The following is a 43,930-nucleotide window of genomic DNA, read 5'->3' on the forward strand; positions in this document are numbered from 1 at the left end:
CGTGAGTTGGTCTGAAAAAATTGGCCTTTTTTTGACTCATTTATACGGTTTGGCTACATTAGAAGATGAATACAAAGCGGTTTTGCAAAGCAAATCTTTAATTCGTTATTATTTTGGTTCATTACTGGATAAATCATTATTAGCACGTTTTTATAAATTGGATTCTTTAGTAGGTATTGAGCATTTTATTTCTAATATTACCCCATCCTATCAAGGTCAATAATTGCCTATTGAGTTAAGATTATTTCTTTTAATCTGCAAAAAATAAAATTGATTTTTCCATAGGCATTTATTTTCTCTTAACTTATTGTGATGGGCTGAATGGTGACCGAATAATCTGCATCCACTAAAATTAGATGATTGGCAGGTACTGGCTTCCATTGTTTATTAAAATCAGTTAATTTTTCGGATGCAATGAGGACGCAGCGACGAGGCGTCAAGTTTCCTTCTTCAAAACAATCCTGTTTCGACCAAAAATAGCTGCCTTCAAAATAATGTAATGATTCAGGCTGTTTATTAATGTCGGTACAATAACGACTTGCTACAATTCGTTTTCCATCGCTAAGACAGACATTATAATAGGATGCTCCTGGAGTTCCAAATTGATTTAGCAATTGCTGAATGGTATTAAAAGTAGTTAATAATACCTCAGCAACTACAGCAAGTTGGTTTAAATCGTGCCCTTTTGCTAACTGTAAAAATAATGCAAAAAAATGCTCTGAATCTGTTTGTCCTCTAATCCAATGATAAATATCATCATCAAGTAGTCTTCTTAATGGTCGTTTGATGGCAAGAAAATTTTGTATTTGCCCATTCTGCATGAACATCCAATTCTTAAAGACAAAAGGATGACAATTAAAAGTGTTAACGCCGCCCATACTTGCTGCTCTTACATGAGCAAAAAATAGAGGAGACTCGATTTTATTGGCTAAATTTAATAAATTTTCATCGTTCCAAGCAGGCAAAATAGATAAAAAAAGAGCAGGTTCTGGGCTGATTTTTGGAGCGTACCAGCCTACCCCAAAACCATCTCCATTAGTGGGTGTTGAGGATTCTTTAGCAAGCAAGCTTTGTTTTATTAAGGAATCCTCTGGTTTTACTAAAATATTTGAAATTAACAAATTATTTCCAATATAGGCTACTAAGCGACACATGAAAATTCCTTTTAAATAAATTCTATTTTTATTAATTATAGCTGTTTTTATTTAGCTTTTGCTTAATAGAACTAGTTCTTGGGTCAGTTGCTCTCCCAAAAAATTTTTCTTTTTATGAAGAAAAACCATTCATAATTGAATAAAAATTATATATGCTGTATAATAATTAATGTGTTGAATTAAGGCTAAGTAGATGCTAAAAAAATTGTTTTTAAGAGGGCGTGAAATTGAAGTTTTAGATGTTTCAGGTGCATTTGATAATTGTTTTTTTCATACTTATGTAACTTATCTTATTGCTCATCAGCTTCCGTTGCCAGAAGGATTATTTACTTTTAAATCCATTCTTGGTAGTAACAGTTATGCGTTACAATTGCAAAAAAGATTTCCTAATATTGACTCATTATCTTTATTTTCGGATTTTTCTAAAAGCCAAAAACCCGATAAAAAGCTAATCTCTCCAAATTTTATTGTAGAGAAAACATTAATTCTTGGTTTTCTCTTGCGTGAATGGTTTGCTACTCAAATGGCGAAACATTCTGAAATTGGCGAGGCAATAAAAAATAATATATTAACTCAGTTTATTAATTATAAAAACTTTAGAGCATTTGTAGCTAAAGAAGACTTATTATCTGGTCCAGAGGGTGTTATATATTCGGCTAATCAAGATTTTTTGGAATACTTTTATGCTTATCCTAAGGCTGGGAAGTTAACACAGCAAGAACAAGTCTTTAACAACTATTTTACTGAGAACGACGGCGACATTCATAAAGCGTTAACTGCCTATTGGCATGCACAGGGCTATCAAAATTATTGCAGACAATTTGCCACTTCGACAACGAAACTAGCATACAATGACTTAAGTCCAATAGTACAATTTATCGGACAACCTATTACTATTTATGACGAGCACGGAGGGATACTTCAAGATATTAAAATTGAGGAAAAAACTTCTACTATGGAGATAGTACTTTATGCCGCAGAAGGACATTATGGTCTGTTAAACACAAATAACGTAAATCCCCTCCTGAACGAATACCACAAAAGTTTTAAGCAATACAAAAAGGATAGAGAGCAAATTTTGGCTGCTGTGGAAAACAAATTGGTCGCAACTAACACTAAACCCTCGTTATTGGTAGCTGCTATTTGTCCTTCCGAACATCTTGATGATCCCTTTGCCTTATTACTTGATAAAGTGGATTTCATGAGAGAATGTGTTATGAATGTATGCATAATTGATAGCACTTTAAAAAGAATTAATAGCACGTTAATAAAGCTTAAAGGTAAAATTGGACGGGTGGATCAACATTATTTCCCAGAAGCTGCACAAAAAGCGAATGAGTTGTTAAAGTCTTTGGAGGAGGCCCGAGATAAGTATAAGATAGCCCTAAATCAATCGGATGCAAACGCGAATCAACAGTTTCAGGAAGATTGCGAGCGCAGCATTAATGCGGCAAAACCTGTATTGGAGCGAGATTTAAGTTGGGACGATTATCTTGCCAACTTATTAAAAGCATTAGTTAATGCTGTGATGGGATTGATATCTTTGAAAAAAGTTAATTTATTCTTTACACCACTAAAACCAGCTTCATTTGAGGCCGTAGAAGAAGCTAAAAAAGTATTGATTAGGCGAAAGTAAATGCTTACAAACTTAAGTGAATCTTAATTAGCCACACTTCTTCCACCATCCACCTTCAAAATTTGTCCGGTAATAAAAGAATTCTGTGCTAAAGCTAAAACAGCTTGAGCGATAAATTCCGGAGCCCCATGTCGCTTTAAAAGTGTTTTTGCTATGATTTTTTGCTGTGTTTCTGGAGTTAAGCTATTTGTATGCTCAGGCCAGGCAATAGCCCCAGGAGCTACAGCGTTTACTCTAATTTCTGGAGCAAACTCTTGTGCCAGGCTTTTGGTTTGCATCTCCAATGCCGCCTTACTCTGACAATAAATGGAATAGCCGGAAAGTGGTTTTTCCGCATGGATGTCTGTTACATTAATAATTACCCCCAATTGTTTTGCCAATAAAGGACGAGCGGCAAGACTGAGTAAAAATGGAACTTTGACGTTGGTGTTAAAAAGAATATTCCAATGAGCTGCTTCCAGATCTTTGCACTCAGTGCGAATAAAAACAGAAGCATTGTTCACTAATAAATCCAAACGACCAGCCCAATCAATGATGGTAGTCATTATTTCTTGAGCAGTTTCAGGCTCGGTTAATTCTCTTTGTAAAACAAAAGCACTGTTTCCTCGCCGTTCGTTTAGTCTCACCGCAAGTGCGTGAGCTTCGTCTAACGCATGATGACAATGAATAATTACTTTATATCCCACGCGATGCAATTTTTTAACAATAGCAGCACCAATACGACGGGCTCCTCCTGTGACTAAAGCTACCTTTGCTTCTTGTGTGTTTGTTAGATTCAAGGTATGTTCCCCATTCCAGAGTAGTCTTCATATAAGCTACGTTTCTATTATTTTAAGTTATTAGGTTATGAGTATTATACACACATTACAAGCGCAACTTAGGCAGCAGGATCTGCCCTTTGTAGAGTTTATGCAACTCGCATTGTATGCTCCTGGAGAGGGTTATTATAGTTCTGGCTTGCAAAAATTAGGGAAACAGGGTGATTTTATCACTGCCCCGGAGTTGACGCCTTTATTTGGCAAGACTTTGGCTAATCAATGTCAACAAATAATGCTATCCCTCGAGTTACCTGTGTTATTTGAATTTGGTGCTGGAACAGGTGCTCTTTGTGTTGCTGTTTTAGAACATTTGGCTGAACTTAATTGTTTGCCAGAAGCTTATTATATTCTGGAGGTCAGTGCGAATTTACGTCATCGCCAATGTGAACTTATTCAGCAAAAAATTCCGCATTTGGCACACAAAGTGATTTGGCTCGAACGTTGGCCTGAAATTCCTTTCAATGGAATAATTTTGGCCAATGAAGTTTTAGATGCTATGCCTGTTCATCGTTTTATGCAAACAGCTGAAGGTATTATGGAAAGCTACATTACATTAGATGAACAGCGATTAAAGGAAGTATTTAAACCCTGCCATAATTTTCGTTTATTGGATTTCGTAAAAAACAGACTTAATATTAATATAGAAACCATACCTTACCTCTCCGAGGTAAATCTTTTTCTTGATGATTGGATAGGAGCTATTTATCACATCTTAAAACAGGGGGTGGTATTATTAATTGATTATGGCTTTCCGCGTCATGAATATTATCATCCGGATCGTCATCAAGGAACGTTGATGTGTCACTATCAACATCAATCTCATGTCGATCCATTATTGCATCCCGGAGCGCAAGATATTACCGCCCACGTTGATTTTACTCATGTAGCAGAGGCAGCGCAGCTTGCAGGCTTTCATGTTGCGGGTTATACAAATCAAGCCTCTTTTTTGCTTGCTAATGGTTTGCTAAGCTTAATCGATGCATTGGATAATGAAGTAGCGCAAATACAGGCAAAACAAGCCATAAAGCAACTGACCTTACCAAGTGAAATGGGTGAATTATTTAAAGTTATTGCTTTAAGTAAAAATATAGAAATTGCTTTAAATGGGTTTCAATTACTGGACAAACGAGTGAGTTTATGAAAATAAAAAAATACCTGACTACCGTGGAATTGCAAAAAGAATCGATGAAATTTTCTGCAGGTCATACTACTATTTTTTCCGCTACTGAACGAGAACCGCTCCATGGTCATATGTATGGCGTTTATTTGGCTTTAACCACTTGGGTTGAAGACAATGGTATGACTTTTGATTACCGTTATTATAAAGAACGTATTCACAAATTATGTCGCCATTTAAATCAAACTTTTTTAATGCCTGAGTTCTCACCTTTTTTAGACTATGCAGAAGATGAAACGTATTATTATTTTACCTTTAATCATAAAAAAATTCCTTTTCTCAAAGAAGACGTAACTCTATTGCCAGTAACCAACATTACAGTCGAAGAGTTGTCTCGTTGGTTTGTTAATGAGTTGGTTAAAGACACTAACGAATTGGACCGACATCGTATTGATCAAGTAGTGGTCAAGGTATTTTCTGCCCCAGGACAATCAGCAAGTCACACATGGCAACGCGTTAGATGAACATTATTTATCAGGTGTGTATTCCCCATACAGGCCGTGATTTTTTTGATTATAAAACTGAAGCAGGACTTAATCCTTGCATTGGGGGGCGGGTTTGGGTGCCTTTTCGTCAACAAATTCGTTTAGGTATCGTCTTGGCTAAAAATGAAGTTCAAAACGTAACCAACACTTTAAAAAATATTAGTGGGGTTCTAGATGAAGAACCTTTAATTCATGATGATTTATTGGCTTTATGTATTTGGATGGGCAGTTATTATCAATCACCTTTGTCTGAAATACTACCCTTGGTCCTACCTAAAAAATACCGTTTAGGACAAGCATGTCAATTACCTATGGACGATTTTTATTGTTTAGCTCTTTCTTTGGAGGAAGCTCGACAACTCGTTCCGGCTCGTGCACACAAGCAAAGAGAGTTAATTGAATTTTTAGGAACACAAATCGAACCGGTGAGTAAACACTGTCTCAAACAAAAAGGATTTACTTCCGGTCAACTGTTTAATTTATTAGTAATGCAAGTCCTTTCTTTATCACAACAACTTAATTTATCCGAACGTTTTGACATACCCGTATCGCCTCCTTTAACTTTAAACTCAGAACAGGCTGTAGCGGTAACAACAATTAGCGAACAATTACATCATTACCGGTGTTTTCTACTGCAAGGGGTCACTGGCAGTGGCAAAACTGAAGTTTATTTGCAAGTCATCGCTCAAGTTTTGGCACAAGAGAAACAGGTTTTAGTGCTCGTTCCTGAAATTGGTTTAACGCCGCAATTATTATCGCGTTTTACCGCCCGCTTTAAGCAACCTATTGCCTTGATTCATTCCAGTTTAAATGAATCCGAACGACAAGTTAGCTGGCAATTAGCAAAGGAAAATAAGGTCAAAATGATAATTGGCACCCGAGCTGCACTCTTCACTCCGTTACCGAATTTAGGTTTAATCGTTATTGATGAGGAGCATGATACCTCATTAAAGCAAATGGAGGGGGTTCGTTATTCTGGTCGTGATACGGCACTCATGCGTGCCCATTTGCTTAATATTCCTATTATTTTAGGCTCAGCTACTCCCAGTCTTGAAAGCTTGTATAACAGCAAACAAAATAAATACACGTTGTTGCGTTTAACCTCTAAAGCATTATCTACGACACCATTGCATTACCAATTAGTTGATTTACGTGCGCAAATGCTCGAACACGGTTTAGCATCAGTTACGTTACACGTCATCAAAGAGCATTTGCAAAAGCAAGGCCAGGTTTTGGTTTTCATTAACCGCCGTGGTTTTGCTCCGGTTTTATTGTGTCATCAATGTGGTTGGATGGCTGATTGTCGTGACTGTGACAGTCATTTAACTTTGCATAAACAAATAGGACAAGTAATTTGTCATCATTGCGGTTTAACGCAAAAAATTGCAGAGCATTGCCCCACTTGTCAGAGTAATGAATTAATTCCGGTTGGTGCGGGTACACAACGTGTTCATGAATTTTTAAGCGCTTATTTTCCTGGCACCCAAATACTACGTATTGACCGAGATGCGGTACGTAAAAAAAATGCTTTGCACGAGCATTTGGACAAGATTAATCGGGGGGAGGCTCAGTTAATTGTGGGAACGCAAATGTTAGCGAAAGGTCATCATTTCCCACGTCTTTCTTTGGTAGTTGTTCTTGATGCCGATGCAGGACTTTATAATCAGGATTTTCGTGCGATGGAACAATTAGGGCAATTGTTGACTCAGGTTTCGGGACGTGCGGGTCGTGCAAGTCAGGCAGGGCGGGTTTTAATTCAAACGCATTTACCGGATCATCCGTTACTTAACTTATTAATTCAGAAAGGATATGAACAGTTTGCTGAAGCGTTACTTATGACGCGTCAGCAGGCGAAATTACCTCCTTTCCATTATTTAGCAGTGATCCGTGCCCAGGGAAAATGCTCAGGTAATGTATTAAAATTTTTGCATGCAACTAAAGCACAGATGCAAAATCATGCTCTTCGGGTGATGGGACCTGCACCAGCACCTCTACCACGTAAGGCGGGTCAATATCGTATGCAATTATTAATCAAGTCACCTTCACGAAAAGTACTGAGAGCTTCTTTGACACAAGTACGTGAATGGTTAACAATTAATAAATTAAGTAATGGTGTTCGCTGGAATGTGGACGTCGATCCTATGGATTTATCATGACAGAACAAAAAATTACCGTACATGAGAAGACTTTTTCAATTGCCTGGGGCGATATGGATGCTTTAGGACATGTAAATAATGCACGTTATTTTGATTATTTTCAGGAGGCGCGTATTGAGTGGCTACGGGAACTAAATATCACGATGACTGAAAAAACGGGCCCAGTAGTAGTTCATGTGGCGTGTACTTATTTAAAGCCTGTGATTTATCCCGCTATAGTTACATTGCGCTCCAAGATACACAGCATAGGTAATTCCAGTATGCTGATGGATCATGATTTATATCAAGGAGAGGAACTAATGGCCCAGGGAAGTTGTAGAATTGTTTGGATAGATTACAGTCAAGGTAAATCAGTGCGATTGCCGGAGTTGATACGTGCTCAAATTACTCAAATATAGTTACTTCATAGACTATTTAAGGACAAAATAATGCGATTATCGCTTGCTCTTGCTATTCTAAGTAGCAAGGCATCAGTATTCCTCTTATATTAATGGCTAATCTATTGGAATAACTCATCATTTTGCAAACCAAGAGCTTTCTGTCTCTATTAAAGAGAAAATATTCATAGATTACAAAGGGCAGGGCTCGTTAATGCCAATTTATCAAATACGGAGGTGAGTTTTTATGAAATACCCTTAACGACAACAGTATCAATACCCTATGTTACGCAAATAACCGTACTATTTATTCTACAAATAAAAATAATGATGTAATTCATGTAAAAGCCTACCTTATTACCACTGATTTATATGGTAATAACCATGAAAAATCTTTTTGTTACTCATTTAATTTTAATCGAGAACTCTATCAAAAAATAAATTGGCACAATTTTCAGGTCAATAATCTGGTTCATATTGCACCTGAATTTAAGACGTCTGCGGTGTGTAATCATTTAAGAGAGACGCCGCCACAAAGTATTTAAGGATTATAACATGTCAAAATTGGTCACTAATTTTGTTTTTTCATAGTCTGATTTTTATATAATCCTATATATAAAAATAGGCACATTAATTGTCACTCCGAGATAAAAAAAATAACCCGGCCACATTGTCCATAATCCAAAATTCATAAAAAACGTTGGAAAGAAGAATTTAGTATGTTTCCTTGCAGTGGTACCACATTGATTAAGTAATAGATCTTTGACCCGATTAGTGCCGTCATTGCATAAATCACTAAAAATTTCGTTTTATTTTTAATTATCGTTAAGTTGTCTAATACCTTACATAACAAATAAGTTATAAAGGGAATGTTGAACGTTAATTGACGACTATGACAATTCAGGATGTATTTTCCGCATTTATGTACTCTCAATACTGGTTGGTAAAGCAAATGGTTCCATTTCACTAATTGGTCTTCCAAATGCAATTTTGGGGTAAACATTCATTTGAGAACTCACCATGACCTGCAATAAAGCCGGTTCATCCGGTTTTGTCCATAACCAATTTATAGCTTTTTCAATTTCTTCGCTCAGTGCAACAGTTTTGGCAACGATACCATAAGCTTTTGCAATGCTGTTAAAATCAGGTGCAGAATATCCCCAAAAGGTAGATTGATGTCGTCCTTCAAAATAACTATCTTGAAACTGACGTATCATTCCTAAGCAATTATTATTAATGACAACAATTTTTAAGGGAATTCGATTTCGCACTACCGTTTGTAATTCCTGAATATTCATTTGAAAAGCACCATCTCCGACAATGACTACTACCGGTTTTTTCCCTTGGGCAAGTGAGGTGCCTATTGCCGCAGGTAAGGCAAATCCCATTGCACCCATTCCCCCAGAAGTCAGAAACAATTGATTAGTGCAAATTTCCAAGGATTGGGCCGCCCACATTTGATGACTGCCTACATCAACTACATAAGCGGTTGCTTGTTTTGAACAGTTTGATAATGAGTGCATAAAACAATTGGGATTAATTCCGGTTACATTTCTTAATTCGTTAACATCTGGCCAGCGTTTTTTTAAGAGTTCAATTTCATGCAACCAATTATCGTAAGAAGTGTGTTGCAGGTTTAATTGGGCATTAGCTTGCTGAAAAAAATCTTTGGCATCAGCTACAATTGAAATACAATTTTTCACTCGATTATTAATTTCGTTTTCATCGCAATCAATGTGTATCACTGTTTTATATTTTCTAAACCCATCAACATCAGCCCCCGTTTGCCGTACATCCAAACGACTCCCTATTACGATGAGTAAATCCGCTTTAGAAAGCGCTAAGTTAGCCCAACGGTTACCATAGGTCCCAATAAAACCCACCCGAAATGGATGATCAAATGGAATAGAATCTAATGCTAATAAAGAGGTAACTACAGGTATTTGTGCTAATTCAACAAATTTTAAACATTCTTTTCCAGCATGAGCACGCTGAACACCACCTCCTAGCAGTATTAACGGACGTTTTGCGCTTTTAATGTATTCTTCTAATAAGTTAATTTGTACTTGTAGTAATTCAGCAGCAATTGGGTTTTTTTTAATCAATTGAATCGGCGCTACGTTAATTTTTTCACGTTGAATATTCATTGGTAAATCAATAAGCACTGGCCCTGGCCGACCACTAATCGCACATTCATAGGCTTCATTCATGACTGTTTCAACTTGCTCTGCTGTGTCAATTTGAAATGTTTTTTTAGTAATGGGTAGAGCCATAGCGATAATATTTGTTTCTTGAAAACCATGTTGACGGATTTTACGAGCACCTTTTTGCTCATAAGTGTTTACCTGGCCCGTAATAAATAGTGCAGGGGATGAGTCAAAATAACAACTTGCAATTCCAGTGAGCAGATTAGTAGCTCCCGGTCCGCTTGTTGCCAAAGCTACGCCCGGTTTGCCAGTAATTCGCCCATAGGCATCGGCAGCAAATGCCGCAGCTTGCTCATGATGAACACTGATAATGTGTGATGTTCCACATTGATAAAGAGAATCTAATAAATGAGTAATCATCCCTCCGGCCACTTCAAAAACATGAGTTATTTTTTGAACTTGTAAAAATTCTGCGATGTAATCACTGACCTTAATTTGCTTCATTTCTTATTCCAAATGTCTATCTAAGTCGATGGTGACTATTTGCTGATAGTGCAAACTGTCCCAGATCCTAGTCACTTTACTACTAAATCAATTGTTGTTTTTTCGAAATTAATGCGTTCTTTTTCAATAATTAGTGGTCGTTTCATTACCCGGGTGTTAATCGAGGCAATGTATTCACCTAATAAACCAATAAAAAATAGCTGAACTGAGGAAAAGAAAAATAAGCCGATGAGAACTGGAGCCATCCCTGCATTAAACGTGCTCCAAAAAATGAGTTTAAGGATAAAAAAAGTTATTGATATAAACAAACTTATGGCACTGAGAAAAAAACCGCCCATAGCGGCTAATCGCATTGGAATCTTCGAATAACTGGTAATTCCAAGTATGCCTATATCATAAAGCGTGTAAAAGTTATTTTTTGAAAAACCGTGTTTTCGCTTGGGTTGATTATAAGAAATTTGTGCAATATCAAAACCAACATCTGCAATCATGCCGCGAAAATAGGGATACGGATCATCATAAGTACGTAAGGTTTTAATGATCTCTTTATCATATAAACCAAAACCGGTAAAATTTTTAATTAATTTAATATCTGCTATGCGCCCAATCCAATAATAACCTAGGCGGCGTATAGACGATATCCATCTTGATTCTTCACTCTGTGGTTTGATCCCAATGACAATTTTAAAACCGTCTTCCCATTTTTGAATAAAAGTATGGATTAGCTCAGGTGGATCTTGCAGATCAGCAACAACTAAAATGACTGCATCTCCTTGAGCTTGTAGTAATCCATAATAAGGCGAACGGATATGACCAAAATTGCGTGAATTGACAATAATTTTAACGTTCTTATCTTTTTCTGCAATAGATCTTAATATGGAGACTGTTTTATCAGAGGAGGCGTTGTCAATAAAAATATGTTCATAGCGATAATGAGGTAATTGCTGGAAAATAGCTTTGATTTGCTGATATAACTCTTCAACATTTTCTTCTTCGTTAAAACAAGGAGTAACAATACTTACGAGTTTCATAGTCTTTCCTAAAAACAATTAATTTATTTAACATAAAGTAAATAACTTACAAATGTATTTAAACCACTAATTAAAATAAACTTTAGTAACTTATGCGAAGTATTCACGAGATAAATTGCTAAGCCAAAGATGTTTCAAATGCATGTGAGCTCTTAGTAAACGTATGCTGTTTGACAAAATCTTCAAATGAATTATGAATGTGAGCAATCATTTCAGGAGTTAGTCCATGGTGACATCCCAACAATAAACCTCCACGCATCACTTGATCTGCATTAGGATAGCCAGCGGAAGTTTTTCTATGTTTTATATTTTTAAAACCAGGTTGACGTAAGATGTTACCTGTAAACACTGTTCTTGTTTGAATCATTCGATTTTCAAAAAATATCTGCAATTCTTTTCTTGTAAAGGGAGCATTTTCTTTGATTGTCAGAGCAAAGGCCAGCCACCCAGTATGTGAGTTTGCTAACTGCTTGGGCAAAATAAACCAATCTTGATATTGGCTAAAAAACTTGGTGTGTCGATCAAAGGCATATTCACGAGCAGCAATATTTTTATGTAACTTGCTTAACTGAACTAGACCAAAAGCAGCCCCCATTTCTGAAGGCTCAAGATTATATCCTAGAGTCTCAAATACAAATTTTGCATCATAATCGATACCATCAACCTGAATGTTAAAGCGATTTTCGATAGCTTCTGATTCAATATAAAGAGATGAACTGCGCCCCCAGCTACGCAATAGTTTTGCTTTTTCCGCCAATTGAGCATCATTTACACATAACATGCCGCCATTGCCAGCACAATTAATTACGTGGGACCCATAAAAACTTGTTGTGCTTATATCACTGTATTGTCCTACGGAAACACCATCAATAGTTGCACCCAGCGTATCACAAGAGTCTTCAATTAAAATTAGGTTGTATTGATCAGCGATTTCCCGCAGTTTTTTCCAATTAGGTAGATTACCTATTAAATTAGGAATCATCATTGCCTTTGTTTTTGCAGAAATCATTGTTTCAACTTGAGAGACATCGATGTTAAAAGTACCTGGTTCTACATCAATAAAAACAGGAATAAGATTACATTTTATAAGAGGAGCGACTGTAGTGGAAAAGGTTAATGCAGGAGTTATCACCTCAGAACCGGTTAGCAACCCTAAGATTTCTAGTGCAAGATAATTCGCAGACGAACCCGAATTAACCATAATTCCATGCTGTTTGGCAAATAGAGCGGCAATTTTTTCTTCCATTTCGCGAACATGTTTTCCCATTTGTGTCGAAGTTCGCAATACATGGATAACCGCTTCGATTTCTTCTTCACCATGAACAGTTTTTCCATAGGGGACATGTAGGTATTCTTGTGCACTCATTTATTTCTCCAGTTAAATATTAGGGCTTTTATTCTTGATATAGAGAGTTCATTGCAAAAAAAAGTTTAATTTGTGCAATAGTTTTCTCTCGTATATCCGCATTGGAGAAAAAAGCCTGATACCATTCCACAGTTTCTTTTAGTCCTTTTTCTAAATCCCATCGAGGTCGCCAACCCAACAAAGATTGCGATTTTGAGCAATCTAATTTCAGAGAAGTTGCCTCATGTGCATGATGATCTTTATCCAGAATCCAAGATGCTGGTTGATTCCAATGTTTCACAATGAAATCAGCAATCCAACGTACCGGCTGAACGTCATTTTCATTGGGCCCAAAATTCCAGGCATCGGCATAGATTGACGGTTCATAATGTACTCTTTCGGCAAGTAATAAATAGCCGCTTAATGGCTCCAGGACATGCTGCCAGGGTCGTAAAGCATGGGGATTGCGAATAGATACGGAAATTTTATTACGACATGCTCTAATGATATCGGGTATCAATCGATCCTCTGCCCAATCACCACCGCCAATAACATTTCCTGCCCGAGCTGAAGCAAGGCCAATTGATGTCGAATTAAAATAAGACATTCGATATGCATTTGTTACTAGTTCAGAACAGGCTTTGCTATTGCTGTAAGGATCGTAACCTCCCAATCGGTCATTCTCACGATAACCCCAGTGCCATTCTTTATTGTCGTAACATTTATCTGTTGTAACATTGATTATTGTTTTTACACAGCCAACCTGGCGAGCTGCTTCCAATATATGTACTGTGCCCATCACATTGGTTTCATAAGTCTCGACTGGCGCTTTATAAGAATAGCGAACTAGTGGTTGTGCTGCCATGTGTATTATTATTTCAGGTTGATGTTGTTTCACTACAGTGAAAATTTGATCAAAATCTCGTATATCACCCATGAGACTGGTCATATTATCTGCAATGTTAGCTACAGTGAATAGATTAGGATTTTTTGGGGGCGGTAAAGCAAAACCGATAAGATCAGCTCCACTCAATTGCAAAATTAAAGAAAGCCAACTCCCTTTAAATCCAGTATGCCCTGTAATCAGAACTTTTTTCCCTTGCCAAAACGGTATAATGATTTGCATAGTGATTAAACTTCTACGGGTTCGAATAGAAACGCCTTGCTTTTAACAGGCACATCAGACCAAATTCGCCAAGGTGCTTTTGCGGTTGACCATAGCTCTTCCAAGTAAATTTTATCACGCAGAGTATCCATAGGATACCAGAATCCTTGATGTTGGTAGGCAGCTAATTTACCTTCTTTAGCTAGACACTCAAGAGGAAATTTTTCCCAGATCGTGCTGTCATTTTGGATATAATCAATTACTTTTGGTGACAAGACGAAAAAACCACCGTTAATCCAACCCCCATCACCTTGCGGTTTTTCAGAAAAACCGGATACTCTGTGATCTTCTAAACGGAGCGCGCCAAAACGACCAGGAGGTTGGACCGCTGTTAATGTTGCCAGTGTTTTTTGGCTTTTGTGGTAGTCAACAAGCTTAGCAATATTAATATCAGCTAAACCATCTCCATAAGTAAAACAGAATGCCTCATTATCTAAATATTTGGCAACACGTTTTAGCCGGCCACCAGTCATGGTGTTTTCGCCCGTTTCAACCAAGGTGATGCGCCAAGGTTCTACATTATTCTGATGAATTTCTATTTTATTTTCAGCAAGATCTAAGGTGACATCCGATCGATGTAAAAAATAGTTAGCAAAATATTCTTTAATCACGTATCCCTTATAGCCTAAACAGATAATGAAGTCATTAATCCCATAGGCAGAATAGATTTTCATGATGTGCCAAAGAATAGGTTGAGTACCAATTTCAATCATAGGTTTTGGCTTGACAATAGTTTCCTCACTAATTCGAGTCCCTAAACCCCCTGCCAAGATAACTGCTTTCATTTTTACTCCTAACTTCCTGTATGTACGGTGACGCGGTTATTATCATATTAATGAATGCCTTCGTCTAGATCATTTGTTATTTTGATAAAATTGCATTAATAAAAAAAGAGTTTCTTACGGCAGGTAACAGTCAAATTCTTAAATTTTACTGTAGACATTCTGTTTTTAGTTCGTGCCAGCGAGCAAGACCCAGTTACAACATTGTGTCAGTCATTAGCTTTAGCATCCCAAAAAACAATATGCTCTGGTTTAACTTAGCTAAGAACCACTTCTTTTTTTAACTTAGATTTCATCTATTATTGACCATCTTCAATAAGTTATTTAAATTGAACCTCCTTAAAAACCGTTAGAGAAAATTCATTCATACCACTTTATCTATTTGTTTTTCATCCGTTGATGATGTGTATAATTTGTTAAACTAACTTCACGTTAGCGGCCTATTATCTTTTTCACCAAATGACAATGTAATTAACCAACATATATTAAAATCGCAATTTATCATTGCCAGTGATTATGAAACTTATTTGTTATTTGATATTTTTGATTTAATGTATCCTAGCAACAACCTACTTTTCGCACGAAGGTAGAGGATTTTTGTATTTAATGTAATTAAGTAGGTGAAATATTATTCCACTACTTGATGCTGCGCTGCATTCCATGCGGGCCTAGAAGAAATAAAAAGCTTCATTGTGCCTTCCCAATAATATTTCTCTCCCGCTTCAATCATGAGAGCATCACCTGCAGAAATTTTTTGTTTATGATTATTTACATTAATTATTCCTTTTCCTTCAAAAATATAAACGAATAAATTGCATTCTTTATTAATAATATAATGCTGCTCAGGATGTCGTCCCGTGAGTTCAGCGATACAGAGGTCGGCCATTGCATCGTTAAGGACATGCTCAGTGACTAAAAATGCTGGACTGTCTGCATGTTTTTTTGTTTGATGTTTTAATGATATTTGCATATTTTGGGCCCCATTAGCTAATGAAACTATTGAAAATTACAAGATGCTTAAGGTGCTTATTCTGGCACGGGCACATCAAAACCATTTAGTGTAATCGAGACCATACTGTAAAGCCCGATTAAATAAATTAACTCAGCTGTTCCTTCCTGGCCAAATTGTTGAACCGATTTTTGATAAAGTAGTTTGGGTAATACGCCTCCGCTCATTAATGATGAAGTAATGTCATAGACCAACGACTCATTTTCTCCCAAGGTAGTTGGGCGTTGTCCTGCGACGATGGTGGCAATAGTAAGGTCATCTAATCCGCGTGCTTCGGCCATTAAAACATGGGCATACAGTTCATAACCTGAATGAAATTTTGTTCCAGTCACAAGAATAGCAATTTCCCTCGCTGGTTTTGGTAATGTTGGTGATGTGGAAAGCGCTTTAACCAATTCCCATATGGGCCCACCAATTTTAGGAAAATGAAGCCAAGGATTCCAGGGGCCAATTAAACTACCGTTATCGAAAATAGCTTTAAAGCCTTGAAAATTAGTTTCAATGCCATTTCTCATATCTTTATACAGTGGTTTTTGTTCTTTAGTGAGGTTAGTTGGTTCAATAATATTCAATCGCATAGTTAACTCCTTTTTAATTACTATTCAATCATAATAGCTTAGATTCATGGATTAATGATCCAGCACAACCTTAATTAAGTTGATAAGATGTTAGATTTTGACGGATAATAGTGACACGTCCACCTAAAGACATTGTGCGGACAGAAGTCCGCATCGAATATGTTGTTAATTGTTGGCTCTCACATGTTCATTAGTTCGTAAACACTGACAGGCGTGTTCCAATGCAGTCATTTTATTGCGTGTTGCAGTCGGGAACAATCCAAAATTTTCATGAATTAACTTGGACAAACTATGATGATGTCGATCGATAAATGCTCTATTTTCAACACAGTTTAATTGAGTATGAATTTTTTCAATGAACTTATTGGTTTTTTGGATACGATCTTCTGGTGTTTGTACTAGAAATTGTAGCGTCTCTTCATGAAGGGAACATGTTAATTTATAGAGATTTTGTGCTTTATTCAAACGATCGGGTCCTTGTTTTTTTTCCTTTAATAGTTTTATGGATTTAATTTGTAATTCTCTAAGGGTATGAAAAATCTTTTGATAAGTTGCTGCTAGTGAATCTTGGTGTTGTTCTTTTTGGATTGGTATTTTTTTGAACAATTCACTGTTTAACTCGTTGAGAGTTAATTCCATTTGTGGAATTGTTGGCGCGCTTTGTTTTGCTTCAGTTATGGGAGACGCTTCGTTTAGTAATGCAATTTTCGCTGATTCAGGAATTGAGGGTGATTTTAATCCATACATCTTTTCGAAAAAATCCGCTGCAGAAAGAGCTTCTTTAACGGAAGAGTTTATGGTGTGGGGGTGTTTATTTTTATAGCTTTTTACTTTATCTGCAGCTTCAAATATTCTAAACTCAATTCGTTTCAATGCCTTACTAACGTCGTTTTGCAATTGTATTTCATTGGCAAGACGCGGGATGTTTTTACTTGCTGTAAAGATTGCCTCCATTTTTTGTTTTATTTGGTTTAGATCGTTTTGAACCACGGTGTATAATGCATTAAATGCCGCAAAAATTTTGTTAAAATTATCTTGATTATCAAAAAAATCCAAACCTAATTGGTCCATATTGTTGGATAATTCGGCACAAAAAGCTTGTAGGGAAATCACCCCATGTATCAAGTGAGTAAAATTAGCCATAGTTTCACTTGCATTAAGCAATTCTTGGTTGTTTTTAATAAGAACAAATTCCTTTCCAGTAGTAACAAGTTTAATATTTAGAAAATTAGGGGATTGTTGGAATGTTTTATTTATTAAATTTAATTCATCGTGTAATTTCTTTTTATCTTGGTTTGATGGTGTTTGCTGTCGTTTATCGTTTTTGGCAGCCTCCTCTAGTGTTAGTATAGATTGAGCCCAATTAATAAATGCCAACGGTTCTTCTGGAGGAAATATTTTTTCTCTATGTAAAATAGCATAGGGATTTATTGATTGGAGATAATATTTGGCAATTCCCATGATCCAATTATGAAAAATAGATTGAGGCAGTTCAACTTCTTTGGTTTCAAAAGAGATTCCCCATAGCTCATAGTCAATATATTTTTCACGTAAAATATTTTCTGTAAGTTCAGAATGGGTTACAGTAGCTATCAGATTTTGATATTTCTTAGGAGTAACCATTTTTACTAATAAGCGGATTAAATTATCACTTTCCTCAAGGCAGGCGTTACGAGCTTGATCTACTAACTCACGCAATGACATCGATTCTTTATGTTTTTCTAAATCCTGAACCGCATACATTAATGATGTGTAAACGGGCTTCAGATGAGAAAAATGTGGACTATTTTCCTTGTCCTCTATTGAGGCATAATGGTTAATAAAGGCGATTATGGCACGAAGATAAGTAATATCATAATCATAACCGAGAAAACTTAAAGCCCTATTTTGTAAAATATTCATGAAATAGGATATAACTCCTATAGTCACATCGTCATTTTTACTCAGCTGAAAATAATATTCTTTAAGTTTTAATAGAGCATCCAGGATATACCGTCTGTATTTGGTCAATTCTACAGGTACTCTCGGCAGAACTTGGCCGATATCATCAATTTCATCATCATCATAATGCAGGGAATTAATTGTTTTGAAATCAGCGCTAAATTGGAAAATTTGCGGTAATTCGGGAACGGGAACATTGCTAGAGGTGGTAAGATTTTGAAGGTGTCTTTTATATAATGTGTTTACCGCCATTATTTTTTCTTTATGTTTATTTTCTTCGTAAGATTTCCATTCTTTATAACTAATTAGCGTAAGCGTTGCTGCGCCTACTACTCCAATGGTGACCAGGGAGGCAACAGCTTCAGCGACTTGAGCCCCGCGTTGTGCGAGGACAAAAGCACTAAAACTGCTTAATCCGTTTAATACACTGTTTCTGTTTATACTACTCAATGTCATAATGACATTCTCCTTAAATGAATAAATGGCTAATGGTTAATCGGGAAACTAAAATATCCTTCTTTAGTAGGTGATGCAAGCAAACTCTATCTATGCTATCTCAAGCCCAGTTTTTTTGACTACTTGATTTTTACGTTTCATGCATTCATATTATTTCAACTGATGGAATTACAGTATGAGGCTGCTATGGAGTATAAAGCTGTTAAAAAAATTATCTCTAATTTATTAGATTCTGCTGGTATCTATCCCAACGGCAAAGAAGCTTGGGACATACGCATTCATAATGAAGCATTTTATTCTCGTGTTTTCAAAGAGGGTTCTTTAGGACTTGGCGAATCCTATATGGATGGATGGTGGGATTGTAATCATCTGGATCAATTTTTTGACCGTATTCTAAGCGCTGATCTTGAAAATAAATTAAAATCCAATAAATGGCTGTGGCCTAAGTTATTTTTCTTAAAATTAATTAATCACCAAACTAAACAACGTGCTTTAGAAGTAGGCAGAAAACATTATGATTTGGGCAACGATTTGTTTAAATCCATGCTTGACACGCGTATGAATTACACTTGTGCTTATTGGCAGAATGCTAATAATCTGGATGAGGCACAAGTGAATAAATTAGAATTAAGTTGTCGAAAATTAATGCTCAAACCAGGTATGCGCGTTTTGGATATTGGCTGCGGGTTTGGTGCTTTTGCAAAATATGCTGCAGAGCATTATGGTGTACAGGTTGTCGGGATCACCATCTCTAAAGAACAATGTGATTACGCGCAACATAATTGTGCTGGTTTACCGATTGAAATTCGCTTTCAAGATTATCGGGATCTTAATGAGTGTTTCGATCGTATTATTTCTTTGGGAATGTTTGAACATGTGGGTTATTTAAATTACCGTGCATACATGCAAAAAGTACACGATTGCCTAAATGATAATGGTTTATTTTTATTACATACGATAGGTAATAATGTAACAACTACATTAAGTGATGCATGGATTAACAAATACATTTTCCCTAATGGTATGCTACCGTCAATGATGCAAATCAGCAAAGCTTCTGAAGGGTTATTGATTATGGAAAATTGGGTTAATTTTGGGGTCTATTACGATAAAACATTGATGGCTTGGGATGAGAATTTTCAACGCAATTGGCCGTATTTGCAAAAACATTATGATGAACGTTTTTACCGCATGTGGCATTATTATCTATTATCCTGTGCGGGGAGTTTTCGTGCTTGCTCCATGTCCTTATGGCAAATTGTCTTTTCAAAATACGGGATGCGTGGAGGCTATGAGGTCCCCTTATTTACGGGGGTCACCAAATAGATAAATAGGAATAAAATTATGTATGTAAAAACAGAGCCTTATGTTAAAAATAATCGCTTGCTTATTAATCTTAAATTTCTGATTAATGAAACGATAGGTGTAATTTTAGTATGTGGCCGTGGCAATTCACGAACAATTTACATCGAATCAATCATCCATATTGAATCAAATGAAAAAAATTTAACTGCAAGTATGGAAAGATGAGGTATTTTATAACAAACCAATCAGAGAGACGAGAGTCAAATTATATGGCAATAGGTGCTTTAATTGGCGGATGCGATTGATAATTTACAAATTCAAAATCATCATACGTATAGTTAAATAAAGAAGCGGGTTGCCGCTTAATGTTTAAAGTGGCCAAAGGCAAGGGCATTCTGGCTAATTGGGTGCGTGCTTGTTCCAAATGATTTAGATACAAATGACAATCACCGCCAGTCCAAATAAAATCACCTGCTTCAAGACCACATTGTTGTGCCACCATGTGTGTCAATAAAGAATAGGAAGCAATATTAAAGGGTACTCCCAAAAATACATCAGCAGAACGTTGGTATAACTGACAAGAAAGGGTGTTGTTTGCTACATAAAATTGGAACAATGCGTGGCAGGGCATTAACGCCATTTGAGAGAGTTCTCCAACATTCCAGGCACTCACAATCAAGCGACGTGAATTTGGATTATTTTTGATTTGTTCAACAACACCACTTAATTGATCAATATGACGACCATCAGCAGTAGGCCAACTGCGCCATTGTTTGCCATACACTGGACCTAAATCCCCATTACTATCTGCCCATTCATCCCAAATCGACACGCCATTTTCTTTTAAATAGGCAATATTGGTATCGCCTTTTAAAAACCAAAGTAATTCGTGCACGATGCTTCGCATATGTAATTTTTTAGTGGTTATCAAGGGAAAACCCTGGCGTAAGTCAAAACGCATTTGATAACCAAAAACAGACAAAGTTCCGGTTCCTGTTCGATCTGTTTTTTCAGTTCCGTGCTGTAAAATATGCTCTAATAAATGCAAATAAGTATTCATCGTTTAACCCACCATAACCAAAGCCCTAATAATAACATAGGAATAGATAAAATTTGGCCCATAGTCAACCATCCGAAGGCAATGTATCCTAATTGTGGATCGGGTTCGCGGAAACATTCTGCAATGAAACGGCAAACGGCGTAGCCCATTAAGAACACGGCAGATACTCGCCCGGCAGGGCGCGGTTTACGAGCATACCACCAAACAAGGATAAATAAAGTGACTCCTTCTAAACCAAACTCATAAAGTTCGGATGGGTGACGCGGTTGTTCATCGACATGAGGATATACCATTCCCCACGGCATGTCAGTTGCTCGTCCCCATAATTCGCCATTGATAAAATTACCGATACGCCCGGCTCCTAACCCAATAGGTACTAAGGGAGCAATAAAATCACCTACTTCCCAGAATGGTTTTTTGTATCGACGAGCAAAGATCCATAGTGCTAATAGGACACCTAGCAAGCCACCATGGAAAGACATACCGCCCTCCCAGATTTTAAATAAGACCCAGGGTTCATGGATGAATTCCGGGAAATTATAAAAGAGCATATATCCTATACGACCACCAATAATTACACCGAGGGCTGCATAAAAAATCAGATCACTGATTTGTTCGGAAGTCCAATGCAATGAATAGTGTCTCACGCGCCAATGTGCTAGCAACCAGGCACTGATAAAACCAATTAAGTACATTAAACCATACCAATGTATTTGAATGGGACCTAAGGAAAAAGCCACGGGATTAATGTAAGGATAAATGAGCATAGCGTTTAAATTCCTGTTAAAAAAGCAACTTAAGTGCCGTTAAAATTAATAGTACAATAAAACCGTACTTTAATTGTGCTACGGGTAATTTGTAATTTAATTGTGCACCAATGGGTGCAGCAATACAGCTAAAGAGTGCAACCAATAAAACAGCAGGCCAATATATATAACCTGTCATATAGGGTATTGTCGTGGTTTCGTGGTAACCGGTTATCATAAAAATAATTGATCCTGTTAGAGCGACTGTAAGGGTGCATAAATTAGAAACACCTGCAATTTTGCGTGCAGCAACACCGCAATGGCTAAGATAGGGTATAATCAAAATACCGCCACCTACTCCTAAAAGACCTGATTTAAAACCAATTAAAAAACTGATAAAACGATTAATCCAGTTTTGGGGAAATTGTGCAGAATGACTAATTTTCGCATCCATTAACATCTTAATTGCGACACAAAATAAAAAAATAGCGAAGATTATTTGTAACCAATAAGTCGAAATCCATTGAGCAATCACTGCACCGGAGATAGTGCCAATAATTATTCCTGGCCATAGCTTATCATAGACAGACCAAAGGATGTCTCCATATTTATAATGTGCTTTTAAGGAAGCTTGTGATGTAATGATCATAATCGCCATAGACGTTCCTGCAGCTACCTGCATGAAGATATCTTCTGGAAAGACTTGAATTTGTTGGAAAACAAAAAGCAGACCAGGGACGACAATTAAACCACCCCCTATGCCCAGAATTCCTGCCATTAGACCGGCAAAAATACCAATCAATGCATAGATTATTCCATGGAGAAATATTATTGTCATCCTAACGATTTTCCTGCTCTGATTAGGCTTCCTAATCCTTCTGCTTCTAATGTTTTTTCTAAATGAAGCCGTATTTCTGCGGGATGTTCAAACTCTAAAACTTCAGCCAAAATTTTACGTGCATTGGCAATAGCATAATTACGAATGACCCATTTAATGCGAGGTAAACTGGCTGAATTCATACTTAAGGTATCAAAACCCATTGCAATCAATAAAATAACTGCTAATGGATCACTGGCCATTTCTCCGCAGATGCTGACTTCAACCCCAGCAGCATGTCCTCCTTCAACTACTTTAAGCAATACCCGTAACATCGCCGGATGCATCGAATCATAAAGGCCGGCAACACGGGCATTATTTCGATCTACAGCCAAAAAATATTGAGTTAAATCATTGCTTCCTACGGAAATAAAATCGACACGCTTCGCAATTTCACGAGCCAGATAGGCGGCAGCAGGAACTTCAATCATCACGCCTAATTTAGGCTTTTCAATGACACAACCCTCTTCTAATAATTCGGCAAATGCTTGTTCAACAAGATATTTCGCTTCTTCAACTTCACTCAGATTTGTTACCATAGGTAACATAATACGTAAATTATTTAATTCCTCACTGGCACGCATCATTGCACGCACCTGGATAAGAAATACATCAGGATGGTCTAAAGTGACACGTATTCCACGCCAACCTAAATAAGGATTTTCTTCTTTTACGGGAAAATAAGGCAGTACTTTATCACCACCAATATCCAGAGTACGCATTGTTACGGGGCGTGGGGAAAAGGCCTTTAATGTTTGACGATAAATAATGGTTTGCTCATCCTCAGAGGGGAATTGATCGCGGCTCATGAATGGAACTTCGGATCGATATAAACCAACTCCTTCAGCGCCTACACTCATGGACAAACCAGCATCCATTGCCAAACCGGTATTAACCTGCAGTGAAATTTTATAGTTGTCTGTAGTTTCAGCAGGTTTATCTCGTAAGCTAACTAGGCTTTGATTGAGTGCCTGTTCTTCTTGTTCTAGTAATTTATACTCTGCCAATACTGTTTTAGAGGGGGAAATGTGAATTTGGCCGTAATAACCATCCACAATCATGGCACGTCGAGACACAAATTCCGGTTTTAATCCGCGAGTCCCCATAACAGTAGGAACACCTAAAGCCCGTGCTAAAATGGCGACATGAGAGTTATTAGAGCCTTTGGCCGACACAATTCCAGCCAAACAGCTTGCAGGTACTTCGGCAAGGGCTGCTGCGGTGACCTCTTCACCCACTAGAATAGCGCGCTTAGGATAAACTATTTCTTCATGTTGTGACCATTGTAATGCTGCCAAAACACGGCGCCCTAAATCGCGAAAATCACTTGCACGTTCACGCAGATAAGAGTCTTCCATACTTTCAAATTGGGCGATGTGTTTTTTAATTACAGTTGCTAAAGCAGCCTGGGCACTGATTTTTTCTTCACGAATCACTTGTTCTACTTCAGCCCCCAAGCTGTCTTTATCAAGAATACGTATATATACATCAAATAATGCGTGCTCTTCCTCGGCTACAATGGCTTTCATGCGTCGTCCTAAACGTTGCATGTCCTCCCTAGTAGCTTCTAGTGCTTCATAAAAAGTACGTATTTCTTCATCCAAAGTTTCCACGGGATGGCGTGGTACTGCATCAATATCGGCTTGAGGATAAACAACTATAGCCGTACCGATGCCAATCCCTGGAGCCGAGCCAATTCCTACTAAAGTGGTAAGCGTGGGCTCGACTTTATCGACTCCTCCTAGAGGCTTGGGTTGGGTTAATTTAGCTAACTCTCCTGTTGCCTCAGCATGAGCAATAATTCCACCAAGCTGCGCAGCTAAGGTAATTAAAAAAGACTCTTCACTATCGTCAAAACAACGTTGTTCTGTTTGTTGAACAATTAACACCCCGTAGAGTTTTCGATGTTGGATAATAGGTACGCCAAGAAAGGCTTTAAATCGCTCTTCACCAAGTAAGGAATGGGAATAAAAATCGGGATGCGAAGGAGCGTTTTCCAGATTAATGGGCTCTTCACGACGTCCGACTTGGCCAATCAAACCGCTATCAATGGAAAGGCGCACGCGAAACTCAGCTTGCTTATTTAACCCTTCGGTTGCAATGAGAACATATTCCGCATGCTTGGTATCAATAAGATAAACGGAAGCGGCCTCGGCATTAATGGCTTTATTAATTTGTTGTACCAGAATCCCTAGCGCCTCGGAGAGACGTTGCGCGGCGGTGACCTCTTGAACTATTCGTTTAAGTACCTTGAGCATGTAGGCCTATGATTACCTCTTTTTCCGTTTCAAACCATAAGATATATGGCGATTATTTAACAAAGGTTCCAGCTCTTTCAGCGCTTGAGCATAGACCTGACGCTTAAAAAAAATAACCTGCCCTACTGGCTCATGAAAATCGATCCAACGCCAGCTGTCAAATTCAGGTGAATCGCTTAAATCCAGTTTTACTTTTTGCTCACTGGCTATTAGTTTGAGCAAAAACCATTTTTGTTTTTGTCCAATAACCATAGGTTCGCTGCCATGACGTAGATATTGTTTCGGAAGTCTGTATTTTAACCAACGCTTCGTTGAGCCTATAACGTGTACATCTTCCTTATCTAAACCTACCTCTTCATGTAACTCTCGAAACATTGCTTGCGTGGATGTTTCTCCTGCGGCTAATCCACCTTGTGGAAATTGCCAGGCATCATGTCCACTTCTTCTTCCCCAAAAAACTCTATTTTGTTCGTTGACAAGGATAATACCTACATTCAACCGATAACCGGCACGATCAATCACCATGATGTCACTGTTTAGATTAAACCGCTAATACCTTGATTTTTCCATAAACTACAAGACTTTTGCAATTAAATCCGTAATTATTATTAAAAAAAATCAAGTAACTTAAAGGCTAATCTAAATTATTGCCTTGGTAGAGAAAACCCGAAACTGAAAGTCGCTTTCACAGGGACAGCAATAGTTATATAATTTAGGCATTAGTCTAAGACGTAACAAAGGAGTTTTTGGGAAGCCATATGAAAAAAAATGTTATGATTATTAATACAGGAGGCACCATTAGTTGCATCAAAACAGCTAATGGATATGAGCCTGCTCCGGGTTATTTAGCATCGGCTTTGGAGCAAATTTCCTTGCTCAGGCATCCTGACATGCCTGAATTTTCTATTAAAGAATATCAGCCTTTGCTGGATTCTTCCAATATGACGGTGAGTGATTGGAATCGTATTGCTGAAGATATTGCAGAGGAATACGATCATTATGATGGATTTATTGTATTTCATGGTACCGATACTATGGCATATACTGCATCTGCTTTATCATTCATGCTGGAGAATTTAGGTAAGCCGGTGATCATTACAGGTTCCCAAATTCCTTTATCTGAAGTACGTAATGATGCGATTGATAATATTATTACATCTTTATGGTTATGTGTGCATCAGTCCATACATGAAGTATGTATTTATTTTAACCAGCGTCTATTGCGAGGTAATCGCACACAAAAAATTAGCGCGCAAGGGTTTAATGCTTTTGATTCTCCCAACTATCCGCATTTAGCATCCATAGGTATTGACATTAAAGTAGATCAAAATCTTTCATTAAAACTACCTGAGAAACCCTTCCGCTTGCAAACCATTGAACCACAGTTTATTGCAAATTTCAGATTATTTCCGGGTTTTGCCTCAGAGGTGCTTGCTTATATTTTAAATCAGCCTTTGCGTGGTTTGATTTTGGAGACTTACGGTACAGGTAATGCACAAAATAATGATTCACGATTTTTAGATTTACTCAAAGATGCGTGTAACCGTGGAGTTATTATTATTAATTGCACCCAATGTCAACAGGGAAGAGTAGAGATGAGTCAATACCCCACTGGGCACACATTAAAACAGGCTGGCCTTATTAGTGGTCATGATATGACCCCTGAGGCAGCCCATTGTAAGTTATTGTATCTCTTAAGTAAAAAACTGAAAACTGCTCAAATAAAAATTCAAATGGAAACAAATCTTTGTGGTGAATTGCATCAGGTTAATACTGTATTCTCGAATCTTTAATTCAGAAAATTTCACAGATTTTTTTGATTAATTATTGAAATTTTATATACTGCGCGTGATTTAGAAATAAGGATTAATTATAGATTGTTTAGAAGGTTGTGGTGTAGGGACTATAGGTGGTGGTCATAGGTGGTGTCAATGGATTAGGAATAGGATTGTGGACGCTTATTGAATATGTTCAGCCAGCATTAGTGAGCACAAGTCTTACATCAAGCCAAGCTAGTGGAATTACCGCTGCAATTGCTATTTTTGGATATTTGGAAACGGCAGTTGGTACTGGTATATTGGCGGCACTATTGTAGGTGCTACTGCTACACCTGTTGCTCTTGGACTTGCATATTGTGCAACCAGTGCTAAAAATAGATTAAGTTTTTCTGTTTTAACAAAAACAATAAAGAGCAATTCAGAGAAAACAAAGCATCAGTTGAATTACCTGCTGCTACAATTTAACTAAATTACGAAACGCTCCTGGTATTTAACTCAACCCAATTTGCATAAGTTTCTATAAAATTGCTGAGGAATTTTTTTGTATCTTCGCGTACAAGTTCGTTTTTGGCGTTAAATAAATTCCCAGCTTGTCCTATATAAGCTTCTGGTTGTTGTAATACCGGAATATCCAGAAATACAAATGTTTGTCGCAAATGTTGGTTTGCACCAAAGCCGCCAATGGCGCTCGGAGAAACACTAATGATTGCTCCAGGTTTTTTGCTCCAGATACTATAACCATAAGGACGAGAACCTACGTCAATGGCATTTTTGAGTACGCCAGGAATTGATCGATTATATTCAGGAGTGACAAATATCACGCCCTCACAAGATTTCATTTGTTCACGAAAGTGAGTCCAGGCTGGTGGAACCGTATTTTCATCATCTAAATCTTGGTTGTATAAAGGTAAATTACCAATTTCAATAAGTTCTAGTTTCAAAGAGGAGGGTGCTAAAGAAATCAGTACATTAGCCATTTTTTTATTAAAGGATTCTTTGCGTAAGCTTCCTACAATAACTGCAATCTTTTTATTCATCCTCATGACTCCTTTCTTTTTTAATGTTTAAAGTGGAATAAAAACAGGTTACTTATTATATAATAATCCATTTTTTAGAGGTAAATAGCATGGAGCTATCGATATCTATATTTTTTTTAGCAGGAGTTAATAAAGAACAAAATAAAACACCCCACTTATTTCAAAATGAATTATTTTAAAACAAACAGGGTGTAAGTAAATATGATTAGACTACTTCAACTTCTTCAGCTTGAGGACCTTTTTGGCCATTGCTTGCTTTGAACATTACTGCCGCTCCTTCAGCAAGGGTTTTAAAACCACTGCCCTGAATAGCACTGAAATGTACAAAATAATCTTTACCGCCACTTTCTAAAAAACCGAAACCTTTGGACTCATTGAACCATTTTACTGTACCGCGTATTTTATCTGACATGTTAAATTTCCTAAATTATTACCTGCTCATTGTAGCATTATTTTATTAATTGTGCTGTTTTTTTATTAAATATTTTTAATTTTTTTCTATTTAATGCAAAAACTCATATAATGCTGGTACATCATAGATGATTTTTTTTAAAATTTCTAATGATTCACCCAACTTATCTTTGGGGAGGATTAATTAATTCATTAGCATCATCCTTTTTCAGGTAAAGAAAAATTGTCCCTGATAAAAAGGTTAACACGCCAAGCATTAAAAAGGTTTGTTGAAACACTTTGACAGATAAAAGATGATGGCTTGAAAAGATGCTAATAAGAATAGCTGAAGCAGCGACCCCAAAACTTTGCGCTAATTGTTGTATGGTACTCATTATACTTGTTGCTGCACTGATGTCGTTTTTGCTCACGCTGGCATATGCTAAAGAATTCATGCCCGTATATTGAAGCGCGATTAAAAATCCATAAATAAAGGTTAACATAGCAATTTCGTAAAGTGTAGACGAGATGCTGATAGAGCAAAACGACCATAAAGAAATACTTACCAAGGTAGTATTTAAAATTAATAATTTTTTATAACCAAAACAGCGCAATATATATAATGATAAAGGTTTTACTATAAAGACGCCTAAAGCGATCGGCGCAAGTAAAAAACCAGATTGTTGCGAGGAGAAACCTAAGCCAATTTGTAGCATTAAAGGCAATAAAAAAGGAGTACCACCAAAGCTTAAGCGTGCAAATAAATTACTTATTACGGCCACACAAAAAGTACGTGTTCGTAATAGCTCTACTTTAATAATAGGGTAATTTTTTTTACGAGCATGATGAGAAGCATAAGCCACTAATAATAAAAAAGAAACTCCCAGCATAAACGGAGAGTGGTTCGTAGTGAAATCGGATTCACTAAGCATCGATAAGCCAAAAGTTAAGGTCGCAAGTCCACTGCCAAAAAGAAGGAAACCTAATTTATCCAGCGGGGGGACTGGTTCGGGGGGCATGGGCGGTAATAGTTTTATTGATAAAAGAACTGCTAAAATGCCGACAGGAATATTGACCCAAAATATCCAGCGCCAAGAAAAATTATGTGTGATTATTCCCCCCAACAAAGGTCCAAGCATCATACCTAACGAAGCAACCATGACCACAAGGCTCATTTTGGAAATGAGTTCATCGCGGTTACACGTTCGTAAAATAATGAGCCGCCCCACAGGCATGGTTAATGAGCCACCCAAACCTTGTATTATTCGTGCAGCAATCAATTCCTCTAAATTTTTTGTAAAACCGCACCAAATTGAACTTAAAGTAAAAACACAAACAGCAGTAATGAATACTTTTTTTACACCAAATTTATCCGCAATCCAACCACTAATAGGAATAAAAATTGCCAAACTTAACAGATAGCTAATCAAAGCCAACTTTAAGTCGATTGGATTAACATTCAAACTATGTGCCATGACAGGAATAGCGGTATTAATGATCGTTGTATCTATCGCTTCCATAAACATTGCAAAAGAAACAATGAGCAGGATAATATTTTTTCTCATTATTGGAGTATATCAGTAGATTTGTTGAAAGTGTAAAACACACATTTATATACTGCGTGCAGTAAGATGCTGTTAATAAAAAAGATTTGGATTATACGGCTGTTACCTATAAGACAAATGCTAAATAAAGGCGCATTGTTTAACAATAGGCGTGTTAATTTGCATCCAGTAACACATGAAGTAATTTCAGTAGCACTTCTTTGCAAACTGGATGCTTCTTTCGCGACATTTGCAAGCATTGAAGTCATCTTTTTTCGCTTTGGAATGTCTGAAGGAATGTAATCCCCTTCGTTAGTAATGCTCTATCAGGAGCTACTCAACATATTTTTTAAACCAGTTAAGTGAGATTTCGCTAAATTTTTAGACCGTTCCTCACAACGTTCCACGTTTTTACCAAACCATTCCAGATGATTCGATGGCAATTCTTCCAAAAATCTGCTGGGTAGACAATCCTGCATTTCTCCTCCACGGCGTCTTTGATTCGCTAAGGTAAAACACAGTCCTTTTTGTGCTCGGGTAATACCTACATAGGCTAGCCGTCTTTCCTCTTCGATCTGATCGTCGTCAATACTTACACGATGAGGCAATAGTTCTTCTTCCATACCAACTAGATAAACATAAGGAAACTCTAAACCTTTGGATGCATGTAAGGTCATTAATTGTAAGAAATCCGTAGTTCGATCATCGGCTTGTTCGAGGATATCAATTAAAATTAATTTATTAATCACATCCGTTAAAGTAAGTTTTGAATTTTTAGCCAATAACCGGTCAACCCATTCCAGTAATTCCCAGACGTTATCCATTCTTTTTTGTGCTTTAGCGGGCGTGTCGCACTGTTCGTAAATATAAGCTTCATAGCCACTGTCATCAATCATTTGTTTTAATTGCTCTATTATCGAGCCGGAATCCAAATGCTTCTTTATTCCTTCCATCCACTTTTTAAAATGCAATAAGGCAGCACGGGGTTTATCCTCTATGAGTTCAGTCAAGGCAAGATGATCTGCTCCCGTATAAAGACTGATTCCTCTGTCTTGGGCATAGTGGCCCAAAGCATTAAGGCTAATTTCACCAATACCGCGTTTGGGCGTATTAATTACTCTTAAAAAAGCAGCATCATCTGCTTCATTGCATAGCAGTTTTAAATAAGCAAAGATATCTTTAACTTCAGATTTGGCAAACCATGATTGACCGCCACTGATTTTATAAGGAATACCATAATGACGAAGTACTTTTTCAAAAGTTCGTGATTGATGATTGCCGCGATAAAGAATGGCGTAGTCACCATATTCAGTGCGAACACGCATTTTATGCGAGATCATATCAGCAACTACTTGTTCTGCTTCATCCTGCTCATCTTTACAGCGAATAACACGTAATAAATCACCATGACCTAACTCACTCCATAATTTTTTTTCAAAAAGATGTTGATTATTGGAAATGAGCTGATTGGCAGCATGTAAAATAATGTTAGTGGAACGGTAATTTTGTTCTAGTTTAATTATTTTTAATTGAGGATAATCTTCTTGTAATTGCCTTAAATTTTCAGGTTTTGCACCTCGCCAGGCGTAAATTGACTGATCATCATCACCAACCACCGTAAAATGTGCGCGTACACCGGTGAGCAATTTTACTAAAAGGTACTGACTGGTATTGGAGTCTTGGTATTCATCTACGAGTAAATGACGAATTTTATTTTGCCAATAGTCTAATACAAATGGATGTTCGCTTAACAAACTTACTGGCAAGCGAATCAAATCATCAAAATCAACGGCATTATAGGCTTTCAATGCTTGTTGGTACTGTGGATAGAGGAGAGCCGCTTCTTCGTATAAGGGTACATTAGGGGGATTGTGAATGACTTGTTCTGGAGTTAAAAAACTATTTTTCCAGCACGAAATACGTTGTTGAATTTGTAGCACAAAATCGCGCTCTGTCGCTCTATTTATTGGCAGCAAACCACGTAAAACCTGTAAACAATCTTCGCTGTCAAAAATAGAAAATCCTTTTTTTAAAGAGCATAACGTCAAATTTCGTTTAATCATACTTAAGCCTAAGGTGTGAAAGGTAGCGATTTTCAAACCACGTCGTTTGGTGGCAGGAAGATCTGTTGCCACGCGAGCACGCATTTCGTTGGCTGCTTTGTTGGTAAATGTTACGGCGCATAATGTATGAGCAGCGTACCCACAAGTAGTAATTAAGTAATTGATTTTTTGTGTAATTACTCGTGTTTTACCGCTTCCTGCTCCAGCAAGAACTAAGAGTGGACCATTTATGTAGTGTACGGCTGCCAGTTGTTGGCTGTTTAGCATGCTTAATTCTCGCTCTATAAAGAGCGAATTATTACTTTAGAGTAGCAGAGAAGCAATAATTAATTAATGGACCGTTTTACATCAAACTCTTCTTCGGTATCAATTTCAATGAATTCATCTTCTTTATTATTTGCTTCTTGAGGTTCTTCAATACCTAAAAGGATTTTGTCTAAAGTTTTGATGAAAGGAGCAAATAGATTTTTATCGATCATGATTCTTCCTTAAATTGTTCGCTGTTATTTTAAGCATAGTTGATGATATTAATTTCTCCAGAAATAACAGGAAAAAATTATGTTAGAATAATGCTTATTTTCTAATACGAGTTTGTTATGAACGAAGCGGATGTCTTGCAGCGATTTATTTTTGAACATGCCCCTATTCGTGGTGAAATTGTTTATGTTGAAAAAACCTATCAAACCATTATGGAGCAACGTAATTATCCACCCATGGTAAAAAATCTTTTGGGTGAAGCCTTAGTATCTTGTTTGTTATTGGCATCCAGTATTAAATTTGAAGGCAGTTTAAATCTTCAGTTTCAAGGTGATAAACGTTTGCCTTTACTATTAGTGCAATGTGATCATGATCTTAATGTAAGAGCATTTGCTCAATTTGAAGAAAATTTGCAAACCACAGATTATGTAAGTGCATTTCTTACTGGTCACATGGTGATGACCCTTAATCAAGACAATCAAACGAATGCTTATCAAAGTACTGTACCCATTGAAGCAACATCCATGAGTGAAAACCTAATAAATTACTTTGCGCGATCGGAACAAATTTCAACCCGAGTCTGGTTGGCGGTTAATGATTCAGCAGCTGCAGGAATGTTACTGCAATTAATGCCAGGAGAAAACTCTACTCATAGAGAACAGTTTTGGGAATACGCGGTCCAATTGGGGCAAACAGTGAGCGAGGAAGAATTACTTACTCTTGATAATCAAACGTTACTTTATCGTCTTTATAATGAGACAGAAATTAGGATCTTTGATGGTCGTGAAATACATTTTAAGTGTCGTTGCAGTCATAAAAAAATGAAGCAGGTTATTTATATTTTAGGTAAAGAGGAAGCACAAAAACTCATAAAAGAAAAAGGCCAAATTGATATTTGTTGTGATTTTTGTAATCAAAACTATGTTTTTGATTCTATTGATGTAACGATGTTGTTTCATCAAGAGTTATGATCAACAATGATCTCTACACCTACGTTGCGGGTATTCAGTTCGGATCGTCAACGGAAAGAAGAATATCATTCTCAAAGTAGGTTTTGGTTCCGCTATTTCATTACTGAAGGGTAAATTTTGTCGAAGATAAAATCGGGTAATCTATTTGATTTAAGTTCAAGTATTCTCCACGCATCGCCTGAAGTATTTGTTGTAACATTGCGAATTGTTCGCTTAATTGAAAATATAAATCAGCAGATGGTTTTTCCTCCAGTTCTCCTACTGTTAAATAAGCGCTCTGCCCTAATTCAAAAAAATAATTCAAACTGACATGACGTCGTGTCGCAATACCAGGAAAAAGACCACAAAAGAGTAAACTTTTATCGCCAACATCACGCATGAATTGCATTTGTAAAGGTCGAGGTCGGTGCTGGGATTCTAAAAAATCAAGCGCGACGATGGATTCCATTAGTTTAGGCGTTTGAGAAAAACGCATTAATAAAAACACCAGATAACTTTCAGTGTTTTCATTCAAGATAAGCTGAGTTGCTGCTTGAGCCTCATTGACTAAAGCATGCCATTGACTCATATCGGTGGGATGCAGAATTAATTGGTTCATAGCCATCCTTTTTTAAGTCTTTCACTATTAGTTTAGCAAAAATTAACTTGTTCTGTTCGCTAAGCTTTTAATTATTAACCAATGGGTTTTATTTAAATTCGAACGCGTTAGTAAGTTGATGTAATATTTTGGTGCCCAATAGGTTTTAGCCATCTATTCGTGTATAATGTTAAATCTATGAACAAATACTTCGTTTTTTCCTCTAAAGGCTATTTATGATTGATCAAATTCGCAATATTGCCATTATTGCTCACGTAGACCATGGTAAAACCACACTTGTAGACAAATTATTACAACAGACTGGTACTCTAAATGAGAGGGCACCTAAAGTAGAGCGTGTCATGGATTCTAATGCTTTAGAAAAGGAGCGAGGCATTACTATCCTTGCGAAAAATACGTGTGTCTATTGGAATAATTATCAAATTAATATTGTTGACACTCCAGGACATGCTGATTTTGGGGGAGAGGTCGAACGTATTTTATCTATGGTAGATAGTGTATTGCTTTTGGTGGACGCTGTTGATGGCCCGATGCCACAAACACGTTTTGTCACTCAAAAAGCGTTTGCGCGTGGATTACATCCTATCGTAGTAATCAACAAAATTGACCGTCCGGGAGCCAGGCCGCATTGGGTTATGGATCAGGTATTTGATCTGTTTGATAATCTTGGGGCAACAGATGCGCAATTGGATTTTCCTGTGGTTTATGCTTCAGCATTAAATGGTTATGCCAAGCTGGAATTAGAAGATGAAGCTATTGACATGAGTGCTTTATTACAAACAATTATTAATAAAGTAGATGCGCCTAAAGTAGATGCCGAAGGTCCTTTCCAGATGCAAATCAGTTCTTTAGATTATTCATCTTATGTAGGGACTATTGGGATTGGTCGCATTAGTCGTGGACAAATAAAAGCAAAATCTCCAGTAAAAATTATTGATAAAGAAGGCACTATTCGTTCAGGTCGCTTATTACAGTTGCTGGGTTTCAAAGGCTTGGAACGTGTTGAAATTGAAGAAGCCAATGCGGGTAACATCATTGCCATTACGGGTATTGAAGGCTTGAAGATTTCCGATACTATTTGTGATCCGTCTATGGTTGAAGGTTTACCGGCGTTGTCTGTGGATGAGCCTACGATCAGCATGACGTTTCAGGTAAATGATTCACCTTTTGCAGGTCAAGAAGGTAAATTTGTTACATCACGAAAAATTCGTGAGCGGTTAGAGACTGAATTACTGCATAATGTCGCATTGCGTGTTGATGAGTGTGAAGATCCTGATAAATTCAAAGTTTCTGGTCGAGGAGAATTGCATTTATCCATTCTTATTGAAACCATGCGTCGTGAAGGTTATGAATTAGCAATCAGTAAACCAGAAGTGATTATGCGTGAGGTTGATGGTGAACAGCAAGAACCTTATGAACGCTTAACTGTCGATGTGGAAGAGACGCATCAAGGCAGCATCATGGAAAAATTAGGTGAACGTCGTGGTGAGATGCAGAATATGGTTCCCGATGGGAAAGGGCGTGTACGACTTGATTATATTGTTCCTACTCGCGGCCTTATTGGTTTTCATAACGAATTTTTATCATCCACTTCCGGTACGGGTTTGATGTATCATGTTTATGATCATTATGGCCCTGCAATTAAAGGGCGTATTGGTAAACGGGCAAATGGTGTATTAATTGCTAATTGTCAGGGTATTGCCCGTGGATTTGCTTTATTTAATTTGCAGGATCGTGGTCGTTTATTTGTCGAGCCGCAAACAGTTTGTTATGAAGGGATGATTGTAGGAATTCATGCCCGAGATAATGATTTGGTCGTAAATGTAACCAAAGAAAAGCAATTAACCAATATGCGTGCTTCAGGCACGGACGAAAACATCATCTTAACGCCACCAATCAAATTAAGCTTGGAACAGGCATTAGAATTTATTGATGATGATGAATTGGTGGAAATAACGCCACAGTCGATTCGCATTCGTAAAAAAACATTGAAAGAACATGAACGTAAAAAAGCATCACGAGTCTCAAATAGTGAAGAGTAAATTTAAACGCGTCATTTTATACGCACGTCAACATCGAGCAAATCAGGGGGTAAGCGAAAGCTTACAGCGCCTGGTTGAATTTTTGCAAAAGCAAAATGTTACAGTGTATCAGCATATTGATACACTGCATGGTTTTGATATGAAATTACCTGTCTTAACCAAAAAGGAGATGGGTAAAAAAAATGACTTAATTATTGCTATTGGCGGTGATGGAAATTTGCTTTCAGCTGCACGTATGTCCACTAAGGTAAATACTCCTGTTGTCGGTATTAACCGAGGACGCTTAGGGTTTCTCACTGATATTTTACCGCATGATATTGAAATACAGCTGAGTGCCGTTTTAGCCGGACAATATACCGAAGAAAAACGTTTTTTGTTGCACACGAAAATTTATGACGAAACGAGTACCTATTTTGAAGGCGATGCAGTTAATGATGTTGTCTTATCACGAGGTAACGAAACCCATTTGATTGAGTTTTCTGTGTATGTCAATGAGCAATTAGTAAGTCATTATCGTTCAGATGGTATGATTGTCTCAACACCTACAGGTTCTACTGCTTATGCTTTATCTGCAGGTGGTCCAATTATGCATCCGCAATTAAATGCCATCGTTTTAGTGCCCATGTTTTCCCATAGCTTAAGCTCACGTCCTTTAGTTATTGATGGGGAAGCAAAAATTGAGCTGCACATCAGCCAATGGAATGAATCCGATCTGCGGGTGAGCTGTGATGGTCATGAGTCACGCATGGTAAAGCCTGGCCAAAAAGTTGTTATTCAAAAAGATGGCTATCAATTACGACTATTACATCCCCTTGATTATCATTATTATGATACATTACGATCTAAACTTGGTTGGGAATCCAAACATCAGGGATAAATCATGCTCACCACTCTGTGCATTGAACAATTTGCGATTGTACACCAATTGGAATTAGATTTTTCTGAGGGAATGACCGCCTTTACCGGTGAAACCGGTGCAGGTAAATCCATTATGATCGATGCATTGATGTTGGCGTTAGGGGATAGAACGGATGCTTCAGTGATTCGCCCTGGTCAAGATAAATGTGATATTACCGCGAGTTTTTATGTGCATCAGGATTCAGAACCTGCGCACTGGTTAACAGAACAGGACATACCCTGTGACACAGGTGAAATTTATTTGCGTCGTGTCATTTATGCTGAAGGCCGTTCCAAATCCTATATAAATGGTCAGCCTTTTCCTCTGCAAAAAATAAAAGAATTAAGCGAAAAATTGGTGCACATTCATGGTCAGCATCAATATCAGATGTTAATGCAGCATGCAACACACCGACAACAATTAGATCAATATGCCAAGAATCAACCTTTATTAGAAGAAGTAGCCTACCTTTACAAACAATGCTCCAAGATTCAACAAGAAATTGATGCCCTGCAAAATCAGGAGCAACAGACTGATCACATTGAACTATTAAAATTTCAAATTGAAGAACTTTCTGCGTTGAATTTGCATGAACATGAAGTTGAGGCATTGCATCAAGAACACCAAATGTTGCATCATGCTAAGGACTATTTGCACTCCAGCCAACAGGTACTTCATTTATTAAATGCTGAGAACGAACCCAATATATGTACTATTTTAAATCAAATAGTGTCTTTTATAAGTCAATTACCGCAGGAGCAGGCACAAATCAAGAACAGCTACGAATTGATTAATAATGCATTAATTCAATGTGAAGAGGTAATTGATGAAATGCAACAATTTGCTGAACACATTTCTCTTGATCCGGAACGGTTACATGACATCGAAACACGCATGAGCATTATTCATCAGCTTGCACGTAAATACCATATTGATAGTAGCCAATTACATATTCATGCCCAACAGTTGCAGAACGAATTGACAAACCTGCAGCATAGCGAAAGTAAATTGGCTGATTTACTGCGGCAGCGCAGCCAATTGGTTGCTGCTTATGAAGCCGCAGCATACACGCTTAGAGAGAGAAGACAAATACAAGCACAAAAATTGGCAAAGGAAATCACTGCCAGTATCCAAAAATTGGGTATGCCTAAAGGATGGGTTGAAATTGCTTTATCTCCTTTGGAGAAAATGCAGATACATGGTTTGGACAAGGTAGAATATAAAGTGTGTACAAATCCTGGGATGCAGCCGGATTCATTAAGTAAAATTGCTTCGGGTGGAGAATTGTCTCGTATTGGTTTAGCCATCCAAATGATCACCGCACAACAAGGTTCAACCCCTACTTTATTGTTTGATGAAGTAGATGTAGGAATTGGCGGTGCTACAGCTGCCCTTGTAGGCCAAATGTTACGAAAATTGGGTGAGCGTTTGCAGGTATTTTGTGTAACTCATCAACCTCAAGTTGCTGCTTCAGCACATAATCATTTTATGGTGGAAAAACAAAGTGATAGTACCCAAACATTTACTCGTATTTCTTTACTTGAATCAGCAGAAAAAATAGATGAGATTGCTCGAATGTTGGGTGGTTTGAAAATTACTGAACAGACACGCTCTCATGCTCAGGAACTGTTGTTACAGAGCAATTAATTATAGATTTCATTTATCGTTGCAATAGCGTTTTGAATGAAGTATGAACAAGAGGATTTATATGCCATTAATTCCAATCATTCTTTGTGGGGGAGCTGGTTCACGCCTTTGGCCTGTGTCTCGTGAATTGCATCCAAAACCATTTATACGTCTTGCTGATGGTCAAAGCCTGTTTCAAAAAGCGTTTATCAGAGGTGCATTGTTACCTGATGTACATGAAACACTGATTGTTACGAATAAAGAATTTTTATTTAAAATTATTGAAGAAAGCGCTGAGATCAATCAGAGTGGTATAGAAATTAAATATATTACGGAGCCTTTTGGCCGTAATACAGCCGCCGCTATTGCTACTGCAGTTTTGCAAACGATTCAAATGCATGGTGAAAATGCCATGATGTTGGTACTTGCTGCTGACCATTTAATTTTAGACCAAAATGCTTTTCAAAATGCTGTTTCTGAAGCTTTGGTATTAGCGCAAGATGATAAATTAGTTACCTTTGGTATCTCCCCTACAGAACCGAAGACAGAGTATGGCTATATCGAAACAAATGCTACTGAGGTGGTGCGTTTCGTGGAAAAACCCGTTTTAGAAAAAGCAGAACACTATGTTGCTTCAGGTCGTTTTTTGTGGAACTCAGGAATGTTCTTATTTGCTGCTGGCACGATGTTACGTGCTATGGAATCACATTGCCCTGAAATTCTTGCGACAGTGCGCACCTGTTTGTCCCATTCGTGTCCTATAAAACATCAATCTATTATGGGTCTGGAACTGGAAGAAAAAACTTTTGCACTCGTTCCTGATAATTCAATTGATTACGCTGTTATGGAAAAATCTGCGAATATGGCGGTTATACCGTGCCAGATTGGCTGGAGCGATGTAGGTTCCTGGACTTCGCTAGATGAATTAATCATCCCAGATTTAAAAGGGAATCGCATTGAAGGCGATGTATTACTGCATGACGTAGCTGATTGCACCATTAAAAGTAGTGGTCGTCTCATTGGTGGTGTTGGCATTGATAATTTACTGATTATTGATACACCTGATGCATTGTTGGTAGCTGATAGGTCAAGGGCGCAAGATGTGAAAAATATTTATAACCAATTAAAGGCGGGCGAACATGCAGCTTATAAATTACATCGTACGGTACATCGACCCTGGGGAACATATACTATTCTTGAGCAAAATGAATTCTTTAAGATTAAACGAATTGAAGTAAAACCAGGTGCAAGTTTAAGTCTGCAAATGCATCATCACCGCAGTGAGCATTGGATTGTGGTAAGTGGTATGGCAAAGGTTGTAAATGGCGAGGAAGAATTTTTTGTTCGCGTGAACGAATCGACTTATATTGCTGCCGGTCGCAAACATCGATTAGAAAATCCTGGTGTTCTTGATCTGGTAATGATCGAAGTACAGAGCGGTGATTATTTGGGAGAAGACGACATCGTACGTTTTCAAGATAATTATGGACGGGTTTAATATGAACATTGCATGTTTTAAATCGTATGATATTCGCGGTAAACTCGAACTCGAGTTAACTGAAGACATTGCCTATCGCATTGGTTTTGCCTATGCCAAATTTTTAAAAGCACGTTCTGTTGTGCTGGGTAGTGATGTGCGTCATAGCAGTGAGCCGCTAAAACAAGCATTGGCACGCGGAATTATGGATGCAGGCACCGATGTAATTGATATTGGTATGACAGGTACAGAAGAAGTTTATTTTGCTGTGTTTCACCTGGAGGTTGATGGGGGCATCGAAGTAACGGCGAGTCATAACCCAATTGACTATAATGGTATGAAATTAGTACGTAAAGGTGCCGCTCCTATTAGTGGTGATAGTGGTTTACATGTTATCAAGCAAATGGTAGTGGAACAGCAATTTCAATTAGCCGAAAAAAAAGGCCAATTGCAACAAGTTTCTATTCTCGATGCTTATGTAAGTCATCTGCTGACTTACATTCAAATGGATCAATTACGACCTTTAAAATTGTTGGTTGATGCTGGGAATGGCGCAGCAGGTCATGTTATTGATGCAATTGAATCTCGTTTTATAGCAGCAAATATTCCCGTCACCTTTATTAAAATTAATCATGAAGCAGATGGTGATTTTCCCCATGGAATTCCTAATCCATTGTTGCCAGAAAAGCGGAAAATTACTGCAAAAATGGTTAAAGTACACAATGCGGACATGGGAATTGCCTGGGATGGTGATTTTGATCGCTGTTTCTTGTTCGATAATCGTGGTGAATTCATTGAAGGGTATTACCTGGTTGGATTATTGGCAGAAGCTTTTTTGGAAAAAAATCCTGGTGAGAAAATTATTCATGATCCACGGTTAACATGGAATACACTGGATATTGTTGCTCGTGCTAAAGGACAGGCCATCCAATGCAAAACGGGCCATGCTTTTATTAAAGAACGTATGCGCATTGAAAATGCTGTATATGGTGGTGAAATGAGTGGACATCATTATTTTCGTGATTTTGCTTATTGTGATAGTGGCATGATTCCATGGTTATTGGTTATTGAGCTTATGAGCAAAACAGGACAATCACTGGGACATCTTATTAATGAACGGGTTGCAGCTTTTCCATGTAGTGGTGAAATTAACTACACAGTGAAAGAACCACAGCAAATTATGGAGGTAGTCGAAGCTCATTTTTCCAAATTTGCTCCCAAAATAGATAGAACAGATGGTATTAGTCTTGAGTTTGAGCAAATGCGTTTGAATTTGCGCTCCTCTAATACGGAACCCTTATTGCGTTTAAATGTAGAATCACATCAAAATCTGCCATTAATTAGCCAGACTGTGCGGACAATCGAGGAGATTATTAAATTTGCAGAATGCTGAAGGTTAAAAGTATTCTATCTTTAATATTACTTTTGCTTTAAAAATCAATAAATTTTTATAAAGTTAGATTGTACATCGGTTTCATGGTATGGTTAATTCTTATTTAATCAATAAGGAAATTTTAAAGACATTTTCAGCAACAGTCTGTACTCTTGAAGTTGCTCATAAATTATTATTTAAATCTCGATTTTTATAGGAGAAAATAATATGCCAAGTGAACATAAGATCAAAGATATTATTCTAATTTGGGTTACTAATAATTCATCGTTTAATTTTTCTGAAGATTATTGTCCTATATTCAATTCAGCAAAACACCCATTTCTACAAAATGTCATTGCTCATTCATCGCTCGATCGTAACATACACATAATTCAAGTTAATCTTCAAAAAAATACCGAAATAGGTAAAGAAATAGATAAATCATTCAATAAGCTTGAAAATGATTGTAAGGTTAACAAGTTAAATATAAAAATCTATGATTTTTTTGAGCTAGTGAAAGAAGATTTTAAACTTCTCGAGTTTCTGCAGAAAAATAAATTAAAATTTGCTGATATAATTGATTTAGTCAAGATTTATATAGGAGCAAATCTCCATACATTGAATATTAGCGAGGCAGCCATTGCTGATTTTGATTGTGTTATACCTTCTAATTTAAAAGTACAAACTAATCATTTTGATGTCTTGCCTTTAATAGAAAAGTCGTTCAGCCAAGTGAGATTCGATTTTAATAACGATATTGATCATTATATAGAAAATGGTTTCTTTTTTGTAAACGGTGATAAAAATCTTACTTGTATAAAAATGTTAGAGAGGGCTAAGAATTATGAAGCCCCTTACTTTGAAAAACATCAGAATGATGCCATCTATAGAATTTTTATAGCAGAGATTCTCCGCACAATTGATCCAGCAGCTACCGGGGAGCTTGAGGATGATGCTTTATTTAAGAAATATGCTTATCGTGATAAATTAGAAAAACATATTGAAGAGGAATTATGTCAATTGGATGGGCTTATTCAATATGAACGAGGTCATAGTTGGAGGGGTTCTAAAAAAGAGAGTTTATATTCTATGCCTGTTTTTAAATCAGGGCATTTTCCAGTATACCCAAGGGAATTAGATCACCTACATAAATTGATATTTATCCCATACGCTGAAAATAAAGAAAAAATCATTCCCTTTGTTGACCATCTTATTAGCAAAGGTTTTGATGTTCGCTCCCCAATACAGTGGATAAATCTTTTAGAGATGAAAGAAAATGTAATGTTTTTATTTTTAGATAGATATACTAAAGAACGACCAGATGAAAACCTATCGATTTTTAAATGGTTGATCAATAAAGGCATACCTTTAGATTCAAGGCTCCTATATTGTTTATTAAGTACTAAGGATTCACCTTATTATAAATAAGACGCTTGATTTTATAGTGAAAAAATTTGGTGTTGAACCCTCATATGTAGTTGAACTGGCAAGTGAATTTGTTCCTAAACATTATTCGAAAGCCGATCTAAAAATAGTGCACGCATGGTATATTAAAAAATTGAATGCTTGTGCTGATATAAAAAACAAAGAGAGAAATAATTCTAGTTTAGTCTTTTTTTCATCGGAATCTTCAAGTGAATCTGATGAGACTCACGCTGCAGGCCAAGGAAGGTCGAAGACCGAGGCCTGTAGTCCCTAGCCTTAGGGCCGGATGTATTGCTAAAAGCTTTTCATGATCGCTTTTAAACCATAATTAGATGCCAAATCCTCCTTTTTTTGATTTTAAACGAAATTTTGGCCCAATTGATGAGGGGGTATTTGCCTGGGAGCATCTTATGAAACTAATGTTTTTATAATTCATGTCCCATTTAGTTTATGCAGCACTGGTTATACCAACTCGCTGTGGTAATTTCTCAATAAATATCTGTGTACTGGTTTGTTTTCCGGGGTACGCAAATAATCGATGTTGATGCAATACCGCATTTTTTTCAGTTTCTTTTAATATCCCTGGTAACGATTGCACATCTGCTTCACGTAAAGTCTTTTGTAATTTAAGTAACTCCTGTTTTTTCTCTTTGGCAATTGTGCTTCCAATGACTATTTTATTAAGGTGTTTTTTCTCATATTTTTGAATCAAAAAAAGGCTATGTTCCATTTGCCATTCTGCTGATGTTTTTTGTACATTAACCGGTAAATTTACGTCAACTTCTTTTTTGTTTCCTCGCTGTTTATCCCAAGCTCTGGTAAAGGTAAGTGTTCGTTTTTTATTATTAATTGAATCACTGGATTTATTTAATTTACTTGCCAAACAATCCCAGGTTGCAGCCAAAGCATATAAAGGAATGGTAATCGTTTTTAGAATTCTGGAGGGAATATCGTCATTATGGTTATGGCCTACATTAGTTTCAAGATGTTCTTTTAGTAAGTGTGGAAGATCATGATGAGCGTGTTCATGATGTTGATGAGCTCCAAGCTGTTTGTGTTCATGATGGTGTTCATGATTATGGGCGTGATGATGGTTGTGATTATGGTCGTGATTATGGTCGTGATGTCCTAAAAAATAATGAGCATCTTCAAATCCTTCACTAATTAAGGCAATGAGTGCTGCCCAAATTTGTGGAACACCAGGCATGCGATCTGCGGTAAGTGC

Annotated in this window: 38 protein-coding genes and 1 pseudogene (1 of these 39 running past the window's edge); 17 read left to right on the top strand and 22 right to left on the bottom strand. The window is 37.2% G+C overall.

The window, feature by feature from the left end:
- Nucleotides 1-223, top strand: partial view of a tRNA dihydrouridine synthase gene (locus WA877_RS10715; RefSeq protein ID WP_425170907.1) — the 3' end only. It extends 749 nt beyond the left edge of the window; only the last 223 of its 972 coding nucleotides appear in the window; its start codon lies beyond the left edge, outside the window; its stop codon occupies nt 221-223.
- Nucleotides 224-299: 76 nt separating this feature from the next.
- Here the strand turns inward: WA877_RS10715 and WA877_RS10720 are convergent, their stop codons facing one another.
- Nucleotides 300-1,154, bottom strand: a complete 855-nt coding sequence (locus tag WA877_RS10720; protein ID WP_425170908.1) for a class II glutamine amidotransferase — start codon at nt 1,152-1,154, stop codon at nt 300-302.
- A 193-nt stretch (nt 1,155-1,347) separates the two neighbouring features.
- Between WA877_RS10720 and ceg23 the strand changes: the two genes are divergently transcribed.
- Complete coding sequence (gene ceg23, locus WA877_RS10725; protein WP_425170909.1) at nt 1,348-2,790, top strand: Dot/Icm T4SS effector Ceg23; 1,443 nt, start codon at nt 1,348-1,350, stop codon at nt 2,788-2,790.
- A 23-nt stretch (nt 2,791-2,813) separates the two neighbouring features.
- Here ceg23 and WA877_RS10730 read toward each other — a convergent pair whose 3' ends face one another.
- Nucleotides 2,814-3,569: a pteridine reductase gene (locus WA877_RS10730; RefSeq protein ID WP_425170910.1), complete on the bottom strand. Its 756-nt coding sequence runs from the start codon at nt 3,567-3,569 to the stop codon at nt 2,814-2,816.
- 67 nt (nt 3,570-3,636) lie between these two features.
- Here WA877_RS10730 and WA877_RS10735 point away from each other — a divergent pair, with 67 nt between their 5' ends.
- The 4 genes from WA877_RS10735 to WA877_RS10750 are packed head-to-tail and all read left to right on the top strand — an operon-like array spanning nt 3,637 to nt 7,824.
- A complete protein-coding gene (locus tag WA877_RS10735; protein WP_425170911.1) occupies nt 3,637-4,749 on the top strand; it encodes a class I SAM-dependent methyltransferase in 1,113 nt (370 codons plus the stop codon).
- Nucleotides 4,746-5,249 (top strand): 6-pyruvoyl trahydropterin synthase family protein, encoded by a 504-nt coding sequence (locus tag WA877_RS10740; protein WP_425170912.1) that lies wholly within the window; start codon nt 4,746-4,748, stop codon nt 5,247-5,249. Before WA877_RS10735 ends, WA877_RS10740 begins: the two co-directional genes overlap by 4 nt.
- Entirely contained in the window at nt 5,246-7,426 is a 2,181-nt protein-coding gene (locus WA877_RS10745) for a primosomal protein N' (RefSeq protein WP_425170913.1), read from the top strand. The genes WA877_RS10740 and WA877_RS10745 overlap by 4 nt, the downstream gene beginning before the upstream one ends.
- The gene (locus WA877_RS10750) at nt 7,423-7,824 is read left to right on the top strand and encodes an acyl-CoA thioesterase (RefSeq protein WP_425170914.1); all 402 of its coding nucleotides are present in this window, start codon (nt 7,423-7,425) and stop codon (nt 7,822-7,824) included. The genes WA877_RS10745 and WA877_RS10750 overlap by 4 nt, the downstream gene beginning before the upstream one ends.
- An 899-nt stretch (nt 7,825-8,723) precedes the next feature.
- Here the strand turns inward: WA877_RS10750 and WA877_RS10755 are convergent.
- The 8 genes from WA877_RS10755 to WA877_RS10790 all read right to left on the bottom strand — a co-directional run bounded on the left by WA877_RS10755 (nt 8,724) and on the right by WA877_RS10790 (nt 18,761).
- Nucleotides 8,724-10,454: a thiamine pyrophosphate-binding protein gene (locus tag WA877_RS10755; RefSeq protein ID WP_425170915.1), complete on the bottom strand. Its 1,731-nt coding sequence runs from the start codon at nt 10,452-10,454 to the stop codon at nt 8,724-8,726.
- Between the two features lie 71 nt (nt 10,455-10,525).
- Complete coding sequence (locus WA877_RS10760) at nt 10,526-11,485, bottom strand: glycosyltransferase family 2 protein (RefSeq protein ID WP_425170916.1); 960 nt, start codon at nt 11,483-11,485, stop codon at nt 10,526-10,528.
- 118 nt (nt 11,486-11,603) lie between these two features.
- Nucleotides 11,604-12,851: an aminotransferase class I/II-fold pyridoxal phosphate-dependent enzyme gene (locus WA877_RS10765; protein ID WP_425170917.1), complete on the bottom strand. Its 1,248-nt coding sequence runs from the start codon at nt 12,849-12,851 to the stop codon at nt 11,604-11,606.
- A gap of 28 nt (nt 12,852-12,879) precedes the next feature.
- Nucleotides 12,880-13,956, bottom strand: coding sequence for a CDP-glucose 4,6-dehydratase (gene rfbG / locus WA877_RS10770; RefSeq protein ID WP_425170918.1), 1,077 nt, complete (start codon nt 13,954-13,956; stop codon nt 12,880-12,882).
- A gap of 5 nt (nt 13,957-13,961) precedes the next feature.
- A complete protein-coding gene (rfbF, locus tag WA877_RS10775) occupies nt 13,962-14,780 on the bottom strand; it encodes a glucose-1-phosphate cytidylyltransferase (protein ID WP_425170919.1) in 819 nt (272 codons plus the stop codon).
- Nucleotides 14,781-15,405: 625 nt separating this feature from the next.
- Entirely contained in the window at nt 15,406-15,747 is a 342-nt protein-coding gene (locus WA877_RS10780) for a cupin domain-containing protein (protein ID WP_425170920.1), read from the bottom strand.
- Between the two features lie 56 nt (nt 15,748-15,803).
- Nucleotides 15,804-16,364, bottom strand: a complete 561-nt coding sequence (locus WA877_RS10785; protein WP_425170921.1) for a carboxymuconolactone decarboxylase family protein — start codon at nt 16,362-16,364, stop codon at nt 15,804-15,806.
- Between the two features lie 165 nt (nt 16,365-16,529).
- Nucleotides 16,530-18,761 (bottom strand): hypothetical protein, encoded by a 2,232-nt coding sequence (locus WA877_RS10790; protein ID WP_425170922.1) that lies wholly within the window; start codon nt 18,759-18,761, stop codon nt 16,530-16,532.
- A gap of 186 nt (nt 18,762-18,947) precedes the next feature.
- Here WA877_RS10790 and cfa point away from each other — a divergent pair, with 186 nt between their 5' ends.
- Both cfa and WA877_RS10800 read left to right on the top strand, forming a co-directional pair.
- The gene (gene cfa / locus WA877_RS10795) at nt 18,948-20,087 is read left to right on the top strand and encodes a cyclopropane fatty acyl phospholipid synthase (protein ID WP_425170923.1); all 1,140 of its coding nucleotides are present in this window, start codon (nt 18,948-18,950) and stop codon (nt 20,085-20,087) included.
- Nucleotides 20,088-20,105: 18 nt separating this feature from the next.
- Nucleotides 20,106-20,291 (top strand): hypothetical protein, encoded by a 186-nt coding sequence (locus tag WA877_RS10800; protein WP_425170924.1) that lies wholly within the window; start codon nt 20,106-20,108, stop codon nt 20,289-20,291.
- Nucleotides 20,292-20,331: 40 nt separating this feature from the next.
- On the opposite strand, the gene thyA is transcribed toward WA877_RS10800, so the two are convergent.
- The 5 genes from thyA to WA877_RS10825 are packed head-to-tail and all read right to left on the bottom strand — an operon-like array spanning nt 20,332 to nt 25,529.
- Complete coding sequence (thyA, locus tag WA877_RS10805) at nt 20,332-21,126, bottom strand: thymidylate synthase (RefSeq protein WP_425170925.1); 795 nt, start codon at nt 21,124-21,126, stop codon at nt 20,332-20,334.
- A complete protein-coding gene (gene lgt, locus WA877_RS10810) occupies nt 21,123-21,893 on the bottom strand; it encodes a prolipoprotein diacylglyceryl transferase (RefSeq protein ID WP_425170926.1) in 771 nt (256 codons plus the stop codon). The genes thyA and lgt overlap by 4 nt, the downstream gene beginning before the upstream one ends.
- 16 nt (nt 21,894-21,909) lie before the next feature.
- A complete protein-coding gene (locus tag WA877_RS10815; RefSeq protein WP_425170927.1) occupies nt 21,910-22,710 on the bottom strand; it encodes a sulfite exporter TauE/SafE family protein in 801 nt (266 codons plus the stop codon).
- Entirely contained in the window at nt 22,707-25,007 is a 2,301-nt protein-coding gene (gene ptsP, locus WA877_RS10820; RefSeq protein WP_425170928.1) for a phosphoenolpyruvate--protein phosphotransferase, read from the bottom strand. The genes WA877_RS10815 and ptsP overlap by 4 nt, the downstream gene beginning before the upstream one ends.
- 12 nt (nt 25,008-25,019) lie before the next feature.
- Nucleotides 25,020-25,529 carry an RNA pyrophosphohydrolase gene (locus WA877_RS10825; protein WP_425170946.1) on the bottom strand — a complete coding sequence of 170 codons (510 nt, stop codon included), beginning with the start codon at nt 25,527-25,529 and terminating at the stop codon, nt 25,020-25,022.
- 236 nt (nt 25,530-25,765) lie between these two features.
- Here WA877_RS10825 and ansA point away from each other — a divergent pair, with 236 nt between their 5' ends.
- Nucleotides 25,766-26,800 carry an asparaginase gene (ansA, locus tag WA877_RS10830; protein WP_425170929.1) on the top strand — a complete coding sequence of 345 codons (1,035 nt, stop codon included), beginning with the start codon at nt 25,766-25,768 and terminating at the stop codon, nt 26,798-26,800.
- Nucleotides 26,801-26,916: 116 nt separating this feature from the next.
- On the top strand, nt 26,917-27,102 hold the full coding sequence (locus WA877_RS10835) for a hypothetical protein (protein WP_425170930.1): 186 nt from the start codon (nt 26,917-26,919) through the stop codon (nt 27,100-27,102).
- A gap of 153 nt (nt 27,103-27,255) precedes the next feature.
- Here the strand turns inward: WA877_RS10835 and WA877_RS10840 are convergent, their stop codons facing one another.
- The 5 genes from WA877_RS10840 to WA877_RS10860 all read right to left on the bottom strand — a co-directional run bounded on the left by WA877_RS10840 (nt 27,256) and on the right by WA877_RS10860 (nt 32,298).
- The gene (locus tag WA877_RS10840; RefSeq protein WP_425170931.1) at nt 27,256-27,822 is read right to left on the bottom strand and encodes an NADPH-dependent FMN reductase; all 567 of its coding nucleotides are present in this window, start codon (nt 27,820-27,822) and stop codon (nt 27,256-27,258) included.
- 205 nt (nt 27,823-28,027) lie between these two features.
- Complete coding sequence (locus WA877_RS10845) at nt 28,028-28,234, bottom strand: cold-shock protein (RefSeq protein ID WP_425170932.1); 207 nt, start codon at nt 28,232-28,234, stop codon at nt 28,028-28,030.
- A 163-nt stretch (nt 28,235-28,397) separates the two neighbouring features.
- Nucleotides 28,398-29,777, bottom strand: coding sequence for a DHA2 family efflux MFS transporter permease subunit (locus tag WA877_RS10850; protein ID WP_425170933.1), 1,380 nt, complete (start codon nt 29,775-29,777; stop codon nt 28,398-28,400).
- Nucleotides 29,778-30,082: 305 nt separating this feature from the next.
- Entirely contained in the window at nt 30,083-32,086 is a 2,004-nt protein-coding gene (locus tag WA877_RS10855; protein ID WP_425170934.1) for a UvrD-helicase domain-containing protein, read from the bottom strand.
- A 59-nt stretch (nt 32,087-32,145) separates the two neighbouring features.
- A complete protein-coding gene (locus WA877_RS10860) occupies nt 32,146-32,298 on the bottom strand; it encodes a hypothetical protein (protein WP_425170935.1) in 153 nt (50 codons plus the stop codon).
- Nucleotides 32,299-32,415: 117 nt separating this feature from the next.
- On the opposite strand from WA877_RS10860, the gene hslO reads away from it, so the two are divergent.
- On the top strand, nt 32,416-33,267 hold the full coding sequence (gene hslO / locus WA877_RS10865) for an Hsp33 family molecular chaperone HslO (protein ID WP_425170936.1): 852 nt from the start codon (nt 32,416-32,418) through the stop codon (nt 33,265-33,267).
- 100 nt (nt 33,268-33,367) lie between these two features.
- On the opposite strand, the gene WA877_RS10870 is transcribed toward hslO, so the two are convergent.
- The gene (locus tag WA877_RS10870) at nt 33,368-33,865 is read right to left on the bottom strand and encodes a hypothetical protein (protein ID WP_425170937.1); all 498 of its coding nucleotides are present in this window, start codon (nt 33,863-33,865) and stop codon (nt 33,368-33,370) included.
- A gap of 215 nt (nt 33,866-34,080) precedes the next feature.
- On the opposite strand from WA877_RS10870, the gene typA reads away from it, so the two are divergent.
- From typA to WA877_RS10900, 6 genes are all read left to right on the top strand, one after another.
- Nucleotides 34,081-35,907, top strand: coding sequence for a translational GTPase TypA (gene typA / locus WA877_RS10875; RefSeq protein ID WP_425170938.1), 1,827 nt, complete (start codon nt 34,081-34,083; stop codon nt 35,905-35,907).
- Nucleotides 35,897-36,784, top strand: a complete 888-nt coding sequence (locus tag WA877_RS10880; protein ID WP_425170939.1) for an NAD(+) kinase — start codon at nt 35,897-35,899, stop codon at nt 36,782-36,784. The genes typA and WA877_RS10880 overlap by 11 nt, the downstream gene beginning before the upstream one ends.
- A gap of 3 nt (nt 36,785-36,787) precedes the next feature.
- On the top strand, nt 36,788-38,452 hold the full coding sequence (gene recN, locus WA877_RS10885) for a DNA repair protein RecN (protein WP_425170940.1): 1,665 nt from the start codon (nt 36,788-36,790) through the stop codon (nt 38,450-38,452).
- A gap of 61 nt (nt 38,453-38,513) precedes the next feature.
- Nucleotides 38,514-39,929 (top strand): mannose-1-phosphate guanylyltransferase/mannose-6-phosphate isomerase, encoded by a 1,416-nt coding sequence (locus tag WA877_RS10890; RefSeq protein ID WP_425170941.1) that lies wholly within the window; start codon nt 38,514-38,516, stop codon nt 39,927-39,929.
- Nucleotide 39,930: 1 nt separating this feature from the next.
- Nucleotides 39,931-41,301 (top strand): phosphomannomutase CpsG, encoded by a 1,371-nt coding sequence (locus WA877_RS10895; RefSeq protein ID WP_425170942.1) that lies wholly within the window; start codon nt 39,931-39,933, stop codon nt 41,299-41,301.
- 207 nt (nt 41,302-41,508) lie between these two features.
- Entirely contained in the window at nt 41,509-42,708 is a 1,200-nt protein-coding gene (locus WA877_RS10900; protein ID WP_425170943.1) for a hypothetical protein, read from the top strand.
- Nucleotides 42,709-43,153: 445 nt separating this feature from the next.
- On the opposite strand, the pseudogene WA877_RS10905 reads toward WA877_RS10900, so the two are convergent.
- Nucleotides 43,154-43,930 (bottom strand): annotated as a pseudogene (locus WA877_RS10905) (hypothetical protein); the annotation flags it as partial.

This window comes from Legionella sp., assembly GCF_049790535.1.
Taxonomy (GTDB): Bacteria; Pseudomonadota; Gammaproteobacteria; order Legionellales; family Legionellaceae; genus Legionella.

Bases quoted from the DNA above. Each gene is read 5' to 3' on its own strand.
- WA877_RS10720 (WP_425170908.1), bottom strand. From the start codon at position 1,154: ATGTGTCGCTTAGTAGCCTATATTGGAAATAATTTGTTAATTTCAAAT.
- ceg23 (WP_425170909.1), top strand. From the start codon at position 1,348: ATGCTAAAAAAATTGTTTTTAAGAGGGCGTGAAATTGAAGTTTTAGAT.
- WA877_RS10735 (WP_425170911.1), top strand. From the start codon at position 3,637: ATGAGTATTATACACACATTACAAGCGCAACTTAGGCAGCAGGATCTG.
- WA877_RS10740 (WP_425170912.1), top strand. From the start codon at position 4,746: ATGAAAATAAAAAAATACCTGACTACCGTGGAATTGCAAAAAGAATCG.
- WA877_RS10745 (WP_425170913.1), top strand. From the start codon at position 5,246: ATGAACATTATTTATCAGGTGTGTATTCCCCATACAGGCCGTGATTTT.
- WA877_RS10750 (WP_425170914.1), top strand. From the start codon at position 7,423: ATGACAGAACAAAAAATTACCGTACATGAGAAGACTTTTTCAATTGCC.
- WA877_RS10755 (WP_425170915.1), bottom strand. From the start codon at position 10,454: ATGAAGCAAATTAAGGTCAGTGATTACATCGCAGAATTTTTACAAGTT.
- WA877_RS10760 (WP_425170916.1), bottom strand. From the start codon at position 11,485: ATGAAACTCGTAAGTATTGTTACTCCTTGTTTTAACGAAGAAGAAAAT.
- WA877_RS10765 (WP_425170917.1), bottom strand. From the start codon at position 12,851: ATGAGTGCACAAGAATACCTACATGTCCCCTATGGAAAAACTGTTCAT.
- rfbG (WP_425170918.1), bottom strand. From the start codon at position 13,956: ATGCAAATCATTATACCGTTTTGGCAAGGGAAAAAAGTTCTGATTACA.
- rfbF (WP_425170919.1), bottom strand. From the start codon at position 14,780: ATGAAAGCAGTTATCTTGGCAGGGGGTTTAGGGACTCGAATTAGTGAG.
- WA877_RS10780 (WP_425170920.1), bottom strand. From the start codon at position 15,747: ATGCAAATATCATTAAAACATCAAACAAAAAAACATGCAGACAGTCCA.
- WA877_RS10785 (WP_425170921.1), bottom strand. From the start codon at position 16,364: ATGCGATTGAATATTATTGAACCAACTAACCTCACTAAAGAACAAAAA.
- WA877_RS10790 (WP_425170922.1), bottom strand. From the start codon at position 18,761: ATGACATTGAGTAGTATAAACAGAAACAGTGTATTAAACGGATTAAGC.
- cfa (WP_425170923.1), top strand. From the start codon at position 18,948: ATGGAGTATAAAGCTGTTAAAAAAATTATCTCTAATTTATTAGATTCT.
- WA877_RS10800 (WP_425170924.1), top strand. From the start codon at position 20,106: ATGTATGTAAAAACAGAGCCTTATGTTAAAAATAATCGCTTGCTTATT.
- thyA (WP_425170925.1), bottom strand. From the start codon at position 21,126: ATGAATACTTATTTGCATTTATTAGAGCATATTTTACAGCACGGAACT.
- lgt (WP_425170926.1), bottom strand. From the start codon at position 21,893: ATGCTCATTTATCCTTACATTAATCCCGTGGCTTTTTCCTTAGGTCCC.
- WA877_RS10815 (WP_425170927.1), bottom strand. From the start codon at position 22,710: ATGACAATAATATTTCTCCATGGAATAATCTATGCATTGATTGGTATT.
- ptsP (WP_425170928.1), bottom strand. From the start codon at position 25,007: ATGCTCAAGGTACTTAAACGAATAGTTCAAGAGGTCACCGCCGCGCAA.
- ansA (WP_425170929.1), top strand. From the start codon at position 25,766: ATGAAAAAAAATGTTATGATTATTAATACAGGAGGCACCATTAGTTGC.
- WA877_RS10840 (WP_425170931.1), bottom strand. From the start codon at position 27,822: ATGAATAAAAAGATTGCAGTTATTGTAGGAAGCTTACGCAAAGAATCC.
- WA877_RS10845 (WP_425170932.1), bottom strand. From the start codon at position 28,234: ATGTCAGATAAAATACGCGGTACAGTAAAATGGTTCAATGAGTCCAAA.
- WA877_RS10850 (WP_425170933.1), bottom strand. From the start codon at position 29,777: ATGAGAAAAAATATTATCCTGCTCATTGTTTCTTTTGCAATGTTTATG.
- WA877_RS10855 (WP_425170934.1), bottom strand. From the start codon at position 32,086: ATGCTAAACAGCCAACAACTGGCAGCCGTACACTACATAAATGGTCCA.
- WA877_RS10860 (WP_425170935.1), bottom strand. From the start codon at position 32,298: ATGATCGATAAAAATCTATTTGCTCCTTTCATCAAAACTTTAGACAAA.
- hslO (WP_425170936.1), top strand. From the start codon at position 32,416: ATGAACGAAGCGGATGTCTTGCAGCGATTTATTTTTGAACATGCCCCT.
- WA877_RS10870 (WP_425170937.1), bottom strand. From the start codon at position 33,865: ATGAACCAATTAATTCTGCATCCCACCGATATGAGTCAATGGCATGCT.
- typA (WP_425170938.1), top strand. From the start codon at position 34,081: ATGATTGATCAAATTCGCAATATTGCCATTATTGCTCACGTAGACCAT.
- recN (WP_425170940.1), top strand. From the start codon at position 36,788: ATGCTCACCACTCTGTGCATTGAACAATTTGCGATTGTACACCAATTG.
- WA877_RS10890 (WP_425170941.1), top strand. From the start codon at position 38,514: ATGCCATTAATTCCAATCATTCTTTGTGGGGGAGCTGGTTCACGCCTT.
- WA877_RS10895 (WP_425170942.1), top strand. From the start codon at position 39,931: ATGAACATTGCATGTTTTAAATCGTATGATATTCGCGGTAAACTCGAA.
- WA877_RS10900 (WP_425170943.1), top strand. From the start codon at position 41,509: ATGCCAAGTGAACATAAGATCAAAGATATTATTCTAATTTGGGTTACT.